We start from the raw sequence: 53,227 nt of genomic DNA on the forward strand, positions 1-53,227 counted from the left end.
GGCGAGCCGCCGGCGCGGCGGTCACGACGACGAGCCGCTGCCTGCGTGGCGCGATCGGCCGCCGCGTCCGCGGTGCCGTGCAGCGCCACAGCGCTTGCCGGGGCGTCCGTGCGAGCAGCGGTGCTGCGAGCGCCGCCGCTGCGTCCGCGGCCCGAGCCGGCGGGACGACCGCCGCCGGAGCGGCCGCCGCCCTGGCCCGGACGGCCTCCGCGGCCTCCGTCGCGCCGGCCCTGGGCCTGGCCCTGCTCGCCACCGCGTCCACCGCGACCGCCCGAGCGGGACTGGCCGCGCTCACCGGCGCGGCCCTGGGAGCGCCCGCCCCGCTGGCCGCCCTGGGCCTCGGGCTGTGCGCCGCGGCCGCCGCGCGAGCGGCCGCCCTGGGCACCGCGGCCGCCGGAGCGCCGCGCACCCCGGCCGCCGGAGGGCTGCTGCTGGGCCGGAGCCACGTACTCCACGCGCTCTGCGCGCTCACCCACGAGATCGGCGACGACCGGCGAGCCGATCGAGACCTCGGAGAACTCGGCGGTCACGCCGGCCTGCTTCATGAGCTTCTCGACGTCGCGGCGCTCCTCGCGCGTGGCGATCGTGATGACCTGGCCCTGGGCGCCGGCGCGGGCCGTGCGACCGGAGCGGTGCAGGTAGGACTTGTGCTCGGCCGGCGGATCGATGTGCACGACCAGCTCGACGTCATCCACGTGCACGCCGCGGGCGGCCACATCGGTGGCCACGAGCACGCGGACATCGCCCTGGGAGAAGCTCGCCAGGTTCCGGTCGCGCGCGTTCTGCGAGAGATTGCCCTGCAGATCCACGGCTGGGATGCCCTGCTGCGAGAGCTTCTTGGCCAGCTTCTTGGCGCGGTGCTTGGTGCGCGTGAACATCACGCGCCGACCCGTGCCGGAGGCCAGGGCCTCGATCAGCGCCTGCTTCTCATCGGCGTCGACCACGAGCACGTGGTGGTCCATGGTCGAGACCGCGGCCTTGGGCGCATCCACGGAGTGGGTGACGGGGTCGTGCAGGAACTTCTTGACCAGCACGTCCACGCCGCCGTCGAGCGTGGCCGAGAACAGCAGGCGCTGGCCGTCGTCCGGGGTCTGCTTGAGGATGCGGGTGACCACGGGCAGGAAGCCCATGTCGGCCATGTGATCGGCCTCGTCGATCACGGTCACGCGGATGTCGTCGAGGGTCAGGACCCCCTGCTTGAGCAGGTCCTCGAGGCGGCCCGGGCAGGCCACGACGATGTCGGCGCCGCGGGAGAGCGCGCGCTCCTGGTGGACCTGCGAGACGCCGCCGAAGATCACGGTGGTCGACAGCCCCGCCTCCTCGGCCAGTGGAGCGATCGCCCGATCGATCTGGGTGGCGAGCTCGCGCGTGGGGGCCAGCACCAGGCCGGTGGGCCGGTTGGCCCTGCGCGGCGCGCGGCTGGTTCCCTGCGCCAGGCCTGCCAGGCGGGTCACCAGGGGAAGGGCGAAGGCGATGGTCTTGCCGGAGCCGGTGCGGCCGCGGCCGAGCACATCGCGCCCGGACAGCGAGTCCGGGAGGGTCTTGGTCTGGATGGGGAAGGGCTGGTCGATCCCGTGCTGGGAGAGGACACGAGCCAGTGCCTCGGGCACGCCGAGGTCGATGAAGGACGTCAAGGGAAGAGCACTTTCGATCGGATGTCCCGGCGCCGGTATCGGCAGGCCGGGGTGCGCCGATCTCACGATCCGCGTGGAGGCGACGTACCGGACTCGCGCAGTGACGTCCGGGGCTTCCGAGCTCCCGGTCCGCTGCAGGCGTAGACCCGAGGTCTGCCCTCGAGGGTCCGTCTGCGTCCTGCGCCGTCCGCGTGCCCGCGGGGTGTTCGACGCGCTGCCTGCCCATCTCGCTTCAGATCTCACGTCCCGGGCTGATGAACGGCCGTCGGGTCCGGTGCGCGGCGGGCAGTGCCATGTGCAACTCATCGACCCTACATGAATAGGCCCCTGACCGCCGTGAGGCGCAGCACGAGCCCGGCCCTCGCTCAGCGGGGCCGGCGCCCCGACGCGCACCGGCCCACCCCGGGAGGCCCTGCTAACATCGTGACGGATCACCCATCGGCTCCTCGCGGCACGCGGGAGCCGAGACCCCCGACCTGAAGGAGCACGAATGCGCCTCTCCAATGCCATCCTCCGCGGCGTCTCCGGCGCCTACCTCATCCAGTCCGGGCTGGGGAAGAAGGACCTCCCCGAGGAGGCCTACGGCCACCTGAAGGGCATGGCCGCCAGCGGCATCCCGCAGTTCGGCGAGTGGGACGACAAGACCTTCGGGCAGTTCCTGTGGCTGTCCGAGGTCGGCATCGGCGCAGCGCTGGTCACCCCGTTCGTGAACAAGCGCCTGGCCGGGGCCGCTCTGCTCGCGTTCTCCGCCGGCATGCTGAGCATGTACTTCCGCAACGACGAGCTCACCCAGGAGGACGGCATCCGCCCCTCCCAGGAGGGCACGCCGCTGTCCAAGGACGTCTGGCTCGCCGCGATCGGCGCCAGCCTGATCGCTCAGGGCAAGAAGTGAGCTGAGCGCTCCGCTTCCGCCCGGGCGCAGCCGCTGACAGCTGCCGCCCCGAGACCAGGCGAACGCCCCCACCGTGACGGTGGGGGCGTTCGCATGTCCGGGCAGCAGGGTCTCGATGGATTCAGTCGGTCTCGACGTCGATCCGATAGCCGAGCTCGTGGACCTCGCCGGGTGCGACCCGCACCGCGTGCTCGAGCGCATTGGCGCCCTCGAGACACAGCATGGCCGGCCACTCCTCGTCGCCGAAGTCGGACATGGCCGCGGCCTTCTCGCTCCACGGATTCCACACGACGGTGTCCGCAGCCCCGCGCATGGTGATGCGCAGGCGCCGGCCCAGCACAGGATCCTCGACCGTCACGGGCCCGCCCGAGAGGTACACGCGGTCCGTCTCCCCCGTCAGCCGCAGCGACCGGCCGGCGGCGGGCACGCGCGCGTTGTCCAGCGTCTTGTCGATGAACTCGGCGTCCTCGAGGCCGCGCACCTCGACCTCCCGGACGTCGCCGACGGCCAGGTAGGTGTGCAGCGCCTCCTCCATCTCGAAGGCCTCCTCCCCCGTGTTCTCCACGCTGAGCACGACCTCCAGCGAGGCCCCGGCACGCACGGAGAGCCGAGCGCGGAACGCGTGCGGGAAGGACTCCCGGTGCTCCTGCGACAGCGCGGCGTCGGTGAGCTCGAAGACCGCCGCATCCTGCTCGGTGCTCACCCGCGCCCAGTCCACGATGCGCGCGAATCCGTGCGCCGGCTTCCGGTCCCCGCTGCGGCCGGGACCGAACCACGGGAAGCACACAGGGATCCCGCCGCGGATGGACGTGCCCACCTGGAATCCGGAGCGCCGGGACACGAACAGGACCGGGTCGTGGCCGAACGGGGTCCAGGAGGCGACGTGGGCGCCCTGGTCGTAGACGGTGGCGATCCCGGCGTCGCCGCTCAGGGCCAGAGGGTGGTTGAGTTCGCTCATGCTCCCACCCTAGGCACGCTCGGCTGCCGCAGGGGAAGCTGTCGTCGTCGTTTGCCGTGAAAAGCGACGAGGGGCCTGCCGGTCCGCCGGCAGGCCCCTCCCGAGTGCGCTCAGCGCCCGGTCGACTCGTAGGTGTCGATGCCTCCGGGACGCCCCTCCATGAAGGCGTCGATCTGCGCCTTGCCGGCGCGCAGCTGCGGATCGTGGTCGAGGTAGTGCTTGGTCTCGCGGTAGATCAGCCCCGAGAGCACGAGCAGGCCGATCAGGTTGGGGATCGCCATCAGGCCGTTCATGACATCGGCGAAGTTCCACACGACCGCCAGCGGGACCGTGCAGCCGATGTAGACGACGATCGAGAACACCACGCGGTACGGCATGACGGCCACGCGGCCGAAGAGCCGCTCGAGGCAGCGCTCGCCGTAGTAGGCCCAGCCGAGGATCGTGGAGTACGCGAACAGCACGAGCCCGATGGTCACGATGTAGTGGCCCCATTGCCCCGGGAGGCCGTGCGAGAAGGCGTCGCCCGTCATGGTCGCGGCGAACTCGGAGCCTTGCTCCCACACGCCGGTCGTGATGATCACCAGACCGGTGAAGGTGACCACGATGATCGTGTCGATGAAGGTCTGGGACATGGACACCAGCCCCTGGCGCACCGGATGCGTGGTCTTGGCCGCGGCGGCGGCGATCGCCGCCGAGCCCATGCCGGACTCGTTGGAGAACGCGCCGCGGGCCACACCCATCTGCACCGCCAGGATGATCGCCGAGCCGGCGAAGCCGCCGACCGCGGCGGTGCCCGTGAAGGCATCGGTGAAGATCAGGCCGATGGCAGCGGGGACGTCGGCGATGTTGACGATGAGGATCCAGATCGCGCCGATGATGTAGAACACGATCATGATCGGGACGAAGCCCGAGGAGACCTTGGCGATCGACTTGATGCCGCCGACCAGCACAGCCAAGGTCATCACCGCCAGCACCGCGCCGGTGACCCACAGGGGGATGCCGAAGGAGCCCTCGACGTTCGAGGAGATGGAGTTGCCCTGCGTCATGTTGCCGATGCCGAACGACGCCAGCGCCGCGGCCACCGCGAAGAACAGGGCCAGGAACTTGCCGATGCCGCCGCGGATGCCGCGCTGCAGGTAGTACTGCGGGCCGCCGGAGATCTCGCCCTTGGCATCGACCGTGCGGAAGCGCACTCCCAGGAAGGCCTCCGAGTACTTCGAGGCCATGCCGAAGACTCCGGTGACCCACATCCAGAACAGAGCGCCGGGACCGCCGATCGAGATCGCCGTGGCCACGCCCACGATGTTGCCGGTGCCGACCGTGGCGGCCAGGGCCGTGGTCAGCGCCTGGAACTGCGAGACGTCGCCGCCCACGGCGTCCTCATCTGCGCGCTCCAGCAGCGCCAGTCGCAGCGACGGGCCCAGCTTGCGCAGCTGCAGCCCGGAGAGCCGGATGGTCAGGTAGATCCCCGTGAGCAGCATCAGCGGGATCAAGCAGAAGGGTCCCCAGATGATCGAGCCGAAGCTGCCGAAGCACTGTTCGGCATCGATCGAGCCGGGGGTGAAGCAGTACGAGCCGATGCCCGCGAGCTGGTCGAGCAGGTCCTGGATCACGAGGGGGTCCTCTCGGAAGGGAGTCTGGAGCCGAGGAGTGACCGGACCCTCGGGGAGTCCGAGGAGACGTGCGTCACTGTCCATCGGAAGGCATCTAAGCACAGGTGATTGCCAGCCGGCACCCGGGCTGCTGTCGGGGGAAGTGTGTCGCGGGAGCTGCCGCCCGGGGCGAGTGCGCTGCGGTTCAGTCGGAGGCCGCGCGACGGGACAGCCGCAGGGCGCTCACAGCAGCGCTCAGCGCCAACCCGGAGAAGATCAGCATCCCGACCGCCATGGGGACGGCGGTGCTGTCTCCGCCGAGCCCGGACAGCGGGCTGGCGATCCCCCCGAGCAGGAACTGCAGCAGCCCGAGCACCGCCGAGCCGGCCCCGGCCCGGTGCCGCGCCTCGGCCTGGCCCAGCGCGATCGCATTGCCCATCACGAACCCGAAGCACGCCTGGGCGGCCACCACATGGACCATGAGCGTCCACGCCGGTGCGCCGGCCAGCAGGACCGCCAGGCCCACCAGGTTGATGCAGCTGAGCGCGATCAGCGCCGAGCGCAGGATGGCGCCCGGGGAGAACCGGTTCAGCAGGCGGACGTTGACCAGGCCCCCGAGCAGCCCGCACAGCGCGCCGAGGGCGAAGACGACCGAGTAGCCGAGCTCCGAGAGCCCCACGATGTTCTGGAGCACGAACGAGGAGGCGGAGATGTAGGAGAACAGGCAGCCGAAGGCGAAGGCCAGGGCCAGCGCCCAGCCCATGAACACGGGCTGGCCCAGCATGCGCCACGGCCCCTCGAAGATCCCCACCAGGCCGGCACGGCTGCGCTCGGCCGGAGGCAGCGTCTCCTTGAGAACCACGAGCGTCCCGGTGAGCATGAGCAGGCCGAAGCCCGTGAGCAGCCAGAAGACCGTCTGCCACACCGCCTGCGAGGCAATCACTCCGCCGATCAGCGGCGCGACGATGGGCGCCATGGAGGTGATCGTGCCGAGCAGCGTGTAGACCTTGGCGGCCTCGATGCCGGAGACCGTGTCCGAGACCATCGCACGCCCGACCACCACGCCCGCGGCACCGGCGATCCCCTGGACGGCGCGCAGCACGAGCATCATCTCGATGCTCGTGGACAGGGCGATGCCCGCCGAGCTCAGCGTGAACACCGAGGTGCCGGCCACGATCAGGCCGTAGCGCCCCAGGCGATCGGAGACGGGCCCCAGCACGAGCTGCCCCAGGGCCATGCCGATCATGTACGTGCTCAGCGAGAGCTGGACCGCCGTGATCGGGGCCCGGAAGTACTCGGCCGCCGCCGGGATCGAGGCCAGGTAGATGTCCGTGGCCATGGGGCTCACCGCCGCCATGATGCCCAGGGCCACGATGAACATGGCCCGATCTGCTCCGGAGGAAAGCTTCAGCCTGGTCAGCGACGACATGGTGCTCCTGCGGGACATGCCCGGTCAGGGCGGGGAGGGGTGGGCGGCGGCCCCATCACCCTAGCGGCTGGCTAGACTCACCGACTGATGAGCGAGCACAGTTCCCCCGATCAGACCGCGCCCGAGACCGACGACCAGACCGGCGGGGATGCGGATCCCACCCGCTTCCACCGCCAGCCGCTGTCCTTCGTGCGCCGCGGCGACCGCCTGACCCAGCGCCGGCAGAGGGCCTGGGACGAGCTGGCCCCCGAGCGGATCCTTCAGGTCCCGCGCGAGATCACCGACACCTCCGTGGCCGCCCACGCCGTGTTCGACCAGGAGGCCGTCTACGGCCGGCGCGCCCCGCTGGTCGTCGAGATCGGCTCCGGGCTGGGCGAGGCCATGGCCCACCGGGCCGCTGAGGTCCCCGAGCAGGACTTCCTGGCCGTCGAGGTCTACACCCCCGGACTGGCCGACCTGCTCGCCAAGTCCGACGCCGCCGGGGCCACCAACGTGCGCGCCGTGCAGGCCAATGCCCCCGAGGTGCTCGAGCACTTCCTGGAGCCGGCCTCGGTCGACGAGCTGTGGGTCTTCTTCCCCGATCCGTGGCACAAGAAGCGCCACCACAAGCGCCGCCTGGTCTCCCCCGGCTTCGTCGAGAAGGTCGCCCGCGTGCTGCGCCCGGGCGCCACCTGGCGACTGGCCACGGACTGGCAGGAGTACGCGATCCAGATGCGCGAGGTCATCGAGGCCGACGGCCGCTTCGAGAACCTGCACCCCGGCCCCCTGGCTGATGACGCCCAGCCGGATCAGGGCTGGGCGCCGCGCTGGGAGGGCCGCACCCTCACCAGCTTCGAGCGCAAGGCCAGGGAGGCCGGGCGCACTCCGCGGGATCTGACCTACCGCTTCTCGGGCTGATCCTCGCCGGGGCCGGCCTCGGCGCCCGGCTGGGCGCCGGCCTCCGGGCGCCCCTCGACCGACGACCCGTCGGCGTCCGGGCTGCGGGGCTGGTCCTCCAGCGCGGGGAACGTCCCCGTGTCCCAGTCGTAGTCCACGGGGCGGCCGTCCTCGTCTGTGCGCTGGTACCAGTCGGTGTACTCACTGGCCGAGGAGTCGAAATCGGCCGCCGTGGCCCACTCCCGGTCGGGGCCGTCGGCCTTCTGCACGGCGAGCATGAAGTCGTCGCCGTGCTCGTCCACGCCGTGGCGCACGGCCTTCTCCAGGGCCCACTCCCCGTAGGCGCTGCGCAAGATGTAGGGATCGGTGCGCAGATCCTTGTGGAAGGCCACCGCCATGGCGAAGATGATCAGCGTGAACGGCAGGGCTGTCACGGTGATCATGTTCTGCAGCCCGGTCAGCGCGTTCTGGCCGCCGACCAGCAGCAGCACGACCGCGATCCCGGCCATGCACAGGCCCCAGAACACGGTGACGAGCGTGCGGGGCACGGGATTGCCCTTCTGCGACATCTGCGAGGCCACGACCGAGGCCGAGTCCGCCGTGGTGATGAAGAAGACCGCGAGCATCACGATCACGATGCCCGTCACGACCGCCCCGCCGGGCAGGGTATCGGCCACGACGAAGAAGATCTCCTCGGGAGCCGGCAGGCTGGCCGCCGTTCCGTCGGGGGCGATCGTCTGATGCTGGAACTGCTCGCGGATGGCCGTGCCGCCCAGGATGGTGAAGGCCAGCACCACGATCGACGACGGGATGAACAGCACCCCGAAGATGAACTGCCGAATGGTGCGCCCGCGCGAGATCTTGGCGACGAACACGCCCACGAACGGCGACCACGCGACCCACCAGGCCCAGTAGAACGTGGTCCACGACGACAGGAACTCCTGCATCTCGGGACCGTCGGACATCGAGGCGGAGAGCATCGTGGGCAGCTCGGCGAAGTACGTCACCACGACGGCGGGGACGTAGTTGGCCAGGAACGCCGTGGGGCCCACGATGAAGAAGAACAGCGCCAGGGCCACCGCCAGCACCATGTTGGTGTTGGACAGCCAGCGGATGCCGCGCGAGATCCCGGAGACGGCCGAGGCGATGAATCCGGCGGTGAGCAGGGCGATGATCATCAGCGCCATGGCATTGCCCGTCTCGCCCAGGCCGGCGAAGATCTCGACGCCGCGCCCGATCTGCAGCGCCCCGATGCCGAGCGAGGCGGCCGTGCCGAACAGCGTGGCGATGATCGCCAGGATGTCGATGATCTTCCCGACGGCGCTGTCCGTGCGCCCGTCGCGGAAGAACGGGGCGAACACCGAGCTCATCAGCGGGACGCGGCCGCGGCGGTAGGAGGCGTAGGCCACGGCCAGTCCCACCATCCCGTAGATCGCCCACGCGTTGAGGCCCCAGTGCAGGGCGGCCTGGGCCGAGGCCAGCTTCATGGCCTCCTGCGTGCCCGGATCGACCGAGCCGGGGCGCGGCGAGAGGAAGTAGGTCATGGGCTCGAACGGCCCGAAGAAGATGATGCCGATGCCGATGCCCGCCGCGAAGAGCATGGCCGCCCACGACGCGGTCGAGTACTCGGGCTCGTCGGTGTCCAGGCCGAGCGGGATCCGGCCGTAACGCGACAGGGCGAGGCACACCAGGTAGACCAGCAGCCCCACGGCCAGGGAGTTGAAGGCCCAGCCCATGTTCACGCTGGTCCACTGCAGCGCGGCCGTCGAGATCTCGGTCAGCGACTGGGTGTCGAGCAGGCCCCACACGATGAACGCCAGGATCAGCGCGCCGGAGACCACGGTGACGATGCGGTCCACGCCATAGCGGTTGAGCTGGCCGTCCACCGAGATGCCGGGCACCAGCACCGGGTGGATGTTGTGTGGGTAGGTGATCTCCCGCAGGAAGGCCCGCGGCGCACCGGAGCCCTTCGCCTGTCGTCGGGAGCCGCAGGGAGCACCGGACGCTTCGCTGGTGGGCATGAGGAGGGCTTTCTGGGTCGCGATCGGTGGACCGCTTCACCATATGCGAAGGCGGCTGACCACCCCAGAAGGGCGGGCAGCCGCCTCGGCAGCCTCGACCTGCGCGCTCCAGTGTGCTACTGAGCAGCCGCTACCGCTGTCTCGCGGCTCCGCGGCCCTGGGCACGGCTCGGGCGATAGAGCATCAGGGCCCGAGAGCTGGACATCTCGGGGCGCTGCGTGGGCAGTCGCCTCTGACCTCGGGGCAGGCGCACGATCTCGCCTCCCGGCGTGGCCGCGAACACGGACTGATCCGCTTCGAGCTGCTCCTGGGTCTCTTCGAGCTCCTGAGTCAGCTCGGTGACCCGGTGCTGCAGGGCCGCCACCTGGTTCTCGAGCTCGATGATGCGCTTGATCCCCTGCAGCGAGACGCCGTTCTGGGACAGCTCCTGGACCTGGCGCAGCTTCTCCACATCGCGCTGGGAGTAGCGCCGGGCACGGCCCGGGGCTCGCGAGGGCTGGACCAGCCCCAGTCGGTCGTACTGCCGCAGGGTCTGCGGGTGCATGGACGCCAGCTCGGCGGCCACGGAGATCACGAAGAGCGGCTTGTCGGCATCCAGTGCCATGGCGCTCACGCTCCTGTCGCGGTGAGGATCCACAGCGGATCCCAGTGCTGCTGACGGACTGACCGAATCATGGCCATCAGGCCCCCGCACGCTCCATCAGCTGTGCGCGCGGGTCCTGGTCCTGGGTGGCGGCGGCGAAGTCCTCGACCGCCTTCTTGGCTGCGTCGTCGAGCTCGGCGGGCACGGCGACCTCGACGGTGACGATCAGATTGCCCTGGCCCTTGGACGAGTGCACGCCCTGGCCCTTCACGCGGAAGCGGCAGCCGGAGGAAGTCCCTGCCGGGATGCGCAGCGACACCGTGCCGCCGGTCGGCTTGGGGACGTGCACCGTGGCGCCCAGGGCGGCCTCCGGGAAGGAGATCGGCACCGTGACCATGAGATCATCGGAGTCCTCCTTCCGGGTGAACACCGGGTTCGAGCCGACCTTGATCGTCAGGATCAGGTCGCCGGGCCCGCCCGGGCCGCTGTGGCCCTTGCCGCGCAGCTTGAGCTTCTGCCCGTCGCGCACGCCCTGGGGGACCTTGACCGTGGTGGTCTCGCCGTCGCCGCGGCGCAGCCGCACCGTGGTGCCCTTGAGCATGTCGTCGAAGGAGATCAGCGTGGATGTGGTGAGGTTCTCGCCCTTGGCCGGGGGCTGCTGGGCTCCGTAGCCGCCCTGGGCGCCGCCGAATCCGCCGAAGCCAGGGTCGTAACCGCCGGCGCCGAAGCCGCCGCCCCCACCGCCGAAGAGGTCCTCGAAGCTGAATCCCCCGCCCCCGCCGGTGGTGGTGTAGCGGGTGCGTGTGCGCCCTCCCCCGCCGAAGGCGTCGCCGAACAGGTCCTCGAATCCGCCGCCTCCGGAGCCGCCGGCGAAGCGGGCGCCGGAGCCCATGGCGCGGATCTGGTCGTACTGCTGGCGCTCCTCAGGGTCTGCGAGGACGTCGTGCGCCTCGGAGATCTCCTTGAAGCGGGCCTCCGCCTCCGGGTCACCGGGATGGCGATCCGGGTGATGCTTCTTGGCGAGCGTGCGGTAGGCCTTCTTGATCTCGGCGTCGGTCGCGTCCTTGGAGACGCCCAGAACGCCATAGAAGTCCTTGTCGATCCAGTCCTGACTGGCCATGACGCCTCCTTTCAGGGGCAGTTGACGGTGTCGGTGTGCGGCCGGCCCGCTTCTTCGGGGCCTGCCGGGTAGCTGACGGGGCCGCCCGCCGAGGCGGACGGCCCCGTCAGCTCAGGTGCTCGAGCCGCACGCGGCGGCTCGGGGCGCGGTGCTCGGGAGCGCTCGGGCTCACTCGCCCGGCGCCACGGCCACCTGGGCCGCGCGCACCACGCGCCCGCCGACGCGGAAGCCGGAGCGCAGCACGAGCGAGACGTGATCCGCTTCGATGCCCTCGGCCGGCTGCTGCAGCACGGCCTCGTGCACGTTCGGGTCGAAGGCCTCCCCGACCGTGCCCACGCGCTCCAGGCCGCTGCGCTGCAGCGTGTCCTCGAGCTTCTCGGAGATCCGCGCGAAGGGGCCGTCGGTGATCTCCCCGGCCTGGCGGCCGGCGTCGATGTCGTCGAGCACCGGGATCAGCGAGCCGATGACATCGGCGACGACGTGGTCGCGCAGCTGCTCGCGCTCGCGCGCGGTGCGGTTCTTGTAGTTCACGAACTCGGCCTGCAGGCGGCGCAGATCCTCGAGGCGCTCGCGGGCGAGGTCATCGCCCTCGGGCTGCTGGTCCTGATCGGCCTGGCGGGCCTCCTCGGTCTGCTCCGCGCCCAGGACGTCCTCCGGGGTCAGCGGCTGCTCTGCCGAGGTCTGCTCCTGGTCCTGAGCGGGCTGCTCGGAGTCGCCGTGCTCCTGGCCCTGCGAGCGCGGATCCTCTGGGTTGGTGGTCATAACTGGCTCCTCAAGCGGTGGGTCGCCGTGCCCGGCCGCTCGGCCTGCGGCTGCGGCGCACGACGGGGGTGCGGATGCGGGTGAGGCCCGCCCGGCGCCGTCGCAGGTCCGCCGCTGCTGGGCGACGGATCCTGCGCGGCGCTCGGGCGAGCCTCAGGTGCGGGTCACTTCGAGGAGGAGTCGTCCTTCTCGTCGTCCACGACCTCGGCGTCGACGATGTCCTCGTCCTCGTCCTGAGCGGGCTGCTCGCCTGCGGCAGCGCCCTCGGCGCCGTCCTGCGAGTACACGGCCTCGCCGATCTTGCCCATGGAGCCCTGCAGCTTCTCGACGGCCGACTCAACGGCGGAGTCGTCGTCACCCTCGAGCGCGGCCTTCACCGCGTCGATGTCCGCCTGGACCTCGGTCTTGACATCATCCGAGAGCTTCTCGTCGTTGTCCTTGACGAGCTTCTCGGTCGAGTAGGCCAGCTGCTCGGCGTTGTTGCGCATGTCCGCGGCCTCGCGGCGCTTCTTGTCCGACTCGGCGTTGGCCTCGGCGTCCTTGACCATGCGGTCGATGTCCTCCTGGGACAGCGAGGTGCCGCCGGTGATCGTCATGGACTGCTCGGTGCCGGTGCCCTTGTCCTTGGCGGACACGTGCACGATGCCGTTGGCGTCGATGTCGAACGTAACCTCGATCTGCGGCACGCCGCGCGGGGCCGGCGCGATGCCGGTCAGCTCGAACGTGCCCAGGTTCTTGTTGTCCCGGGTGAACTCGCGCTCGCCCTGGAAGACCTGGATCGAGACCGAGGGCTGGTTGTCCTCGGCGGTCGTGTAGACCTGCGAGCGCTTGGTCGGGATGGCCGTGTTGCGCTCGATCAGCTTGTTCATGACGCCGCCCTTGGTCTCGATGCCCAGCGACAGCGGGGTCACGTCGATCAGCAGCACGTCCTTGCGGTCGCCCTTGAGCACACCGGCCTGGATGGCGGCGCCGATCGCGACGACCTCATCCGGGTTGACGCCCTTGTTGGGCTCCTTGCCGCCCGAGAGCTCCTTGACCTTCTCCACGACGGCGGGCATGCGGGTCGAGCCGCCCACCAGCACCACGTGGTCGATGTCCGCCAGCTTGATCCCAGCCTCCGAGATGACGTCGCGGAAGGGCTTCTCCACGCGAGCCAGCAGGTCCTTGGTCAGGTCCTCGAACTTGGCGCGCGAGAGGGTCTCGTCCAGGTGGACCGGGCCCTCGTTGGTGACCGAGAGGTACTGCAGCGAGATGTTGGTCGACGACGCCGAGGACAGCTCCTTCTTGGCCTGCTCGGCGGTCTCCTTGAGGCGCTGCAGAGCGATCTTGTCCTTGGACAGGTCCGCGCCGGTCTTGGACTTCACCTGCTCCAGCAGCCAATCGACGATGCGCTGATCCCAGTCATCGCCGCCCAGGCGGTTGTCGCCGGCCGTGGCCGCGACCTGGATGGTGGAGAAGTCGTCGTCATCCTTGCCGACCTCCAGCAGGGAGACGTCGAACGTGCCGCCGCCGAGGTCGAAGACGAGGATGCTCTCATCCTCCTTGCCCTTCTCCAGCCCGTAGGCCAGAGCGGCCGCGGTGGGCTCGTTGACGATGCGCAGGACATTCAGGCCCGCGATCTCGCCGGCCTCCTTGGTGGCCTGGCGCTCGGCGTCGTTGAAGTAGGCGGGGACGGTGATGACCGCATCCGTGACGTCGTCGCCCAAGTAGGACTCGGCGTCCGCCTTGAGCTTCATCAGCGTGCGCGCCGAGATCTCCTGCGGGGTGTACGTCTTGCCATCGATCGAGGTCGTCCAGTCCGTGCCCATGTGGCGCTTGACCGAGGCGATGGTGCGATCGACGTTCGTGACGGCCTGTCGCTTGGCGACGGCGCCCACGAGGGTCTCGCCGTCCTTGGAGAAGGCGACGACCGACGGGGTGGTGCGGGCGCCCTCCGCATTGGCGATGACGACGGGCTCGCCGCCCTCCAGCACTGCGACGCAGGAGTTGGTGGTGCCCAGATCGATGCCGACTGCTCGAGCCATGGTGATTCCTCCTTCTGCCGAAGCCTCTGACGGGGCTTTCGGATCTGTTCTGCGGTGCTCATCTGCGAGCGGTTGCCGGATCCTTGAGTCCCGGACGGCCTCTCTTGTTGAGCTTTCTGCCCTCAAGTATAGCCCTGCCACCCTTCGTGTCAAGCAGAGTTGAGTCGGATCGTATCAACTTATCGATGGGTCCGAGGAGTCCTCCCTCCATGCCCCCGTCGGGCCTCCCCTCATACGCCGGACATGCATGCCGCCTACACTGGAGCGCATGTATCGCATCGCAGTCGTGTGCACCGGCAACATCTGCCGCTCGCCGATGGCCGAGTTCGCCCTGGCTCGCGAGCTCGACCGGGCAGGGCTCAGCGGGTCGGTGGCAGTGGACTCCGGCGGGATCTCGGACGAGGAGCACGGCAATCCCGTGGACCCCCGTGCCGCGCGCGTGCTCGAGCGCGAGGGCCTGGATCCCTCGGGGCACAGCGCACGCCAGGTCACCCCGCAGTGGTTCGAGGACCACGACCTCCTGCTGGCCATGACCCCGGACCATGCCCGCGCGCTGCGCGCCATGGCCCCGGAGGGCGCCCGGGACCGGGTTCGCCTGTACCGCTCCTTCGATCCGCAGGCCGCCGATCTGCCCGAGTCCGAGCAGGGCGTGGCCGATCCCTGGTACGGCGGGACCGAGGGCTTCGAGAGCACGTGGGAGATGGTCGTCGACGCGCTGCCGGGGATCGTCGAGCACGCCCGCGAACAGGCAGGGGCCTGAGGCATGCAGGACGTCGAGCTGCACATGGACCCCGCGATCGCCGAGCGCAACCCCTCGGGCCTCGCCCTCATGCATCAGCTCACCGAGCCGATCCACCGGCCCCACCTCATCGGGATCGACGGGCGCTCCGGGGCGGGCAAGACCTCGCTGGCCGGGCAGCTCGCGCAGGTGCTGTCCGTGACCCGAGATGTCGTGGTCTTCCACCTCGAGGACCTCTACCCGGGCTGGGACGGCCTGGATCGGGGCATCGCCATGTACGAGGAGTCCATCCTCTCCCCGCTGCGCGACAGCCGGGACGCCTACTGGACGGCCTGGGACTGGATCGCCGATTCATCGGGCGGCCCGCGCCTGACCCGCGCTGCGGAGATCGTGATCCTGGAGGGGGTGGGCGCCTGCAGCCGCGAGGCGCGCGAGGCCCTCGACGTCTCGGTGTGGGTCGAGCTGCCGGAGGCCCAGCGCCGCGAGCGCGCCCTGAACCGCGACAGCGGCTTCGAGCCCTACTGGGACATGTGGGCCCAGCAGGAGCGCGACTACCTGCAGCGCGATCCCGTGTGGGAGTCGGCCTCCATCATCCAGCCGGGTCCCACCGGCTGAGGCCTCGAGCCCGGCTCACTGCCAGATGAAGCGGTGGGCCCCCAGCAGCTGGGAGACCGCCGGCGCCGCCCCCGCCGCTGCGACCGCGGCCCCCAGCAGCAGGGCATCGGCCCGCCCGAAGCGCAGCGGACGAGCCCAGGTGCGACTGCCGGCGTCCACCACCGCGCCGAAGCCGCGCACCTCCATGGTCACGGCCAGCCGCGAGGCCCGCCGCAGGGACTGCACGAGCAGCCCGAATGCGCGCCCGCCCAGCTCCCGCACCGCCGCCAGGGGGGCTCGGGAGCCGCCGACGCCGCGTGCCCGACGAGCCGTCACGAGCACCTGCCACTGATCGATCATGACCGTGACCAGGCGCAGCCCCACGAGCGCGGCCAGCACGACCCGCACCGGCAGCCGCATGGTCCGGGCAAGCCGGTCGGCCAGATCGGTCGGGTCGGTGCTCAGCAGCAGCATGACGCCCGGCAGGGCCAGGGCCAGCCCACGCAGCGCGATCGCAGCCCCGGCGGCGATCGATCCGGTGGTCAGCTGCAAGGGCCCGGCGCTCACCCACAGGTGCCCGCCGGCATCGGAGAGCACAGCGGTCCCCCAGCCCGAGAGCAGGGCGGCCACCAGCAGGGGCCAGATCCGCAGCAGCAGGGTGCCCGGGCGCTGTCCGAGCGCGGCCAGGCCCACGAGCTCCACGGCCAGGATCAGCCCGGAGGTCACGGGATCCGCCGAGAGCAGCAGCGCCAGGCTCAGCACCGCGACGGCCCCGAGCTTGGCCAGGGCGTCGCGGCGAGCCAGGGCGCCGCGGTGCCGAGCGGGCGCGCTCGTGGGCCGCGCTTCCTCCGTCGGCCGGGTCCGGGGTCCCACCGCGATCTCCTCGGCCCCCAGGGCGCGGACCAGGTCGTCGTCATGGGTCACGACCACGACGCAGCGGCCCTGCCGCACCTGCTCGGCCAGCAGCTCGACGACGGCCGCCCAGGTCACTGCGTCCTGCCCGAAGGTGGGCTCGTCCAGGATGAGGATCTGGGGTGCTGCAGCCATCACCGTGCCCACGGACAGGCGGCGCTTCTGGCCCCCGGAGAGGGTGAAGGGATTGGCCTCGGCGTGGGCCGAAAGATGCAGCCGCTCGAGCAGCCCGTCCACGCGGCGGGCAATCTCGTCCTCGGGGACCCCGGCCCGGCGCGGGCCCACGGCGAGCTCCTCGCGCACGCTGCCGGTGAGGAACTGATGCTCGGGCTCCTGGAAGACCGTGCCGATGCGCTCCACAAGCTCCGGGCCGGACCATACCGAAGGATCGTTCGGCAGCCTTCCGGCGAGGCTGCCGGCAGCGCGCACCGCACCGGCGCTCGGCACGAGCAGACCGGCCAGCGTCAGGGCCAGCGTCGACTTCCCGGCGCCGTTCGGCCCGGTCAGCGCGAGCGCGCTGGCGGCGCGCAGGCGCAGGTCCACCGGCTGCGCCGCCGGGGCGCCGGCCCAGGCCCCGTCGGGCACCGCGTCCCCGCGGCGCACGCGGCGACGGCGGCGGGAGAGCAGGCGCTGCGAGGGCTGCTCGCGCGAGACCTCGAGCCCGTCGGCGCGCAGGAGCAGCTCACCGGGGGCGGGGGCCGGGGCGTCCGCGGCGGCGCGCTGGCCCGGCAGCCAGATGCCGGCGCGGCGCAGCTGCTCGCGCTGGGCCCCTCGGGCGCCGAGGACGTCCTCGGGGCTCCCGTCGGCCAGCACTCCCCTCGGCCCCAGGACCACGACGCGCTCCACCAGATCCGCCCAGACCTCGGTGCGGTGCTCGACCACGATCAGCGTGGCCCCGGTGTCCTCGACCACCGTCTCGACCGCCCTGCGGACGGTGGCCACCCCCTCTGGATCCAGGTTGGCCGTGGGCTCGTCGAGCAGCAGCAGGCGCGGGCGCACGGCGGTGATGCCGGCCAGGCCGAGGCGCTGCTGCTGCCCGCCGGACAGCGCCGAGGTGTCCCGGCTGCGGGAGATCTCCAGCCCCACGGCCCTCAGGGCGGCATCGGCCCGGTCCCAGATCTCCTCGGCGGGCACGGCCAGGTTCTCCGGGCCGAACGCGACGTCGTCGCCGGCCCTGGCCAGCAGGATCGAGGACTCCGGATCCTGCTGGAGCAGGCCGGTGACGACGCCGCGCTGGGCCGCGGGCTGTCCGTCCACGAGCAGTTCGCCGCGCGGGCCGCTGCCTTCTGAGGGCGCTGCGCGACCGCCGTCGGGCCCCGGCCCGGGGGCATCGGAGGGGGCATCGTCCTCGGTGTCCGGGAGCACGCCCGCCAGGGCGTGCAGCAGCGTGGATTTGCCCGAGCCGCTGGCGCCCAGCAGCAGCACGCGCTGTCCGGCGGGGATCTCGAGGTCCACCTGCTCGAGGGCTGGGACGTCCCGGCCCTCGGGCTGCCAGCCGAAGCCGCGTGCGAGCACGGAGGCTCCGCCGCGCACGGCCCTGTCGGCTCCGTGCGTGCGAGCGGTCATCGACCAGAGGCCAGGCCCGAGAGCACTCCCGTGGAGCGCAGGGCGCGGGTCAGGGCCCACATGGCCAGACCGGCGATGACCGCCCCGGACACCGTGCCCAGCACGACGTAGACCGCCTGGTGGGCCATCGGCCACTCGTAGTAGTAGATCAGGCACTCGGTCAGCGTCCCGAGCAGCCCGGCGGCAGCGCCCGAGGCCACGGCCACGACCGGGCCGAAGCGGCGGTACCCGGCGGCCAGGAAGACGGCCTCCGCCGCCGCGCCCTGGATGAGACCGGAGAGCACGACCGTCATGCCGAAGTGGGTGCCCAGCAGCCCCTCGAAGCACGCCGCCAGCAGCTCGCAGGCCAGAGCTGCGCCGGGGCGGCGGATGATGAGGGCGGCCAGCGGTCCGGCCATCAGCCATCCGCCGACCAGCAGGCCGCCCGCCGGCGGATAGCCGACCGTGACGGTCTGGGAGAGGGGGTAGACCAGAGCGGACCAGGCCCAGAAGATCACGCCGCAGGCGGCGGCCAGCACTGCGAGGACCACGAGGTCAAGCACGCGCCACCGCAGGCGGGATCGCGCGCTGCGCTGCGGGGAGCCGACGGTTCCGGGATCGCGGTCCGAGCGCGTATCGAGGCCGGATCCGGTGCTCATCTGACCGGTGCTGCGATGCTGCGTCATGGTGGTCCTCCTGGGGGCCCGGGGGCGCCGCGGCGTCCCTGTCGTCAGGAGGGGAGAAGCGCTTCTCGCGCGATGCTGCGTGGGCGGGGCGCCCGCAGGAACGCGCGAGCAGCACCTCCGAGATGCTCGACTTCCTTCGCCGGTGCTAGCCGGAGCAGGTTCGAGGGTCTGCGGCGGACCGCACTCTCAGCGCCCTCGGGCGCTCCCCTGTCGTGTACCTAGGATCCTACGCCAGACGCGCAGCAGATGCAGGTCGCCCTCAGCCGGATTCGGAACGGATGAAGGCGCCGGGAGCACGCGGCTCCCGGCGCCTTCATCCTCGATCAGCGGCCCGAACCCGAAGGGCGGGCCCGATCGGGTGAGGTCAGGCGCGAGTCTCGGCCTTCTCCTGCTTTTTGAGCTCGGCCTTCTCCTTCTGATCCGCCACCTGACGGTTGACCAGGGTCCGCACGACCGTGCGCAGCACGCCGCTGAGCACGGCGAAGAGCACGATGTCGAGCCACAGATCATCACGGGGGTCCTCGCTCTTGGACGGGACCGGTCGGCCGGTGACCTTCTTCCACGCGAAGTCGAGGCCCTTGGTGGCGGCCTGCACGCCCAGCACGGACGCGCCGGTGCCGACGAGTCCCAGGATCTTGGGGTTCATGTCATCTCCTACCCCGAGTGAGCCACTCGGGAGATCGCGGAACCGGCGCCGCGCGGCGCCGGAGGTTCGGTGCTCACCCTAGCGCGCTCGGCGCCCGGGCGATCGTCACGATCGGAGGTCGCCGTCGCCCGATTCGGCCGTGTCGGCCTGGTCCAGGGCCGCCGCCAGATCATCGGCGATCAGCGTCTCGTCAAGGACGTGCTTGGTCCGATAGCTCGAGCGCCCCACCATGTGGGCCGAGACCGGCGCGGTGAGCAGCATCAGGCCCCAGCCCAGGAGGGCCAGCGGCAGCAGCGACCACTCGCGGGAGTGGATCACCACGGCCAGCAGCATGCACAGCAGACCCAGCACCTGCGGCTTGGTGGCGGCGTGCATGCGCGAGAGGACGTCCGGCAGCCGGATCAGGCCGAGTCCGGCCGTCAGGGACATGAGGCAGCCCACGAGCAGCAGGACTCCCACGACGATGTCCAGCACGAGATCCATGATGTCCATCAGCGGGGCCCCTCCTTCTCAGCGGGGCTGGGTCCGCTCGCCGGGGCGCTCCGGTCGCCGCGCTCGGCCCCTGCGCGCTCGACGGGCTCCTTGGTGGCGCCCTCATCCGTCTGCCCGGCCTTCCGGGGCCGCGTGGGCTGCACGAACCGCGCCACGGACACCGAGCCGATGAATCCCAGCAGCGAGACGGCCACGATGACCATCATGTAGTCGGCGTGATCGCTCCAGACCATCTCCAGGGCGATCGCGGAGACCACCACGGAGAGCAGGACATCGCTGGAGAGCACCCGATCCAGCAGCGAGGGCCCCTTCACCAGGCGGTACAGCACACCGGCGGCGGCGCCGGCGAGCATCACGAGGCACACGGCCATGACGATGGTGCTCATCGGCTCCGCTCCTCTTCGCGTCGTCCGTCTCGGGCCCTGCGGGCGTAGCCCGCCCAGCTGCGCAGCACGGCACGCGGGCTGCGCCTGCGCCCCTTCGCCACATCCTCGCGGCGCAGGGCCGCGTAGTCCTCCGGCGAGCCCATCATGCGAAGCCAGGCCGCCTCGGTATTGCGCACGCTCTCCCGGAAGTGCTCGATGTCCTCATCGCCGTGCACGTCCAGCACGTGGAAGTACAGGATCGCATTCGGGCGGTCCACCTCCAGCAGCACCGAGCCCGGGATCAGACCCGTGGTGCTGCCGGTGGCCGTGAGGATCAGATCCGAATGCGAGCGCAGCTGCACGGCCGTGACCGCCGACGAGGCGCGCGGCCCATGTGCGATCACGGTCCACATGACCTCGAAGCTGGCCCGGGTGACCTGCCACAGAAAGGTCAAGGCCAAGGTCACGGCATGCACCGCGTTGAACCGGCTGGACAGCTGCACCGGCGGCAGCGCCAGGGCTCGGGTGACCAGCAGGGCCAGGACCAGGCCCACCAGGAGGTTCTTGGCCGTCAGCTCCCCCCACAGCACCGCCCACACGAGCATGAGCCACAGGATCAGGGGGACCTCCACGGCCCAGCGGTGTTCGCGCCTGCGCGGCGGGACGGAGCCCGACCCGCGCGGTGCCCCTCGGGATGTCGCAGTCGAGCTCACTGGTCTGCCTCCTCGGAGTGCTCGGCCTCAGGGCTGGGCTCGGAGCCCTTGGGCGAGGGCCGGGAATCCGTGCCGTCGTAGACCTCCTGCTGGATCCCGGCGCCGCTGTCCTGGCCCACATCCTCCCCGTACTGCTCGCCCTCAGGCACCACCGGGGCCGTGGCATCCGAGTTCGGATCCTGGTCGTCGTCCACGACGCCGCGCGGCCCAGACCCCTGACCGAAGACCGCCTCGACGTAGCGCTGCGGTTGCCCCAGGTTCTCGGCGGCATTGTCGGCCAGGGAGAACAGCGGCCCGGCGAAGACGGTGAGCGCCGCTCCGACGGCCACGAGCACCCCGGTGGGCAGCACCATGGACAGGGGCATGAGCTGCACATTGCTGCGACCGGCCCAGCGGCCCCCGCCCTCCGCCTTCATGGACACTGACGCGCTGGAGCGAGGTCCGTGCTCGCGGGCCCCCTCCCGGGAGACGAGCAGGACCGGATCGGGGTAGTCGGCATCATCGGCAGCGCGCAGGAAGGCCTTGTTCCAGATGCGCATCAGGGCCATGAGCGTCAGCAGCGACGTGAGCACGGAGCCGGCGATCACGACCCAGACGGCCCAGCCGCCCTGATCGGTGCCCGCCTGGATCAGGGCCACCTTGCCGAGGAAGCCGGAGAACGGCGGGATGCCGCCCAGGTTCAGGGCCGGGATCATGAACAGCAGGGCCAGCAGCGGGGACAGGACGACCAGCCCGCCCAGGCGGTCGGTGCTGGTGGACCCGCCGCGGCGCTCGATCAGACCGGCTACCAGGAAGAGGCTGGTCTGGATGATGATGTGGTGGACCACGTAGTAGACCACCGCCGCCAGCGCGGCCTGGGAGCCCACGGAGATGCCGAAGATCATGTAGCCGATGTGGCTGACCAGCGTGAAGGACAGCAGGCGCTTGATGTCGATCTGGGCCAGGGCCCCCAGGATGCCCACGATCATCGTGAGCAGCGAGACCCACAGCAGCAGCTGATCCGCTCTCTCCCCGGGGAACAGCAGGGTCTCCGTGCGGATGATCGCATAGACGCCCACCTTGGTGAGCAGGCCCGCGAACACGGCGGTCACGGGGGCGGAGGCCGTGGGGTAGGAGTCCGGCAGCCAGAAGGACAGCGGGAAGACCGCTGCCTTGATGCCGAAGGCGATCAGCAGCATCAGGTGCAGCTGCATCTGGGTGCCCACCGGCAGATCGGCGAGCTTGACGGCCAGATCGGCCATGTTCACTGTGCCCGTGGCCGCGTAGATCATCGCGATCGCGATCAGGAACAGGACCGAGGAGATCACGGACACGACCACGTAGGTCACGCCGGCCCGGATGCGCTGGGTCGTCCCGCCCATGGTCATCAGCACGTAGGAGGCCATCAGCAGGATCTCGAAGCCCACGTAGAGGTTGAACAGATCCCCGGCCAGGAACGCGTTGGAGACGCCGGCGACCAGGATCAGGAACGTGGGGTAGAAGATGGAGATGGGGCCGTCGTCATCGCCGTCGGCGATGCCCTGCCCGGTTGCGAACAGCAGCACCGTGAGCGAGACCAGGGTCGAGACCACGAGCATGATGGCCGAGAGCTGATCCAGCACCAGCACGATGCCGAACGGCGCCTGCCACCCGGCGATGTTGATCGAGGTGGGTCCGGACTCCCACGCCTCGGCCAGCACGAGGCACTCGGACAGCAGCGTCAGCGACAGCGACATGATCGCCACGAAGCGCTGCGTCCGGTTGCGGTGCACCAGCAGCAGCGACAGCGCCGCGCCCAGGAACGGCAGGATGATGGCCAGCGGGGCGAGCTGGATGATGTCGAAGCTCATCGCCGGTCCTCCTTGCGCTGGCGCCGCCGTTCAGCGGACTCCTGCTCCCTGCGGTGGCGTGCCAGCTCCTCGGCCCTCTCCTTCTCGTGCTTGTCGATCTCGTCGTCGTCGAACTCCGAGTCCTCCTCGGGGACCTCGGCATCCAGCTCCTCGTCGTAGGAGGACTGGACGGCCACGCGGCGGTCCGCGGCGTCGTCGGTGATCTCATCGCGGTGGGAGAGCACCCAGGAGCGGTAGATCATGCCCAGCAGGAACGCGGTGATCGCGAAGCCGATCACGATCGCCGTGAGCACCAGCGCCTGCGGCAGCGGATCCGAGTACGCCCTCGGGTCCAGCCCGGAGTCGTAGAGAGGCGAGCGCCCCGGCAGCCCGCCGGTGTGCAGCAGCAGCAGATTCGTGCCGTTGGTCAGCAGCATGATGCCCAGCAGCACGCGGGTCAGGGAGCGCTCCAGCAACATGTAGACGCCCACGGCGTAGAGCACGCCCATGACCACCAGCAGGGTGAGGTTCAGGCTCATCGTCGTCCCTCCCCCGTCCGGTCGTCGTCGGTGCTCGAAGCCCGGCCGGCGCCCAGGATCTGCTCCCGGCGCATGCCGCCCCCGAAGTCCTTGAGCTCGGTCTCGGAGACCTTCACGTCCTGCGTGGCGTCGCTCTCGGTCAGGTCGACGTCGTCGCTGGCCTCCTCGCGCAGCACGGTGATCGCCCCGGTGCTTCCCGGCTCCGAGGAGGGACGGCGCACCACGCGGATGCGCGCACCGCCGCGACCGGCGGCACGACGACGACGGCGCAGCGCCTCGTCCTCGGTGTGCCGATCGATCTGCCCGCCGAGCGAGCGCAGGACGTCCAGGACCATGCCCACGACCACCAGGTACACGCCGATGTCGAAGATCATGGCGGTCACGAACTTCACGTGGCCAATGATCGGCCAGTCCGCTTCGAGCGTGTAGCTCTGCATGATCGAGCCGCCGAAGAAGATCGGGGCGATCGCGTACACCGCGGCGATGGCCAGGCCCAGGCCCAGCATGGTGCCCGCGTTGATGGGCGTGGAGCGCCACAGCTCGTAGCGCCCGCCGGCGAGATAGCGCAGTGTGAGCGCCAGGCCCGCGGTCAGACCGCCGGCGAAGCCGCCGCCGGGGAGGTTGTGCCCGGCGATCAGGAAGTACAGCGAGACCATGATGATCGTGTGGAACAGCAGCCGGGTGACGATCTCGAGCACGATCGAGCGCCGCTCCGGGGACAGCGTGCGACCGGCAACGATGTAGGGGTCGTCCTCGTCGCCGCGGAAGGACCGCGAGGCGCGGTCGAACTCCGTCTCGAAGCTGCGCGCGGTGATCTCGGCGCGCTGGCGGATCTGGCGGATCTGCCCGGTGCTGGGCTGGGCGGCGGCGTGCGGGCGGTCGCGGCGACCGAGCACGAAGATCAGCGAGGCGATGCCGGTGGCCGCCAGGACCAGCACGGAGATCTCCCCGAAGGTGTCCCACACGCGGATGTCCACGAGCAGCACGTTCACGACGTTCGCTCCGTCGCCGTCCTCGTAGGCCAGCCGCGGCATGGCGAACGAGATCGGGGACTCGGTGCGCGAGGCCATGGAGAACGCGGTCAGCAGCATCATGAAGGCGCCGAAGAGGATCGCGATGATCGCCCGCGGCAGACGGCTGCGATCGGCCTTGCGGTCCCACACCGGTGCCGGCAGGGTCCGCAGCGCGAGCACGAAGGCCACCAGGGCGATGGTCTCCACGAGGGTCTGCGTCAGGGCGAGGTCCGGGGCGCCCTGCAGGGCGAAGGTCAGCGCCAGGCCGTAGCCCGTGACGGAGACCAGCAGAACCGCCAGGAAGCGCTTGCCCGCGCGAAGCACGGCCAGGCAGGCTCCGATGATCAGTGCGGCCGCCACGAGCTGGCCCCACGAGTCCGCGATGCGCATGGAGCCCAGCGGCGGGGTCTCGTACAGGAACAGGACGGTGACCGGCACGACGATCGCCGTGATCAGGATGACGGCCAGGTAGAAGCTCAGCGAGCCCCTCTGCGTCTTGCCGGTGACCCACACGGCCAGCTTGTCCAGGGAGTCGATGACCTCGCGGTAGATCCGCTCGGCCGGCCTCATGTGGGGCAGGCCGTGCAGGACGGCGGCCAGCGTGCGGCGGTTGGCATGCAGGACGAGCCCGAGCGCGATGATCCCCAGCGAGATCAGCAGCGCGGCGCTGATGCCGTGCCACAGCGCCAGGTGCAGCGTGGCCTGGCCTGCGAAGTCGTCCACCCAGGGCTGCAGCGAGTGCTCCACCGGCGCGGGCACGAAGCCGTAGGCGATCGTGAGGACCGTGAGGACCACGGCAGGGGCCACGAAGGCGCGAGCTGCGTGGTGGGCCGGGGTGCGCATGGGCCGGCCGTCCTCTCCCACGGGCAGCTGGGCGAACGCGCTGCGCTTGGTCCCGAAGGCGCCCCACACGAAGCGGGCCGAGTACACGACGGTGAACACCGAGCCCAGGACCACGCCGAGCAGGCGGATCCACCCCAGGGCATCCCCGGTGTGCGCCTGGACGTCGTGGACCAGGGTGGCCAGCACCGCCTCCTTGGCCACGAATCCCCCGAACGGCGGGATGCCCGCCATCGACGCAGCGGCGACGATCGCCACGACCAGCAGCACGGGCATCTGCCGACCAAGCCCGGAGAGCTTGCGGATATCGCGGGTGCCGGTCTCGTGGTCGATGATCCCCACCGTGAGGAAGAGGGTCGCCTTGAACAGGGCATGGCCCACGAGCAGGGCCATGCCAGCCAGGGCGGCGTCGGGTGTGCCGACGGACAGGACCAGGACCATGAAGCCCAGCTGGGACACGGTGCCGTAGGCCAGCAGCAGCTTGAGGTCGTACTGGCGCATGGCGACCCAGCCGCCGAAGACCATGGTGCCCGCGCCGAGCGTGAGCAGCATGGGCTGCCAGGCTGCGGTGTCCGAATAGCCCGGGGCCAGCCGCGCCACCAGGTAGACGCCGGCCTTCACCATGGAGGCGGCGTGCAGATAGGCCGAGACCGGTGTGGGGGCAGCCATGGCCTCAGGCAGCCAGAAGTGGAACGGGATCAGCGCCGACTTGGTCACAGCGCCCACGAGCAGCAGTGCGATCGCGACGTCGATGATCGGCCCGCGCGAGCCCAGCTGCGGGCCCATGGCCACGAGCTCGGAGATCCGGTAGGTGCCGGCGGACTGGCCCAGCAGGATGACGCCCACCAGCATGGTCAGACCGCCGGCAGTCGTGATGATCAGCGCCTGCATGGAGGCGCGACGGGCCGAGAGCCGCACACGGGCATAGCTGATGAGCAGGAACGACAGGACGGTCGTGATCTCCCAGAAGATGAACAGCAGCAGGAGGTCGTCGGCCACGACGAGTCCGTACATGGCTCCGGCGAAGGCGACCAGCTGCGCGCCGAACGATCCGGTGTCCGGGGAGTCCTCGGAGAAGTAGCGGGCGCAATACGCCAGCACGAGCGCGCCGATGCCCAGCACGATCAGCGACATCACCCAGGCCAGGGAGTCCGTGCGCAGGGCGATCGCCAGATCCAGGGTGGGCAGCCAGGGGATCACCTGCTGCCACTGCCCGGAGTGCGCGGGCCCGCCCTGCAGCAGCACCCAGACGAAGGAGGCCGCCGGCACCGCCGCGATGACGTAGAAGGCGGATCGGCCGAAGCGGCTGAACAGGGACGGTGCGAGCAGAGCGATGGCTGCGTGGGCGATCAGCACTGCCAGCACGTGCGCCTCCGCTGCGATTCGAGGTGTCGGCGCCGACAGAGCGCGGCTTCCCGGATCGGCGCCCGAGGGACCGGTTCCGGGGCACGGCTGGAGGCGCCTTGTGGGGAACTGCTTCAGCAGATTATCAATCACCGGCGGTCCCCGGCGCGCGCGGGCCGGTCTTCCCCTCGTCGCGAACTCGTCCGCTGGGTCCCTCCGGCTCTACTCTTCAGCATCATGGATGCCTCTGCGCGGACCTCGGCCAGCTCTCCGGTGCCTGCTGCCCGACTGTCCCCCGCCGGAGACGGCGCCCTGCGCTCCTGGTACCTCTACGACGCCGCGATCTCGGTCATCGATGCGCTGATGATCACGTTCGTCTTCGGGACGTACCTGACGTCAGGGTCCTTCGGCAGCACCGAGCACGCCACGCAGATGCTGTCCCGGGGAACGGTCGTGGCCGCGGTGATGATCGCCGTGGCGGCTCCGCTGATCGGCTGGCTCTCCGACCGCAGCGGCCGCCGATCGACCGGCATCGCCGTGTTCACGGGGATCTGCGCGGCGTGCACGGCAGCCTGCTTCCTCGTGCGCCCCGAGGAGCAGCTGCTCATGCTCGGCGTCGTCCTGCTCAGCGCCGCCAACGCGGCCAAGGAGCTCGCCGTCGTGGACTACTACGCGGCCCTTCCCGGGCTGACCTCCCCGGAGTCGATCGGACGCGTTAGCGGACGCGGCTGGGCTATCGGCTACATCTTCTCGATCCTGGCCACCGCGTTCGTGCTGTTCGGCTTCATCACGCCCGGCTTCGTGGGGCTGCCCACGCACGAGGCCCTCAACGTCCGGGCGGTCGCCCTGTTCTGCGCCGTGTGGTGCGTCGTCCTGGCTGTCCCGCTGATCGTGAGCCTGCGCCGCATCGAAGTCCGGTGTCCCAGCCACCGGGCCCCGGGCACCGGCGGCGGAGCTCTGGCTCCCTACCGGGAGATCGTGCGCATGGTGGTCCACCTCTGGCGCACAGATCGTCGGGCGCTACACTTCCTCGCGGCCTCGGCCGTGTTCCGCGACGGCCTCTCCGCCGTGTTCGCCTTCGGCGGCCTGATCGCTGCGGGGACCTTCGGGTTCAGCCTCACCGAGGTCATGATCTTCGCGATCGCGGGCAACCTGATCGCGGGCCTCGGTGCATTGCTGGGCGGCCAGCTCGACGACCGCCTGGGTCCCAAGCCGGTGATCGTCGCCGCACTGGCCCTGGTCGCCGTGGCCGGCACCGCCCTGATGCTGCTCGAGGGCAAGGGGGCCTTCTGGGTCTGCGGCCTGGCGCTGTGCGTGGCGGTCGGCCCGGCCCAGGCCTCGTCGCGGTCCTATCTGGGGCGGCTGACCACCGAGGGCACGGAGGGCTCCCTCTACGGGCTCTACGCCACGACCGGGCGAGCGGTGAGCTTCCTGGCCCCGCTGCTGTTCGGGACGGCCATCGGCGTCTTCGGTGAACAGCGCTACGGGATCCTGGGCATCGTGGCCGTCGTCCTGCTGGGCCTTCTCATGATGATCGGGCTGCCCACGCGGCCCCGGCCCGCCGTGACCGCCGCCGAAGCGGTCTCCACCGCGCACACCGCCTGAGTCCTGCAGCATGCGGCTGCGCACAGCAGCCCGCGCCGCCCGAGTGCTCCTCAGCGCGGCAGCCGCGTGCGGTGGAAGCTCAGGTGCGAGCGCGAGGCCGTGGGCCCGCGCTGGCCCTGGTAGCGGTTCTGGTGATCGCCCGTGCCGTAGGGCTCCTCGGCGGAGGACGAGAGCCGGAAGAAGCACAGCTGCCCGACCTTCGAGCCCGGCCACAGCTTGATCGGCAGCGTGGCCATGTTGGACAGCTCAAGGGTCACATGCCCGGAGAAGCCGGGGTCGATGAAGCCCGCGGTCGAATGCGTCAGCAGGCCCAGGCGCCCCAGCGAGGACTTGCCCTCCAGCCGGGCGGCGATGTCATCGGGCAGGCTCACGCACTCGTAGGTGGCCCCCAGCACGAACTCGCCGGGGTGCAGCACGAAGGGCTCGTCCGGATCGACCTCCACGAGCCGGGTGAGCCCGGGCTGCTCGAGCGACGGATCGATCACGGCGTGCTTGTGGTTGTCGAAGAGCCGGAACCACCGGTCCAGGCGGACGTCGATGCTCGAGGGCTGGATGAGGTCGAGGTCGCAGGGCTCGAGCCGGACCCGCTGGGCCTCGAGCTCGGCGCGGATGTCGCGGTCGGAGAGCAGCACGGCTGCCACGGTAGCCCACCCAGGCACCCGGCGCATTGGCGCCGAGTCGTGCACTGCGCTAGAGTCGGCGTTCGTCGCGCGGCTGTAGCTCAATGGTAGAGCGCACGCTTCCCAAGCCTGATACGCGGGTTCGATTCCCGTCAGCCGCTCTCTCGTCGGTCTGCACCGACAGCGCCCGCAGCCCCTCGGACTGCGGGCGCCTCTCATCTGCACCGACGCCGGCAGCACCGACAGCGTCACAGCGGGCAGATCGCTCGAGCATGCCGCCTGCGGCATATCCGCTCCTCCCGAAAGGCAGCCATGCTGCGCACCATGTTCACCGGAAAGATCCACCGCGCGACCGTGACCCACGCGGATCTGCACTACGTGGGCTCCGTGACCGTCGACCTCGATCTGCTCGAGGCCGCCGACATCCTGCCGGGCCAGCTGGTCCAGATCGTCGACATCACCAACGGCGCGCGCCTGGAGACCTACACGATCCCCGGCGAGCGCGGCTCGGGTGTGATCGGCATCAACGGGGCGGCCGCCCACCTCGTGAGCGTGGGCGACCTGGTGATCCTGATGGCCTACGCCCAGATGGACGACCAGGAGGCCCGCACGTACGAGCCGCACGTCGTTCATGTCGATGGCGGAAACCGCATCGTGCACCTGGGTCAGGACCCCGCCGAGGCCGTCGTCGGGGACGTGAAGACCCCCGATCATGCCGTGAGCTCCCCGGCAGCGCGCGCCGAGCTGGACGAGCGGATCGGCTCGGACGGGCGCGACTGAGTTGGCCGGGGTCCTCGCGGGATTCGCGGTCATCTGGATCATCATCCTGGTGGGCGCCGTCGTCTCCCGCGCGGGCGTCCTGGGCGATGCCGGGCAGCGTTCCCTGAGCGCGTTCTCCTTCTGGGTGGCCTCGCCCTGCCTGCTCTTCCTCACGGTCTCCGGAGCGGATGTCTCCCAGATCTTCTCCGCCCCGCTACTCGTGGCGCTGGTCTCCGCCTGGGCCACCGCCTCGCTGTGGTGGGCCTTCGCCTTCGCCCGTCGCAGCCTGCGCCGACGCGACGAGCGCGACCGGGCGGCGGCGTCCGCACCTCGGAGCCCCGAGGCGACGGAGGCGCACGCTGCCGATCCCCAGGACGCACCCATAGAGCGCGCGGAGACCGTCGAGCACCGCGGGGCGCAGGGCGGGCGCGACCGGCTGGGCTCCGTGATCATGTCTGGGCAGTCCGCCTCGATGGTCAACTCGGCCAACCTGGGCATCCCGCTGACGACCTTCGTGCTGGGCGACGCCTCCGCCGTGGTGCCCGTGATCCTGTTCCAGCTGGCCATCTACACGCCCATCTACCTCGCCCTCATGGACATCGCGGTGCTCGGGCGCCGCCCGAACCCGCTGTCGCTGCTGCGCTCGGTGGCCACGAATCCCATGATCCTGGGCTCGCTGCTCGGCGTGGTCTTCTCGGCCACCGGCTGGCAGCTGCCGACCGTGGCCCACCAGCCGATCGAGCTGATCTCCGGGGCGGCGATCCCTTGCATGCTCGCCGCGTTCGGGATGTCACTGGTCTCCCACCGCCCGCTGCAGGGCACACGCGCCCACCGCTGGGAGGTCGCGCTGCTCTCCGCGCTGAAGCTGATCGTCCAGCCCGTCCTGGCCTGGCTGTTCGGCCTCGCCCTGGGCCTGGACGGCGCCATGCTCTACGGCGTTGTCCTCATGGCCGCGCTGCCCACCGCCCAGAACGTCTATGTGGCAGCCGTGCGCTATCGCAGCGCCGAGGCGGTCACCCGCGATGTGGTGCTCGTGACCTCCGTGGCCGCCATGGGGACCATGGCCGTCGTGGCCCTGCTGCTCGCCTGAGCCGCCCCCGTTCACCTCTCATTTCGCGAGCTCCGGGGGCTCGCCCAGATGATTGTGTGCCAATTCACATCCGGGAGTACTCTGGGGCGTCGAGGTGCCCGCCGTGTCCACGGTGCGCCTCGCACGAATCGAGCACACGGAGGACCCTCGTGAGAGCAGAGCACCATCGGCGACGACTGCGCACCGCAGCGCTCGCCTCGATCGGAGCACTGATGCTGGCGGGCTGCGCATCTGATGATGACGGCCCCGCCGAGCTGACGTGGTACATCAATCCCGACAACGGCGGCCAGGCCACCATCGCCGAGCAGTGCTCCGCGGACTCCGGAGGGGCCTACACCATCAAGACCTCACTGCTGCCGCGCGATGCCGCCACGCAGCGCGAGCAGCTGGCCCGCCGCCTGGCCGCCGGCGACAAGTCCATGGACATCATGTCCCTGGACCCGCCCTTCATCCCCGAGCTGGCCGAGCCGGGCTTCCTGGCCGCACCGCCGCAGGAGCTCGTGGACTCTGCCACGGCGGACACCCTCGAGGGCGCCAAGACGGGCGCCCAGTGGAACGGCGAGTACGTCTCCGTCCCCTTCTGGGCCAACACGCAGCTGCTGTGGTACCGCAAGTCCGTGGCCGAGGCCGCCGGGCTGGACATGTCGCAGCCCGTCACGTGGGACCAGATCATCACCGCCGCAGGCGAGCAGGACAAGTACCTGGGAGTGCAGGGCGTGCGGGGCGAGTCCATGACCGTGTGGGTCAACAGCCTCGTGGAGTCCGCCGGCGGCTCGATCGTGGAGGGCGACCCCGCCTCGGTCGACACCCTCCAGCTCGCACTCGACACCGACGAGGGCCGCAAGGCCGCCGACATCGTCGGCACGATCGGGCAGGAGGGCCTGGGCGGTCCGGGCATCGACACCCAGGACGAGAACGCCTCCATGGAGCAGTTCCGCGGCGAGAAGGGCTCGTTCATGGTGAACTGGCCGTTCATCTACTCGGCCACCCAGGGTGCGGTCGAGGAGGGCGCGGTCGAGCAGTCCGTGCTGGACGACATCGCCTGGACCACCTGGCCGCGCGTGGACGCGGACACCCCGTCCGCTCCCCCGCTGGGCGGCATCAATCTGGGTGTGGGCTCCAGCTCCGAGCAACAGGATCTGGCCTGGGAGGCCGTCGAGTGCATCTCGGATCCGGCCAACCAGGCGCAGTACATGGTCTCCGACGGCAACCCAGCCTCCTCCTCGAGCGCCTACGAGGACAAGACCGTGCAGGAGGCCTACCCCATGTACGAGGCCATCCGCGAGTCCCTGGACGACGCCGCACCGCGCCCGCAGACCCCGTACTACAACGAGATCTCCTCCGGCATCCAGCAGGAGTGGACCCCGATCCATGAGGTCACCGAGAGCACGCCTGCGAACTCGCAGGAGTTCATCGAGTCCGTCCTGAAGGGAGAGTCGCTGCTGTGAGCACCTCGACTCAGGGCCGTCATCGGCCCGATGCCGCTCCGGTCTCCGACCGGCTGAAGTCCGAGCGCCGCCTCGGCTGGCTGCTGGCCGGTCCGGCCTTCGCGGTCATGCTGCTGGTGACCATGTACCCCATCCTCCAGGCGCTGTTCGACTCACTGTTCTCCTACCGCCTCACGGCTCCGAGGGACCGCGAGTTCATCGGCCTGCAGAACTACTGGACGGTCCTCACCGACGGCGTGTTCTGGAAGGACCTGGGCATCACGATGCTCATCACCCTCGTGACCGTGGCCGTGGAGCTCGTGCTCGGCTTCGCCCTGGCGCTGGTCATGCACTCGGCGATCAAACAGCTGCGCGGCCTGCTGCGCACCGTGATCCTGGTGCCCTACGGCATCATCACCGTCGTGTCGGCCTTCGCCTGGTTCTACGCCTTCGACATCAACACCGGCTACGTCAACGACTGGTTCTCCTGGCTGCCGGTCATCGGCCCGGACTTCAACTGGTTCGGCCAGGGCTGGTCCGCGCTGCTGGTGATCATGGCCTCCGAGATCTGGAAGACCACGCCGTTCATCTCCCTGCTGCTGCTCTCGGGCCTGGCGCAGGTGCCGAACGAGCTCGGCGAGGCCGCCAAGGTCGACGGCGCCGGGTGGTGGGAGCGCATGGTCAAGGTGACCCTCCCCTCCATGAAGGCCGCCATCATGGTCGCGGTCGTCTTCCGCGCCCTGGACGCCTTCCGCATCTTCGACAACATCTACATCATGACCAACGGCCAGTACGGGACCGAGTCGCTGTCGCTGCTGGCCTACCGCACCTCGATCACCCGTCTGGAGATCGGCCTCGGCTCGGCGGTCTCCGTGATCCTGTTCATCTGCGTCCTGCTGATCGCCCTGGTGGCCATCAAGGGCTTCAAGGTGGACCTCACCGGAAGGAAGGGCTGACCCCATGACCGGCAAGCAGAAGCTCGGCTGGGCGGTCATCACCGTCCTCGTCCTCGTGTGGTGCCTCTTCCCGGTGCTCTCGATCCTCATGAACTCGTTCAAGTCCCCCTCGGACCTGACCTCGGGCGGCTTCGTGCCCTCCGATTTCACGTGGGAGAACTACGAGATGATCTTCGTGGGCTCGGCCCAGGACCTCTTCGTCCCGGCGCTGCGCAACTCGATCGGCATCACGCTGATCGCCACGGCGGTCGCCGTGGTGCTGGCGACCCTGTGCGCCTACGCCATCGCCCGCCTGGACTTCCGCGGCAAGTCGCTGATCCTCACGACCTCCCTCATGGTCTCCATGTTCCCCGTCGTCTCGATCGTGACCCCACTGTTCAACATGTGGCGCCAGATCGGGCTCTACGACACCTGGCTGGGCCTGATCCTGCCGTACCTGTCGCTGACCCTGCCGATCTCCATCTGGACGCTGGCGGCCTACTTCCAGCAGATCCCGTGGGACCTGGACTCCGCGGCCCAGGTCGACGGCGCCACGACCCTGCAGTCCTTCCGCAAGGTGATCGTGCCCATGGTGACCCCGGGCATCTTCACGACCGCGATCATCGCGTTCTTCATCGCCTGGAACGACTTCGTGTTCGGCATCGGCCTGACCTCGACGTCGGCGGCCCGCCCCGTGCCGGCCGCGCTGGGCTTCTTCACCGGCGCCTCGCAGTTCGAGGATCCCGCCGGAGCCATCTCCGCCGCCGCGATCGTGGTCACCATCCCGGTGGTCCTGCTGGTGCTGCTGTTCCAGCGCCAGATCGTCTCCGGCCTGACCCAGGGCGCCGTCAAGGGCTGATCGCCCGCCACGGCCCCGAACCCACACTTCCTCCCCACGAGAGGCGCACAGCACCATGGCATCCATCACGATGAACAACCTGATCAAGAAGTATGACGACGGCTTCCCCGCCATCAAGGGAGTCAGCATCGATGTCGCCGACGGCGAGTTCCTGATCCTCGTCGGCCCGTCCGGCTGCGGAAAGTCCACCCTCCTGCGCATGGTCGTGGGTCTGGAGGACATCACCGACGGCGAGCTGCGGATCGACGGGACCCGCGTCAACGAGAAGCAGCCACGAGAGCGCAACCTCTCGATGGTCTTCCAGAACTACGCCCTGTACCCGTTCCTGACCGTGTACGAGAACATCGCGTTCCCGCTGCGCCTGGCCAAGGGCTCGGACAAGCTCTCCGAGGACCAGATCGACGCCAAGGTCCGCGAGGCCTCGCGCCTGCTGGATCTCGACGATCACCTGGAGCGCAAGCCCGGCAACCTCTCGGGCGGCCAGCGCCAGCGCGTGGCCATGGGCCGTGCGATCGTGCGCGAGGCCGACGCCTTCCTGTTCGACGAGCCGCTGTCCAACCTGGACGCCAAGCTGCGCGGGCAGATGCGCACCGAGATCGCGCAGCTGCAGCGCCGTCTGGGCATCACCTCGCTGTACGTGACCCACGATCAGACCGAGGCCATGACCCTGGGCGACCGCGTGGCCGTGCTGAAGAAGGGCGAGCTGCAGCAGATCGCCTCTCCGCGCGAGCTCTACGAGCAGCCCGTCAACCTGTTCGTGGCCGGGTTCATCGGCGCCCCGTCGATGAACTTCCTGCCGGCCCATCGCAACGGCGACGTCTTCGTGACGCCGCTGGGCGAGATCCCGGTCCCGGCCCACGCCCAGGGCCGTCTGGACTCGGCCGGCGAGCTGCTCGTGCTGGGCGTGCGCCCGGAGCACTTCGCGGATGCCCGCGACGTCGCCGACACCCCGTGGTCGGCCAAGGGCGCCACGTTCGACGCCGAGCTCTCGCACACGGAGTGGCTGGGCAACCAGCAGTACGGCTACGTGCAGTTCGAGCAGGACCGGGACGTCAAGGACAAGCTCGACGAGCTCGCCCGCGACCTGGACGCCGATGAGATGCCCGCCCAGGTGGTCGTCGAGCTGCCCGCCAGCTCGCGCGTGCGCGGCGGCTCGCAGGCCAGGCTGTGGCTGAACACCGCCAAGATGCACGTCTTCGACCCGCAGACCGGCGAGAACCTCACCCGCGACGAGGAGGCAGGCGCCGAGCTGACCCGCGAGGCCAATGAGGAGCGCAAGGCCGACATCGAGCGGATGCGCAGCCAGGACGCCTGATCCGCCCTCCGGCATGACGACAGCGGCCGGTCCTCCCCTCCTGGGAGGACCGGCCGCTGTCGTCGTGGCAGGTCGCCGGCCGGTGCTCCGACGGCCCAGCGGTGCCGACACTCGGCGCCCCGGCTGGACCGGGTGCTCAGCCCTGGTGCCAGGCCATCCACACCAGCAGCAGGACCGCGGCGATCGCAGCCAGCCCCGTGAGCAGCGGACGCAGCCAGGGCAGGCGCATGAAGGGGCCCACGAGCCGCGGCCAGGTCTTCGCCATGTGCGCGGGGCTGGCCTGGGCGAAGCGCTCGGTCTTCACCCCCAGGTGCTCCGTGAGGCGGTCGATGGACTTCCGGTCCCAGATCGTGCCGTCCATGCGGAACAGGCGCCGACCGGCCTCGTCTGCGACCCAGAGGTAGGGCCGTGCCACGCCGCGGCGGCGCCGGTGCCCGTCGGCGCCGGTGCGCGCTGGGCGGCGCAGGGACTCCACGACCACCAGCCGCTCGATCTTCGCCCGCTCCATCGTGTGGAAGCCGATCGTGCGGGAGCCGAGCACGTGGGTGGGCGTGATCGCCACCGTCACGGGACGCAGCCAGCGCCACGCGCTGAACCCGCAGACCACGATCACCACGGCCAGCACGATGGTCCCCAGCGGCGCCGGGCGGCGCAGCCAGAGCACCGTCAGGCACAGCAGGCCGAGCACGAGCGCGGGCAGGCAGGCCAGCAGCCGGCGGCCCATCGAGCCGATGCGGGGGTGCAGCACCCGCTCGACGGTGCCGTATCTCGCGGGGATCTGCCGGAGGGACTCGGCCATGCGGTGCGGCTCCTTCGAAGCGCGGACGGTGTCATCGATTAGCGTACGGAGGATGGATCAGAACACGGCTGTGCGCAGGGCGATCGGCATGTGGCTGATCCTGCTCGTACTGGCCATGGTCGCCGCGTGGCTGACGATCTCGCTGGTCAACAAGTACATGTACGGCCCCGAGACGGATGTCCGCGCGTACTTCGAGAACCTCCAGGACGGCGACGGAGGCCGCGCCCTGGGCCTGCTCAACGCGCAGGTCGACCCCGAGGACGGCGCCATCCTGCTGGACGGGCAGCCCCTGGCCGCGGCCACCGAGACTCTCGAGGACCTCGAGATCTCGACCGTCTCGCAGGACTCGCAGGAGGCTGTGGTGCGCGCCGAGTTCACCCTGGACGGGCAGCCGCACGCCTCCGAGTACCGGCTGGTGCCGGTGGACACCCAGTGGGGGTTCTTCACGGTGTGGGGCTTCGAGGAATCGGTCCTGCCGTCGGTCACCGTGTCCATGCCCGGGGCCACCAGCGCCGATCTCAATGGGGCCTCGGCGGCGCTGCCGGACTCCGAGCAGCGCTTCGCGGCCTTCCCTCCGGGCGTCTACTCGGCCTCCTACACCTCGCGCTGGGTCGACACCGACCCCGCCTCCGTGGTGCTCACCGATGAGGCGCAGAGCGAGACCATCGCGCTGAAGGCCACCCCGTCCGAGGCTCTGGAGACCGAGATCTCCGAGCAGATCGCCGCCGATCTGAGCACCTGCACCGAGCAGAGCAGCCTGTACCCGAGCGACTGCCCCTTCTCCTACGACTTCGACGGCCGCGTGGACGGAGACGTCGAATGGAGCATCACGCAGCAGCCCGACCCTGCCGTGACGATCGGCGTGGACGGGGGCCGGGACTGGGCGCTGGGCTCCGCACAGGGCACGGCGGAGGTCTCGTTCACCGCGGTCGATCTGTTCGACGGCTCCACCGAGGAGGTCACCGAGTCGGTGCCCTTCACCTACACGGCGGATCTGTCGGTCGATGACGACAGCGTGGAGGTCACCCGCCGCTGACCCGCATCCCCTCTGCCCCTCCCCCGCACCTACGTGCATGCATGCGCTCCAGCGCTCCCACGGCGGGCTGAGGCCTGTAGGCGCCAGGGGATTTCCCGCGCCTGCGTGCCTGCGGGCGCCGCTGCCCACCCCTCACGCACGCAAGCACGTCGGCGCGCGAGAGGTCGGGCGGGCTCAGCCGTTGAGGCCGCGAAGGTCCAGCACGAGGGTGTCCTCGGCCCCCTCAGCGACCGTGAACGGGATCCCCCAGTCCTGCTGGTAGAGGTGGCAGGCGGCGTGGTCGGGGATCTCGCCGCCGGGCTCGCCGTCGCAGGCCGCGGCGCGAGCGGTGATGTGCAGGACCCCTTCGGTGGTGCCGTCGGCCAGCGTGATCTCGCGCTTGAGGCCCTGGGCCGCGCCGCCGCCGTCGAGAAGAGCCTCGGCCGGGGAGGTCGACAGCTTCAGCTGCGTGGGGTCGCCCCAGCGATCGTCGAGCTTCTGCCCCGCCGGAGCCGCGAAGCGGACGTCGATGGTCATGGTGCCGCCGGCGATCGGGGTGCGGCTGCGCTGGGAGACGGAGGCGCCCTCGTCGACCTGCAGCAGCTTCTGCGGCACGGGCAGACGCACCAGACGGTGTCGGTTGGTCTCGACCACGATCAGCTCCGGAGCCTCGCCCGAGCTGTCGATCAGCAGGTCCGACGGCTCGTCGAAGTCGCGCTCGAGCGTGGAGAGCAGGCCCTCGGTCGGATCCCAGCGCCGGATGGCTCCGTTGTAGGTGTCGGCCACGGCGATCGAGCCGTCGGGCAGCACCGCGACGCCGAGCGGGTGCTGCAGACGCGCGTGGGCCGAGTCGCCGTCGCGGAAGCCGAAGTCGTAGAGGCCCAGCCCCGCCGCCGTGCCCACGGTGGACAGAGCGCCGTCCGTGACCTCGATGCTGCGCAGCGCCGAGGACTCGGAGTCCGCCGCCCAGATCGTGCCGTCGGGGGCCTCGACCAGCCCGGAGGTCTGCGCGAACCAGGACTGCTCCGGGGCGCCGTCCACCAGGCCCTCGTCGCCGGTGCCCGCGGCCACGGCGAGCGCGCCGGTGCGGGGCTCGAAGGTGAAGATCTGGTGCGTCCCGGACATGGCGATCACCAGGGTGTCGGCGGCAGCGGACCAGACGACATCCCAGGGCGAGGACAGCGCGACCTCGCACGGGCCGGCCTCCGGGTCGATGTGATCGGCGTCCACGCCCTTGGCGCGCTCGGAGTCCAGCAGCCGCTGCACGCCGCTGCCGGCCAGGGTCGAGACCTCACCGTCGGACAGGCGCACGCCGCGCAGGCGGTGGTTCACGGTGTCGGCCGCGATCAGGTCATAGCCGACCTGCTCGCGCACCCGCTGCGGCAGCAGGGCGAGTCCGCGGGGCTCGTTGAAGCGGGCGGCGGCGGGGTCGCCGTCGGCGTGGCCGCGGGTGCCGTCGCCGATCACGGAGCGCACGGTCTGCAGGTCCGCCTCCATGCGGACCAGGCGGTGGTGGCCGGTGTCGGCCACGACCACGGTGCCGTCCTCGAGGGCCACGGCCTTCTCCGGGAAGCGCAGGTCGCCGTCGGTGGTCTCCGGGGGGACGTAGGGGCCGTCGCCGCGGTGCAGCGTGCCGGCCGCCTCGTGCTTGTCCACGAGCTCCTCGACGAGCGAGACGATCCCCTGGACGTGGCCCTCCCCGGAGAGGTGGGCCACGATGTAGCCCTCGGGGTCCACGACGACCAGTGTGGGCCAGGCTCGGGCGGTGTAGGCGTCCCAGGTGCCCAGCTCGGGGTCATCGAGCACCGGGTGGTGGATCTCGTAGCGATCCACCGCTGCGGCCAGCGCCTGGGGGTCGGCCTCGTGCTCGAACTTGGGCGAGTGCACGCCGACGGTGACCAGGACGTCGGAGAAGCGCTCCTCGAGCGGGCGCAGCTCATCGAGCACGTGCAGGCAGTTGATGCAGCAGAAGGACCAGAAGTCCAGGATCACGATCTTGCCGCGCAGCTTCTGCCAGTCGAGCTCCTGGCCGCCGGTGTTCAGCCAGGCTCGGCCTGTCAGGGCGGATGCTCGGACACGGGACTGCGCGCTCATCTGGGGTCCTCTTCCTCGTGCGTTTCGACGATCCTGGCGCCCGATTGCCTCGGGCCTGCTCGCTGGAACAACCCCCGGCGGGCGCGGGGGTATTCCTGGACCCTAGCCGCGGTCGCGGTCGGCCAGCGACTGCATCATCCGGTTGTAGGCCTCGAGCTCGGCATCGCCGGTGCGCTCGGCCTCGCGGTCCACGCGCCGGTTCTCGCGTCGGCCGTCCATGGCCCACTGGACGGCCACGATGACGGCCAGGATGGCCGTGGGCAGCTCGCCGATGCCCCACATCAGGGCACCGCCCAGCTGCTGGTCCTCGATGGCCGAGGCGCCCCAGGGCCGTCCCATGTTGCCGAACCAGGAGGCCTCCAGCAGGACGTCCATGCCCATGATGGTGACGCCCACGAACGCGTGGTAGACCATCGTGGCGATCAGCAGCACCAGGCGCATGAAGTGCGGCGGGCGGTACGGGATGGGGTCCTGGCCCACGAGCACCAGGGCGAACATGTACCCGGTGAACAGGAAGTGGGCCATCATGAACTCGTGGCCCACGTGATAGCGCAGCGTCACGGACAGCAGGTCCGTGAAGTAGAAGATCACGATCGAGGCCGCGAAGTTCACCGCGGCGAAGATCGGGTGGGTGACCACCTTGCCCCAGGTGGAGTGGACCAGGCGCAGGATCCACTCGCGGGGTCCGCGGGTGCCGTCCTGGCGCGGCTCCAGCGCCCGCAGGAGCAGGGTGACAGGTGAGCCCAGGACCAGGAACACGGGGATGATCATGGTCAGGGACATGTGCTCGACCATGTGCGCGGAGAACAGCACCCGCGCGTAGATGGCCAGGCCGCCAGAGGTCGCGTACATCAGCATGGCCAGCCCCAGGAACCAGGACACCGCGCGCAGCGGCGACCATCGCCCGCCGGTGCGCGCGAGCTTCCACAGCGCCCAGGCGTAGGACAGTCCCAGCACGGCGATGACCGCGACCCACAGCCAGTCGAAGCGCCACATGGTGACCAGGCCCTCGGGCGTGGGCGCCGGGGGCAGCTCGTAGAAGGTGAGGATCCGCGCCGGGGAGGCGTCCTCGGAGAGCTCCTCGGGCACCGGCGGCGCCGAGTTGCCCAGGGCGACGGCCACGCCGATCAGCGCGGCCATGACCACGAGCTCGCCCAGGATGATCTGCCACACGGCCCGCCGGGCCGAGACCCTCCCCTGTTCGAGCGCGGGAATCACCGCTCGGCGGTGCATGAACCCGGCCACGCCCAGCAGCAGGGTCAGCAGGAGCTTGACGAGAGCCAGCACCCCGTAGTCGCTGCTGAGCTGTTCCCAGGTGCCGATGCGCACACCGGCGTTGATGATCCCCGAGGCCAGCACGAGCACGTAGCAGCACAGGGCCAGGGTCGAGAACCGATGAAGCACCACCGCGATCGTGGGGACGCGACGGCCGCGCGCGGCATGCGCGGCATCGGCGCCGCGACGTCCCAGGGTGCCGATCGGCAGCGCCGTGGTCGTGGTGTCGGCGGCCAGCTGCGGCGAGATCCATGCCAGAGCCGCCAGCCCGCCCGCCCACAGGCACACGCCGAGCAGGTGCAGGCCCAGGGAGTTGACCGCTCCCATGTGATCGTCGCCGCCTGCGCTGTGCCCGTTCAGCGCCATGGTCACGATCCCGAGGCAGCCGACGGCCATGGCCGCGGCCAGCCCCAGGCGGGAGCGCAGACCGAAGAGCAGGGTCGTGGTCACGGCCGCGACGATCATGCCGACGGCGATCGCCTGCCCTGTGGGGATCTCGGTCGCGAAGCTCACGAGCTGGCGGGTGTAGTCCGAGCTGGCCGACAGCGCCACCCCGGAGACATCGGCGTAGGTCAGGATCAGCACCGCGACCGAGGCCACGGTCCACACGATCGACGAGGCCCCCGCCAGGGCCACGGTGCGCGCGAAGAGCGGGGACTCAGGCGACTGCGCGAGCTCCCGGGCACGGGGCGTGCGGCGTCCAGCAGCAGGACGCTGCCGGTGCGGGAGGACCGAGACGGCCAGCAGCACGGACCCGAGCGCGACGATCATGCCCGTGTCCCGCAGCGCCTCGGCGACCGGCAGCCCCCAGCGCACCGCCGCACCCGGGTCGGCGACCTCCTGCGGGGCAGAGGCTCCCGAGAAGGCCAGGGCCCCGAGCAGGGCCAGCAGCAGCGCCACGAGCCCCGCGGCGATCCACCACGGGGACAGTCCGTGTGCCGCCGCAGCGTCCCGGTGCGGCGAGGCGGATCCGCCGTGCCCCGGGGCGACCTGTTCGGCGGTGCGCCCGCCCCGGCCTGCGGCCGCGGTCCTTCTGGCCGTGCTGCTCATGCTGTCCTCTCCACCGGCGCGCTGCGCGCCGCGGTCCGTGCTGCTGTGCCCGCTGCCCGAGCGCGCACCCGATCCTGCCCTGCCTGCGGCGACGGCACGATCGGGCGCCGCCGCACGCAGCGCTGTCCCGAGGGTCTCACCACAGCTGCTCTCCCACGAATCCCCCGGGCTCGCAGGCCGGCGGGATCGCGAACACCGATGATCCCACCGGCACGGTCCAGGTGTTGAGCATGTCGAGCTCGTCGAGGCGCTGCTGGATCGGCACGAACTGCTCGGTCGGATCCGCCTGGTAGGAGGCGAACAGCAGCCCGGAGTCGCTGACCCCGCCCTCCGCGCCGCCCTCGGCCGCCAGCCCCTCGGCCCCGCTGACCGGCTGGTCGTAGTTGTAGACCCGCCGGTGGATGCGCACCCGCTGATCGGGGTGCCGTGCTCGGCGCATATGCGCGTAGCCGGAGATCACGGGGAACCCCAGCGGGGTCGTGGCCTCGAAGTCGGGCTCGTCGTGCTCGTGCTCCCCGGTCAGCGGTGCTCCGTCGTCCAGTCTCCGGCCCACGGCGTCCTCACGGCCCACGCGATCCACCTCATCCCAGGTGTCCAGGTTCATGTGGATCCGACGCAGCACCAGCGACGTGCCGTCCCGGATCCACGGCTCGAACGCGTCCTCGCCCTGACCCCACACGATCCGCTCGTGCTCGTCGGTGCCCGCGGCGGTGTCGACGGTGCCGTCGACCTGCCCGAAGAGGTTGCGCGGCGTGGTCCCCGCCGGTTCAGCGCCGGCCGCCGTGCGGAATCCGTTCTGCACCCAGCGAACCGTCCCGAAGCTGCGGACGTCCTTGAGCAGCACGCGCTGGGCATGGGCCATGGTGAGGGGGTCCTCGCAGCACAGCTGCAGCAGAAGGTCGCCGTGGCTCCAGCGCGGCTGCAGCCGATCGACCGAGAACTCGGGCAGCGGGGCCAGCCACGATGGCGCGGCCTCCGGAGCCAGCAGCCGCATCAGTCCGGGGCCGAAGCCGAAGGTGACCGTCAGCCGAGAGGGGTTCAGCGCCAGCTCGGGCTCCTGATCCCCGATCGGGGCCTCGCCTGCGGTGAGCTCGGCGGCGTCCTGGCTGAGCACCACCAGCATCCGACGGATGTCATCGCGGGTGCTGCCCTCGGCCAGGTCGATGCCCAGGAAGGCGGCGAAACCCTGGGCCGGGGTGTCGATGCCGGCCTGGCGCCCTCCGTGGAACGGCTCGCAGCGCCCGCCGACGAACACGGGTCGGCCTTCGTCGGACGACTGCGCTGCCGAGCGCGACGGCTCGGCCGGCCGGGAGGCGCCGAGGCCCACGGCACCCAGGCCGGCGGCGGCAGCAGCGCCCACGCCGCCGCCGGCGGCGAACAGCCCGCGACGGGACAGGCCCCGCGAGGAGGCAGAGCCGTCCTGCGGCGCACCCGCCGCGGACCAGGGCGGCTGCGCTGAGCCGCCCCCGTCCGCGGCCGGATCCTGCTCCCGGGCGCGGGGCCCTGGAGCAGGATCCTGGCCGCGGCGCATCAGGCAGCCTCCTCGCACATGGGCAGTCCCTGAGCGGAGGGGTCCTCCATCGAATCCATCTCGCCCTGGTCCATGCCGTCCATGGAATCCATGGCGGTCTCGGACTCCTCCACGACTTCGCCCGCGCTGGGCTCCTCGCCGGGGGCGTACTCCTCCTGGGCGCCGGTGTAGTCGCGCACGGGCAGCTCGAGAGTCTGCTTCTGGCCGTCCTCCAACTGCAGCTGCACGCTCAGCTCGGTGCCGGCCATGGGCGCGCACTGCAGGTCCATGAGCATGATGTGGTTCCCTCCGGGCACGAGCTCCACGGTCTCCCCCGGCTCGATCACGATCTGGTCCTCGAGGGCCTGCATCCTGGTGGCGCCGGTCTGCGGATCCGCCACGGTCTCGTGCAGCTCCACCACTCCTGCGATGCCGTCGGCGGAGGCACCGGTCAGGGTGACAGCAGTGTCGCCGTCGTTGTGCAGCTGACCGAACGCGGCGGTCATGCCGGAGTCGGCGGCCTTCAGCCACGGCTGCTCGACGCGCAGCAGATCGCCGTCCTGCGCCTGCGCACTGGATGAGGCGGCACCGGAGGCGGCAGCGGTGTCCTGTGCGTCCTGTCCCCCGGCGCAGCCGGCGAGCAGGAACACCCCGCTGGCTGCCACCGCGGCGGGCAGCAGTCGATGGCTTGCGGTGATCTGTGCGCTCATCGTCCCATCCTCCGCATCATCACCACGGCGGCCGCGACCGCGCCGAGCAGCACGACGCTGCCGCCGACCACGAGCCACACGGCCAGACCGGAGCCCTTGTCCTCCGCAGTGTCCGACGCGGACGTGTCGGCCTCAGGGGCGGCGCTGTGCGACGCCTCGTCGGTCTCGGCGGATCCGGCGGCCTCCGAAGGAGCCTCCTGCGTCGGCTCGGCGGACTGCCCGTCGGCAGCGGTCTCGCCCTCGACGGTGTAGTCGTAGGCGCCCTCGATGGGGTGGCCGTCGGAGGAGACCACCCGCCACACCACGGAGTACTCGCCCGCCGCCGAGGCCTCCTCGGACAGCGCCTGGGTCACGGTCCTGCCTGCGATTTCGGGCTCTCCGTCCGTGACATCGGAGCCGTCGGGACCGCTGACGCGGATCTCGAGCCCGACGTCCTGGGGCTCGGCCGAGAAGCCGAGCTGGACCTCCTGCGGCGCCTCGGCGGTCGTGGTTCCGTTCTCCGGAGTGGAGCCGGTGAAGCTGTCGTGGGCCAGAGCCGGTGAAGGCGCCGCGAGCAGGGCGGTGACCGCCAAGCCGCCGGCGACTCGCCGGACAGCGCGCTTCGAGGCGCCCGGGCCGCTGGTCTGTGTGGGATTGCTGGACATGATGATTCCTCCTGTGCCGCGCTCCGCGTGCGGCTGGGCACGCGAGCACGGCCGATGCTGTGCGGTAGCCCTGAACAGCTCTCTGCTGCGCGGGCGGGGATCGTCTCGGATCCGTCGTCGTCTGCCCCGCGGCGCTGCGATGCGCTGCTGCGATGGAGCGCTGTGCCGGGCATGGCCCTAGGGCGCGGACACCAGGGCGCACCGCAGCAGCGGCGGGCCTGCGGGACCGTGCTGCCTTCCGGGCAGCCGGTCTGGTGGAGTCCTTCAGACGGCGATGGCGAACCCCGGCGGCCCTCGATAGCGCTGCCAGGACAGCACCGCACGCGCCCTGGGGAGGACCAGCTGGCCGGTCGGGCGGCAGCGCCAGCGCGGCGGCACCGCGATCACATCCGTGGCCGCGCTGATCAGGCCTCGGGCGCGGATCAGAAGGCTCGCAGCGATCCGCAGTGCCAGCGACTCCCCGTGGCGCAGCACGAGCACCGTCAGGATGCCCGCGGCCACATGCAGGCTCGGCATGAGCCAGGGCCCGAGGGAAGCGGGCAGAAGGACTTCGAGCGCGCTGTGGCCGTGGACGTGAGCGCCAGTGGACTGCAGGACCAGCTCGGGCCCTGCCGAGGCGACCGCATGCCCGGCGTGCGAGGTGTGATCCACGACAGCGCTCATGGTCCCCGAGACGGAGAACAGCCCGTGGAACAGCAGCTGCGAGACGGCCACGGAGAGCATCAGCCCGATCGCGGGCAGCCGCAGACCCGCCAGCAGCATGCACACCGGGGCTGAGAGCGCGATGCACAGCGCCACGAGCAGCGCCGGGGGCCACGGGCCTCCGGCCACGGTATGCCCCAGCACGGCCGCACCCGTTGCCACCGATGCCGCGGTCCAGCCGCGCAGGAGGCGGAGGCAGCGCGCGGTCATCACGTCGGTTCCTCCTTCGGGCCTCGAACGCGGGTGGCGGAGGACGCGGGTCGGCCCTCTCGGCAGTCGATCCACAGTATGACGCGACGGCGGACTCCCCCGCGAATCCCGGCCGCAACCGCAGCCACCGGCTGCCGCGACCCGACAGCCGCGTCGGCCCATCATCCGCACAGGCCCGGAAGACGACTCAGGGCGGCTCCCCCGTGTGGGGGAGCCGCCCTGGATCGCTCAGACCGAGCAGGCCAGCTGCTCAGTCGTACGGCATCACTTGGAGGAGGCCGCAGCCTTCAGCTTGGAGCCGGCCGAGAGCTTCACCGAGTGGCCCTCGGGGATCTCGATGGACTCGCCGGTCTGCGGGTTGCGTCCGGTGCGCGCCTTGCGGACGGTGCGCTCGACGGAGAACCAGCCCGGGATGGTGACCTTCTCGCCCTGGGCGACCGAGGTCTCGAGGACCTCGAAGAGGGCGTCCAGGACGCCGTTCACCTGCGCCTGGGTGGTGTCGGCCTTCTCGGCGATCTCGGCGACGATCTCGCTGCGGTTCTTAGCCATACTGCAGTCCTCCTGAAGATGTGGGGTCTACTCAGTGGCATCTCATCGAGAGATGCCCGCCGAACGGGAAATTACCAGCTCGACTTGGTGATGCCCGGCAACTCGCCCTTGTGGGCCATGTTCCGGAAGCGCACGCGGGAGATCCCGAACTTCTGAAAGGTGCCGCGCGGGCGGCCGTCGATCTGGTCGCGGTTGCGCACGCGGACCGGCGAAGCATTCCTGGGGAGCTTCTGCAGGCCAAGGCGAGCGGCCTCGCGGGCCTCATCCGAGGCGTTCTCGTCGATCAGGGTCTTCTTCAGCTCCGCGCGCTTGTCGGCGTAGCGGGCGACGATGACCTTGCGCTGCTCGTTCTTGGCGATCTTGGACTTCTTGGCCATCTCAGCGCTCCTCGCGGAAATCGACGTGCTTGCGGGCGACCGGGTCGTACTTCTTGAGCACGATGCGGTCCGGGTTGTTCCGACGGTTCTTGCGGGTCACGTAGGTGTACCCGGTGCCGGCGGTGGACTTCATCTTGATGATGGGACGGACGTCCTTATCCTTGGCCATATCAGAACTTCTCCCCTCGTGCCTGCATCTCGGCGACGACAGCATCGATGCCTCGGGCGTCGATGACGCGGATGCCCTTGGCGCTGAGGTTCAGCGTGATGTTGCGGCGCAGGGACGGGACCCAGTAGCGCTTCTTCTGGATGTTCGGGTCGAACCGGCGCTTGGTGCGGCGGTGCGAGTGCGAGATGGTGTGCCCGAAGCCCGGCTGAGCTCCGGTCACCTGGCAATACGCTGCCATTGTGCTCTCCTCCAAATGTCGACGAATGACGGCACGCTGTGGTGCGCGCTGATGCACGGATGCAACTGCGGCAGCGGCCAGGGCGTCCCGTCACCTGAGTACAGCCACCGTTCATGAACCCAGGGCCCACACTCGGGCCCGGCACGGTGGGTAACCGTCAGGGGTCCGCCATGACGACGGTGAAGATCTTGGTGCCGGAAGGTGGACTCCACCACACGACAGCCTTAGATAGTAGGTTGACGCCGGGTTGCCCGCAACTTTCCACATCCCCCCGTACGGGCGGATGCCGCCCCTCCCCGGGTGCCGTCCGGACTCGCGATGGGGCCCGAAACAGGGATGGGGCGAGAGCCCAGTCTAATCGACACGGCGCGGAAGACCAACCGGAGCAGGGTGGGATCACCCACACCCCGCCGCGCGGATCAGCCCTCGACCGGGGGCACCGAGCCGGTGATCCAGGGCGCGGTGGGCGCGTCCGGGTCCATGGTCCGAGGCTGCGAGGGCGCTCCGTCGCGGTCCTGCCTGCGCATCCCGCGCCCGAGGGCCCGGTTCATGACCGCGGACAGCGAGCGCACGCGCTGCGAGCTCTGGATCTCTTCGAGCAGCACGCGGCGGCCCTGATCATCGGCCAGCGGGATGCGCCAGTTCGGGTGCTGCTCGTCGGTGGTCCCCGGCTGGTTCTGCACGCGGCGCTCGCCCACGGCGTCGACGAGCTGGACGCAGTGCAGCAGCGACGGAGCCAGCCCCAGGTAGGCGTGCAGCGCCTCGACGGTCTGCTGCTCGCTCGCCCCCTCGGGCAGCAGCCCCTCGGCTCGGACGGCCTCCAGCCAGCGCTGCAGGGTCTGCTCCGCCTCGGCTCGCTCCTGCTCCACAGGGCGCTCGAGCAGCCCGAGGTCATTGCGCAGATCGACCTGGACCCCCTGGAGGTATCCGGCGGTCGGCGGGAAGTCGTGCGTGCCCACCGAGGCCATGGTCTCCACGCGGTAGTCGCGGGGATCCTTGGGTCCATCGCCCTCGGTCTCGAACCAGAGCACGGAGGTGCCGAGCACGCCCCGGGCGGCCAGCTCCTCGCGCACCCACGGCTCGACCGTGCCGAGGTCCTCCCCCACCACCACCACACCGGCGCGCTGGGCCTCCAGCGCCAGGATGCCGAGCATGGCCTCGTGGTCATAGGAGACGTAGGCGCCCTCGGAGGCGCGGTTGCCCTCCGGGATCCACCACAGCCGGAACAGACCCATGATGTGATCGATCCGGATGCCGCCGGCATGGCGGAAGATCCCGCGCAGCATCTCCCGCCAGGGGCGGTAGCCGGACTCGGCCAGGCGCAACGGGTGCCACGGCGGCTGGCTCCAGTCCTGACCCTGCTGGTTGTACATATCAGCCGGCGCCCCCACGGAGACCCCGCGGGCCAGGGAGCGGTTCAGCGACCAGGCATCGGCGCCGTCCTTGGACACGCCCACGGCCAGGTCGTGCATCACGCCGATGGCCATGCCGGCGGAGACGGCCGCATGCTGGGCGCTGGCCAGCTGCTCGTCGAGCAGCCACTGCAGCCAGATGTAGAAGTGGATGCGGGTTTGCAGGCGCGTGCGGGCCTCGAGCGCATATGGCGAGTCCGGGCCGGCGGCCTCGTCCGCCCACAGCGGCGAGTCCTTGCCGATCTCCTCGCGGATCGCGCACCACAGGGCGAAGTCCTGCAGCTGCTGACCGCCCTCGGCGGCGAAGCGGCGAAGCTGCTGCTGGCGCTGGGCCGAGCGGCGCACGGTGTACAGCAGCTCCAGTGCCTTGAGCTTGGCGGCGTAGACCGGGTCCCGCTCGATGTCATCGACCTCGAGGATCCCGCGGCGCTGGATGGCATCCAGCGTCTGCACGACCTCGGCATCCCCAGGGCGCAGGTAGACGATCTCCGGGATGCCGGCGATGCGCAGGTACAGCGGATTGAAGAACCTGCGGGTCACCGGCAGGTAGGGCGAGGCCTCCAGCGGCGGGACCGGCTCGGAGGCGTGCAGCGGGTTGATCAGGATGTAGTCCGCTCCCTGCTCGCCGCCGATCGCGGCCAGACCGGCGAGATCGTTGAGATCGCCCACACCCCAGGTGCGGTTGGAGGCCACGGAGTACAGCTGCACCGCCCACCCCCAGCGGCGCCGATCCTGCAGGCGATCCGTGGTGGACAGCCGGGCTGGGGTCACGGCCAGCTCGATCTCGGTGGGCACCCCGTGGTCCAGCTCCGGGGCACTGGCCCGCAGCTCATACCACTCGGGGCTCAGATCGGAGGGGAGGCGGTAGAGGATCCGGTCGACCGGCTCGCCGTCGACCTCGCGGGTGCGCAGACTGTCCGGCACAGGCTCCAGGGTCCTGACCTGACCGTCGACGAAGAGCTCCACGGTGGGCTGACTGCCCGAGGGGACGTGCACGGGGAAGGAGTCCCCGCGACCCTCCACGGCGATGACCACGGGCGGCAGGAGCCTGCGCCAGGGCGCATCCAGGTGCTCCTGCAGGGATTCCTGCGCGGCCTGCTCGGAGGAGACGTCGAGATCGAGCGCGCTGAGCACCGAGCTCAGTGTGGAGTCGTCGACCTGGGTCTCCTGCCCGTCGAAGCCGTCGTAGCTGGTGCTGACGCCCAGCTGCTCGGCCAGGCGCCGCAGCGTCTGCCCGGACGGGGCGGCGTGGGTGTCGGCAGGGCCTGCGGAAGTGCTCGGGCCGTCCTGGGGTTGATCCATGCCGCCATCGTATCGGTCGGCTCGAGCGCCTCGATGAGTCGCCCCTCACACCGCCGAGGCACCCCGCGGCCCGGTCAGCGGCGCGCGGCGGGCCTCAGCGCAGCGTGCTCAGCGGTTCCAGAGGCCGTAGGTCGCGGCGAGATCGGAGACCTTGCGGGCGCGGGCCAGGCGCGGCAGGTAGCTGCCGTCCATGGTCCCGACCACGCCGGACTCGTACTCATCGAGCAGCTCGCGGGCCCAGGCGACCTCCTGCTCCGAGGGAGCCAGCCCGGAGTTGATCGGCTCCGTCTGGGCAGGATCCAGGGTCAGCTTGCCGGTCATGCCCATGGACTGGGTCACGCGGCAGGCCTCGTCGAGCTGCTCACCGGAGGCGCCCGGCGTGGGGCCGTCGATCGGGCCGGGCAGGCCGCCCACGCGGGAGGCCACCACCAGGGTCGAGCGGGCGTGGGCCAGGGCCATGGGATCCGCGGAGGCACCGGTGTCGCGGCGGAAGTCGCCCACGCCGAAGGCCAGGCGGAACACACCGGGCGCCCGGGCGATGTCATTGGCATTGACCAGGCCCAGCGCGGACTCGATCAGCGCGATCACGGGGGTGCCGGCCGGCATCATCATGGCGGTGCGGGTGATGTGATCGGGCGATTCGGTCTTGGCCAGCATGATCCCGCGGAGGTTGCGCGCCCCGGACAGGGCATCCAGATCCGCCTGCCAGTGCTCCGAGTGGATGTCGTTGATCCGCACCCACGCCCCCGCACCCTGGTTCAGAGCCTCGACGACATCGGCGCGCCCCTGCTCCTTCTGCCCCTCGGGCAGACCGTCCTCGATGTCGAAGATCACGGAGTCGGCCTCCGAGGCCAGCGCCGGGGCGAAGGCCTCGGGGTCGCCGGCACCGACCAGGAGCACAGAGCGGGAGAGCCGGGCCGGCAGGGCGGCGGCGCGCTGATTGCGGTACGGAGTCAAAGGAGCTTCCTTCGCGGAGATGAGGGGCGGGCCGAGGACCGGGTGGCGGTCTGCATATCGGCCGGGTGAGTCTCGACCCACCAGCCTACCGCCGTCGCCGCCCCCGGGACGGGGCCGCGGGACGCAGGTCATGCCCCGGGGCATGCGCCCCGGCTCAGGCGCCCAGGGGCGTGTGCGCCGGGTCCACGCGCTCGACGGGGCGGACAGGAGCCGGGGCGGTGCCCTCACCGAATGCGGAGCCGCCCAGCGACTCGCGCCCGTGGGGCTCGAGCCAGTTCTCCAGCGACGGCCCGACCGGCACGATCTGCGTGGGATTCAGGTCCTCGTGGACGATGTAGTAGTGCTCCTTGATCTGCTGGAAGTCGACGGTGTCGCCGAAGCCGGGGGTCGTGAACAGATCGCGGGCGTATCCCCACAGGTTGGGCATCTCCGTCAGCTTGTTCCGCGAGGCCTTGAAGTGCCCGTGATAGACGGGATCGAAGCGCACCAGGGTGGTGAACAGGCGGACGTCGGCCTCCGTGATGTGCTCGCCCATGAGGTAGCGCCGATCGCTCAGGCGCTCCTCGAGCCAGTCCATCGCGACCCACAGCCGGTCGTAGGCCTTCTCGTAGGCCTCCTGCGAGCCGGCGAAGCCCGCGCGGTACACCCCGTTGTTGACCTCGGTGTAGATCCGCTTCATGACCGTGCGCATCTCGTCCTCGAGCTCGGCCGGCCACAGGTCCGGGGCGCCCTCGCGGTGATGGGCCGTCCACTGCTTGGCGAAGTCCTCCGTGATCTGCGCGAAGTCGTTGGTCACGACCGCGCCGGTCTGGATGTCGACGATCGCCGGCACCGTGATGCCGCGGGGGTAGTCGGGGAATCGGGCGAAGTAGGCCTCCTGCAGCCGCTCGATGCCCAGCACCGGGTCCTTCCCGCCCTCGTCGAGATCGAAGCGCCACGAGCGGACGTCGTGAGTGGGCCCCGGAAGGCCGATCGAGATGGCGTCCTCGAGCCCGAGCAGGCGGCGCACGATCAGCGTGCGGTTGGCCCACGGGCAGGCGCGCGCGGCGACCAGGCGGTAGCGCCCAGCCTCGACCGGCCAGGCCTGCGCGCCCTCGCTGAGCTGCGCCGACGACGGATCCGCCACGATCCGATCCTCGATGTAGTTGGTGTCCCGGTCGAACTCCTCGCCCTGGTGCACATAGGCGCCCTTGGTGCTGTGCCCTGTTCCTGCTGTCGTCAGCTCGGTCATGTCTGCCTCCGTCTTCGCGCGAATGCGGCCGACGGCTCCGCGCCGGAGCACAGGGCGGTCGACCCGATCCTGCTTTAGATGATACGTCACCAAACGGGATTCGGCCAGATCCATGACCCGACTCACGGCCGATGCCGAGTGAGCGTCCCGTACGATCCCGCACAGATGACCCGCACCCGCCCCCGGACAGCGGGGCCGCCCCCCACCTCGTCGCCACCCAGCCCGCCTCGCGCGGACCAGTCAGGGAGAGCACCCATGAGCCAGAGACTTCGCGTCGAGATCGTGCGGACGGAGGCGCAGCTGCAGGAGTTCATCGACCTGCCCTGGCAGCTGCATCCCGCGCACCTGCACATGCCGATCATGGAGGAGACGATCCGCGGCTGGTTCCACGGCCGCACGGGCCACCCCGGACGCATCGATCTGGTCCTGATCCGCGACCAGGAGGGCGCCGTGCGGGCGCGCTCGTGCGTGCACACCCACGACGCCTTCGAGCAGCGCCTGGGCGTGCCGACCCTGTTCTTCGGCGCGACCGAGTTCGCCGACCACGCCTGCCTGGAGACGCTGACCACCTGGGCGGCCGAGCGCGGGCGGGCCCTGGGCAAACGGCAGCTGCTCGGCCCGGTGGCCCTGGACGGGCAGGAGCGCTGCGGCGTGATCACCAGCGGGTTCTCCCAGCCCACGTTCCTGGATCAGCCCTGGAACCCCAGCCGCGTCCCGGACAGCTACGAGGCGCTGGGCTTCGAGCGCTGGACCGAGGGCGCGACCTGGAGCGTGGACCTGACCCGCGCGCAGCTGCGCCGCCCGGAGGCGGCCGAGCTCGAGGCGCGAGGCGTGGAGCTCGTGCGGCTGCGCCGCCGTGAGGTGGACGCGACCCTGCCGGAGATCGCGGCCGCCGTGAACGAGGCCATGGGCCGCCAGCACTACTTCACGCCGATGGACGAGGAGCAGTTCGCCGCCTCGGTCAAGGACCTGTCGATCATGCTGGACCTGGAGATCGTGGGGCTGCTGCGCTACCGGGCAAGCGGCCGGATCGCCTCACACTTCATCTGCATCCCGAACATCTCCCCTGCGGTGCGCGAGGCGCGCGGGCGGATGCGCCTGTGGGATCAGGTCAAGCTCCTGGCGCGCCACCGCCGCTATCGCCGCGAGGCCCTGCTGATCGTGCAGGGAACCCGCGCCGAGCACGAGGGCACGGGCCTGCTGTCCATGCTCAGCCAGGAGATCATGGCCCGCCTGCGCGAGAAGGGCTACCGCCGGCTGCTGGTGACCTTCATCATCGAGGGCAACGGAGGCTCCTCGCGCCAGTTTGAGCGCGTGGGCGGGTCACCGCTGCACGGCACCACCTTCTACCGACTGGACCTCGCCCAGCAGGACGGGGCCCCGGTCGTATCCTGAAAAACCGGACCCAGCTCCTTCCGCGGACCGCGGACGGGGCAGAACCGCCAGGAGATGACCCCCCGTGAACGAGCGCCCCGACCACGCCCAGCAGACCGATCGCACCACGATGGACGTGCGGGCCGTCCGCGCGCGGCGCCGCGCGGTGCGCGGGATCTCCCTGGCCATGATCAGCCTGGGACTTCTGCTGTGCGCCTCGCTGTCCACCACGGGCCGGACCGTCCTGGGAGCCCTGGGCCTTCTGCCGGCAGTGCTGGGAGCCGCAGGCTTCCTGGCCGTGGGCATGGGCGTGCCGGCCGGGCTGCGCCTGCCGGTCCGCGAGCACCGTCGCGGCCGAGCGCTGTGGCTGCTGCCCTCCGCCGTGCTGATCCTGGCGCTCGTGTTCCTGGGGGCTGCCTTCTGGACCGACGGCGCCGCACCGGAATCCGGTTCGCCCTGGACGATCGTCTGGCTCGTCAGCGCAGCGACCCTGGTCACCTTCGCGGGACTGAGCTTCGGACTCGTGGCCGCCTCCCGACTGACGGTCCACGATGACGACGACGCCCCCCTGCGCCGCGTGGACTGGGCCGAGGAGTATCCCGAGCGCTTCGAGAACCGCCCGCCGCGACGCCCCGGCGACGGCTACGACTCCTCCTGGATCCGCGGTCAGCGCCGCTGAGAGCCTGCTCTGGAAATCCGAGTCCGGACATGCGAACGGGCCCTGCCGCTTGGGGGATCAGCAGGGCCCGTTCTGGCGTCCGCATCGGGGGAACGGGACGCACCATCGCGCGCGGGAATCATCCGAGAACACATACGGGGGACGTCCTCGGGCCGATACGCGCGACACCACCCAATATAGGGGACACTTCTAT

Annotated in this window: 47 protein-coding genes, 1 tRNA gene and 1 riboswitch; of the genes, 15 read left to right on the forward strand and 33 right to left on the reverse strand. The window is 70.6% G+C overall.

Going from position 1 to position 53,227, the window contains the following annotated elements:
* A partial coding sequence (locus tag M3E84_RS04920; protein ID WP_259894953.1) for a DEAD/DEAH box helicase occupies positions 1-1,634 on the reverse strand: 1,634 nt, incomplete at its 3' end.
* 490 nt (positions 1,635-2,124) lie between these two features.
* Here M3E84_RS04920 and M3E84_RS04925 point away from each other — a divergent pair.
* Entirely contained in the window at positions 2,125-2,526 is a 402-nt protein-coding gene (locus M3E84_RS04925) for a hypothetical protein (protein WP_259894955.1), read from the forward strand.
* A 121-nt stretch (positions 2,527-2,647) separates the two neighbouring features.
* On the opposite strand, the gene M3E84_RS04930 is transcribed toward M3E84_RS04925, so the two are convergent.
* The 3 genes from M3E84_RS04930 to M3E84_RS04940 form a co-directional block, all read right to left on the reverse strand.
* Positions 2,648-3,484 (reverse strand): D-hexose-6-phosphate mutarotase, encoded by an 837-nt coding sequence (locus M3E84_RS04930; protein ID WP_259894958.1) that lies wholly within the window; start codon positions 3,482-3,484, stop codon positions 2,648-2,650.
* A gap of 110 nt (positions 3,485-3,594) precedes the next feature.
* The gene (locus M3E84_RS04935; RefSeq protein WP_259895020.1) at positions 3,595-5,034 is read right to left on the reverse strand and encodes a sodium:alanine symporter family protein; all 1,440 of its coding nucleotides are present in this window, start codon (positions 5,032-5,034) and stop codon (positions 3,595-3,597) included.
* 247 nt (positions 5,035-5,281) lie between these two features.
* A complete protein-coding gene (locus M3E84_RS04940; protein ID WP_259894959.1) occupies positions 5,282-6,505 on the reverse strand; it encodes a multidrug effflux MFS transporter in 1,224 nt (407 codons plus the stop codon).
* Positions 6,506-6,592: 87 nt separating this feature from the next.
* Here M3E84_RS04940 and trmB point away from each other — a divergent pair, with 87 nt between their 5' ends.
* Positions 6,593-7,402 carry a tRNA (guanosine(46)-N7)-methyltransferase TrmB gene (gene trmB, locus M3E84_RS04945; protein WP_259894961.1) on the forward strand — a complete coding sequence of 270 codons (810 nt, stop codon included), beginning with the start codon at positions 6,593-6,595 and terminating at the stop codon, positions 7,400-7,402.
* On the opposite strand, the gene M3E84_RS04950 is transcribed toward trmB, so the two are convergent.
* The 5 genes from M3E84_RS04950 to dnaK form a co-directional block, all read right to left on the reverse strand.
* A complete protein-coding gene (locus M3E84_RS04950) occupies positions 7,384-9,402 on the reverse strand; it encodes a BCCT family transporter (RefSeq protein WP_259894963.1) in 2,019 nt (672 codons plus the stop codon). The genes trmB and M3E84_RS04950 overlap by 19 nt on opposite strands.
* 130 nt (positions 9,403-9,532) lie before the next feature.
* Positions 9,533-10,006, reverse strand: coding sequence for a heat shock protein transcriptional repressor HspR (locus M3E84_RS04955; RefSeq protein WP_259894965.1), 474 nt, complete (start codon positions 10,004-10,006; stop codon positions 9,533-9,535).
* Between the two features lie 76 nt (positions 10,007-10,082).
* The gene (locus tag M3E84_RS04960; protein WP_259894966.1) at positions 10,083-11,105 is read right to left on the reverse strand and encodes a DnaJ C-terminal domain-containing protein; all 1,023 of its coding nucleotides are present in this window, start codon (positions 11,103-11,105) and stop codon (positions 10,083-10,085) included.
* A 168-nt stretch (positions 11,106-11,273) separates the two neighbouring features.
* The gene (gene grpE, locus M3E84_RS04965) at positions 11,274-11,867 is read right to left on the reverse strand and encodes a nucleotide exchange factor GrpE (RefSeq protein WP_259894967.1); all 594 of its coding nucleotides are present in this window, start codon (positions 11,865-11,867) and stop codon (positions 11,274-11,276) included.
* Positions 11,868-12,031: 164 nt separating this feature from the next.
* On the reverse strand, positions 12,032-13,891 hold the full coding sequence (dnaK, locus tag M3E84_RS04970; protein WP_259894969.1) for a molecular chaperone DnaK: 1,860 nt from the start codon (positions 13,889-13,891) through the stop codon (positions 12,032-12,034).
* A 268-nt stretch (positions 13,892-14,159) separates the two neighbouring features.
* Here dnaK and M3E84_RS04975 point away from each other — a divergent pair, with 268 nt between their 5' ends.
* The gene (locus M3E84_RS04975) at positions 14,160-14,651 is read left to right on the forward strand and encodes a low molecular weight protein-tyrosine-phosphatase (protein WP_259894970.1); all 492 of its coding nucleotides are present in this window, start codon (positions 14,160-14,162) and stop codon (positions 14,649-14,651) included.
* Positions 14,652-14,654: 3 nt separating this feature from the next.
* Positions 14,655-15,245 carry a hypothetical protein gene (locus M3E84_RS04980; RefSeq protein WP_259894972.1) on the forward strand — a complete coding sequence of 197 codons (591 nt, stop codon included), beginning with the start codon at positions 14,655-14,657 and terminating at the stop codon, positions 15,243-15,245.
* Between the two features lie 15 nt (positions 15,246-15,260).
* Here the strand turns inward: M3E84_RS04980 and M3E84_RS04985 are convergent, their stop codons facing one another.
* The 9 genes from M3E84_RS04985 to M3E84_RS05030 form a co-directional block, all read right to left on the reverse strand.
* Positions 15,261-17,702, reverse strand: a complete 2,442-nt coding sequence (locus M3E84_RS04985) for an ATP-binding cassette domain-containing protein (protein WP_311200434.1) — start codon at positions 17,700-17,702, stop codon at positions 15,261-15,263.
* Positions 17,699-18,367: an ECF transporter S component gene (locus M3E84_RS04995; RefSeq protein ID WP_259894973.1), complete on the reverse strand. Its 669-nt coding sequence runs from the start codon at positions 18,365-18,367 to the stop codon at positions 17,699-17,701. Before M3E84_RS04995 ends, M3E84_RS04985 begins: the two co-directional genes overlap by 4 nt.
* 114 nt (positions 18,368-18,481) lie before the next feature.
* Positions 18,482-18,586, reverse strand: a riboswitch (TPP riboswitch).
* Between the two features lie 145 nt (positions 18,587-18,731).
* Complete coding sequence (locus M3E84_RS05000) at positions 18,732-19,013, reverse strand: DUF4235 domain-containing protein (RefSeq protein ID WP_259894974.1); 282 nt, start codon at positions 19,011-19,013, stop codon at positions 18,732-18,734.
* 105 nt (positions 19,014-19,118) lie between these two features.
* On the reverse strand, positions 19,119-19,505 hold the full coding sequence (mnhG, locus tag M3E84_RS05005; RefSeq protein WP_259894976.1) for a monovalent cation/H(+) antiporter subunit G: 387 nt from the start codon (positions 19,503-19,505) through the stop codon (positions 19,119-19,121).
* On the reverse strand, positions 19,505-19,891 hold the full coding sequence (locus tag M3E84_RS12395; protein ID WP_311200435.1) for a monovalent cation/H+ antiporter complex subunit F: 387 nt from the start codon (positions 19,889-19,891) through the stop codon (positions 19,505-19,507). The genes mnhG and M3E84_RS12395 overlap by 1 nt, the downstream gene beginning before the upstream one ends.
* On the reverse strand, positions 19,888-20,583 hold the full coding sequence (locus tag M3E84_RS05015) for a Na+/H+ antiporter subunit E (RefSeq protein WP_259894977.1): 696 nt from the start codon (positions 20,581-20,583) through the stop codon (positions 19,888-19,890). Before M3E84_RS05015 ends, M3E84_RS12395 begins: the two co-directional genes overlap by 4 nt.
* The gene (locus M3E84_RS05020) at positions 20,580-22,412 is read right to left on the reverse strand and encodes a Na+/H+ antiporter subunit D (RefSeq protein ID WP_259894978.1); all 1,833 of its coding nucleotides are present in this window, start codon (positions 22,410-22,412) and stop codon (positions 20,580-20,582) included. The genes M3E84_RS05015 and M3E84_RS05020 overlap by 4 nt, the downstream gene beginning before the upstream one ends.
* A complete protein-coding gene (locus tag M3E84_RS05025; protein WP_259894979.1) occupies positions 22,409-22,930 on the reverse strand; it encodes a Na(+)/H(+) antiporter subunit C in 522 nt (173 codons plus the stop codon). Before M3E84_RS05025 ends, M3E84_RS05020 begins: the two co-directional genes overlap by 4 nt.
* Positions 22,927-26,148, reverse strand: a complete 3,222-nt coding sequence (locus tag M3E84_RS05030; RefSeq protein WP_259894981.1) for a Na+/H+ antiporter subunit A — start codon at positions 26,146-26,148, stop codon at positions 22,927-22,929. The genes M3E84_RS05025 and M3E84_RS05030 overlap by 4 nt, the downstream gene beginning before the upstream one ends.
* Positions 26,149-26,364: 216 nt before the next feature.
* On the opposite strand from M3E84_RS05030, the gene M3E84_RS05035 reads away from it, so the two are divergent.
* Positions 26,365-27,732, forward strand: coding sequence for an MFS transporter (locus M3E84_RS05035; protein WP_259894982.1), 1,368 nt, complete (start codon positions 26,365-26,367; stop codon positions 27,730-27,732).
* Between the two features lie 50 nt (positions 27,733-27,782).
* Here M3E84_RS05035 and dcd read toward each other — a convergent pair whose 3' ends face one another.
* On the reverse strand, positions 27,783-28,364 hold the full coding sequence (gene dcd, locus M3E84_RS05040) for a dCTP deaminase (RefSeq protein WP_259894984.1): 582 nt from the start codon (positions 28,362-28,364) through the stop codon (positions 27,783-27,785).
* Between the two features lie 78 nt (positions 28,365-28,442).
* On the opposite strand from dcd, the gene M3E84_RS05045 reads away from it, so the two are divergent.
* The 7 genes from M3E84_RS05045 (at position 28,443) to M3E84_RS05075 (ending at position 34,737) form a co-directional block, all read left to right on the forward strand.
* Positions 28,443-28,513, forward strand: a tRNA-Gly gene (locus M3E84_RS05045).
* Between the two features lie 151 nt (positions 28,514-28,664).
* Positions 28,665-29,132 carry an aspartate 1-decarboxylase gene (gene panD, locus M3E84_RS05050; RefSeq protein ID WP_259894986.1) on the forward strand — a complete coding sequence of 156 codons (468 nt, stop codon included), beginning with the start codon at positions 28,665-28,667 and terminating at the stop codon, positions 29,130-29,132.
* Position 29,133: 1 nt separating this feature from the next.
* A complete protein-coding gene (locus tag M3E84_RS05055; protein WP_259894988.1) occupies positions 29,134-30,201 on the forward strand; it encodes an AEC family transporter in 1,068 nt (355 codons plus the stop codon).
* Between the two features lie 149 nt (positions 30,202-30,350).
* A complete protein-coding gene (locus M3E84_RS05060) occupies positions 30,351-31,649 on the forward strand; it encodes an extracellular solute-binding protein (RefSeq protein WP_259894990.1) in 1,299 nt (432 codons plus the stop codon).
* On the forward strand, positions 31,646-32,584 hold the full coding sequence (locus M3E84_RS05065) for a sugar ABC transporter permease (protein ID WP_311200436.1): 939 nt from the start codon (positions 31,646-31,648) through the stop codon (positions 32,582-32,584). The genes M3E84_RS05060 and M3E84_RS05065 overlap by 4 nt, the downstream gene beginning before the upstream one ends.
* A 4-nt stretch (positions 32,585-32,588) precedes the next feature.
* Positions 32,589-33,422, forward strand: a complete 834-nt coding sequence (locus M3E84_RS05070; protein ID WP_259894992.1) for a carbohydrate ABC transporter permease — start codon at positions 32,589-32,591, stop codon at positions 33,420-33,422.
* A 55-nt stretch (positions 33,423-33,477) separates the two neighbouring features.
* Entirely contained in the window at positions 33,478-34,737 is a 1,260-nt protein-coding gene (locus M3E84_RS05075) for an ABC transporter ATP-binding protein (RefSeq protein WP_259894994.1), read from the forward strand.
* 136 nt (positions 34,738-34,873) lie between these two features.
* Here M3E84_RS05075 and M3E84_RS05080 read toward each other — a convergent pair whose 3' ends face one another.
* Entirely contained in the window at positions 34,874-35,536 is a 663-nt protein-coding gene (locus tag M3E84_RS05080) for a hypothetical protein (protein ID WP_259894996.1), read from the reverse strand.
* 52 nt (positions 35,537-35,588) lie between these two features.
* Between M3E84_RS05080 and M3E84_RS05085 the strand changes: the two genes are divergently transcribed.
* Positions 35,589-36,572, forward strand: a complete 984-nt coding sequence (locus tag M3E84_RS05085; protein WP_259894998.1) for a hypothetical protein — start codon at positions 35,589-35,591, stop codon at positions 36,570-36,572.
* A 174-nt stretch (positions 36,573-36,746) separates the two neighbouring features.
* Here the strand turns inward: M3E84_RS05085 and M3E84_RS05090 are convergent, their stop codons facing one another.
* The 13 genes from M3E84_RS05090 to M3E84_RS05150 all read right to left on the reverse strand — a co-directional run bounded on the left by M3E84_RS05090 (position 36,747) and on the right by M3E84_RS05150 (position 50,981).
* Complete coding sequence (locus M3E84_RS05090; protein ID WP_259894999.1) at positions 36,747-38,645, reverse strand: NHL domain-containing thioredoxin family protein; 1,899 nt, start codon at positions 38,643-38,645, stop codon at positions 36,747-36,749.
* A 102-nt stretch (positions 38,646-38,747) separates the two neighbouring features.
* Positions 38,748-40,970 (reverse strand): bifunctional copper resistance protein CopD/cytochrome c oxidase assembly protein, encoded by a 2,223-nt coding sequence (locus M3E84_RS05095; protein WP_259895001.1) that lies wholly within the window; start codon positions 40,968-40,970, stop codon positions 38,748-38,750.
* 136 nt (positions 40,971-41,106) lie between these two features.
* On the reverse strand, positions 41,107-42,501 hold the full coding sequence (locus tag M3E84_RS05100) for a Dyp-type peroxidase (RefSeq protein WP_259895003.1): 1,395 nt from the start codon (positions 42,499-42,501) through the stop codon (positions 41,107-41,109).
* Complete coding sequence (locus M3E84_RS05105; protein WP_259895006.1) at positions 42,501-43,190, reverse strand: copper chaperone PCu(A)C; 690 nt, start codon at positions 43,188-43,190, stop codon at positions 42,501-42,503. The genes M3E84_RS05100 and M3E84_RS05105 overlap by 1 nt, the downstream gene beginning before the upstream one ends.
* Complete coding sequence (locus M3E84_RS05110; protein WP_259895008.1) at positions 43,187-43,834, reverse strand: copper resistance CopC family protein; 648 nt, start codon at positions 43,832-43,834, stop codon at positions 43,187-43,189. Before M3E84_RS05110 ends, M3E84_RS05105 begins: the two co-directional genes overlap by 4 nt.
* A 264-nt stretch (positions 43,835-44,098) precedes the next feature.
* Entirely contained in the window at positions 44,099-44,746 is a 648-nt protein-coding gene (locus M3E84_RS05115) for a hypothetical protein (protein WP_259895009.1), read from the reverse strand.
* 264 nt (positions 44,747-45,010) lie between these two features.
* Complete coding sequence (locus M3E84_RS05120) at positions 45,011-45,295, reverse strand: HU family DNA-binding protein (protein ID WP_006213874.1); 285 nt, start codon at positions 45,293-45,295, stop codon at positions 45,011-45,013.
* Between the two features lie 71 nt (positions 45,296-45,366).
* Positions 45,367-45,672 carry a 30S ribosomal protein S14 gene (rpsN, locus tag M3E84_RS05125; protein ID WP_259895010.1) on the reverse strand — a complete coding sequence of 102 codons (306 nt, stop codon included), beginning with the start codon at positions 45,670-45,672 and terminating at the stop codon, positions 45,367-45,369.
* 1 nt (position 45,673) lies between these two features.
* Positions 45,674-45,841, reverse strand: coding sequence for a 50S ribosomal protein L33 (gene rpmG / locus M3E84_RS05130; protein ID WP_006213876.1), 168 nt, complete (start codon positions 45,839-45,841; stop codon positions 45,674-45,676).
* A 1-nt stretch (position 45,842) separates the two neighbouring features.
* A complete protein-coding gene (gene rpmB / locus M3E84_RS05135; RefSeq protein ID WP_006213877.1) occupies positions 45,843-46,079 on the reverse strand; it encodes a 50S ribosomal protein L28 in 237 nt (78 codons plus the stop codon).
* Between the two features lie 419 nt (positions 46,080-46,498).
* Positions 46,499-48,793, reverse strand: coding sequence for a 4-alpha-glucanotransferase (malQ, locus tag M3E84_RS05140; RefSeq protein ID WP_259895012.1), 2,295 nt, complete (start codon positions 48,791-48,793; stop codon positions 46,499-46,501).
* 108 nt (positions 48,794-48,901) lie between these two features.
* Complete coding sequence (locus M3E84_RS05145) at positions 48,902-49,750, reverse strand: CoA ester lyase (RefSeq protein WP_259895014.1); 849 nt, start codon at positions 49,748-49,750, stop codon at positions 48,902-48,904.
* A gap of 154 nt (positions 49,751-49,904) precedes the next feature.
* On the reverse strand, positions 49,905-50,981 hold the full coding sequence (locus tag M3E84_RS05150) for a glutathione S-transferase family protein (protein ID WP_259895015.1): 1,077 nt from the start codon (positions 50,979-50,981) through the stop codon (positions 49,905-49,907).
* A gap of 255 nt (positions 50,982-51,236) precedes the next feature.
* On the opposite strand from M3E84_RS05150, the gene M3E84_RS05155 reads away from it, so the two are divergent.
* Entirely contained in the window at positions 51,237-52,376 is a 1,140-nt protein-coding gene (locus tag M3E84_RS05155; protein WP_259895017.1) for a hypothetical protein, read from the forward strand.
* Positions 52,377-52,440: 64 nt separating this feature from the next.
* Positions 52,441-53,034: a hypothetical protein gene (locus tag M3E84_RS05160; protein ID WP_259895019.1), complete on the forward strand. Its 594-nt coding sequence runs from the start codon at positions 52,441-52,443 to the stop codon at positions 53,032-53,034.
* Positions 53,035-53,227 lie beyond the last annotated feature (193 nt).

Origin of the sequence: Kocuria sp. p3-SID1428, assembly GCF_025149945.1 — a bacterium.
In the GTDB taxonomy this organism is placed as follows: Bacteria; Actinomycetota; Actinomycetes; order Actinomycetales; family Micrococcaceae; genus Kocuria.

What these genes read in the sequence shown, in the direction of transcription:
- M3E84_RS04960 (WP_259894966.1), bottom strand. Translation starts at nt 11,105, where the DNA reads ATGGCCAGTCAGGACTGGATCGACAAGGACTTCTATGGCGTTCTGGGC.
- M3E84_RS05035 (WP_259894982.1), top strand. Translation starts at nt 26,365, where the DNA reads ATGGATGCCTCTGCGCGGACCTCGGCCAGCTCTCCGGTGCCTGCTGCC.
- M3E84_RS04995 (WP_259894973.1), bottom strand. Translation starts at nt 18,367, where the DNA reads ATGACGCAGCATCGCAGCACCGGTCAGATGAGCACCGGATCCGGCCTC.
- mnhG (WP_259894976.1), bottom strand. Translation starts at nt 19,505, where the DNA reads ATGGACATCATGGATCTCGTGCTGGACATCGTCGTGGGAGTCCTGCTG.
- M3E84_RS05025 (WP_259894979.1), bottom strand. Translation starts at nt 22,930, where the DNA reads ATGAGCCTGAACCTCACCCTGCTGGTGGTCATGGGCGTGCTCTACGCC.
- rpsN (WP_259895010.1), bottom strand. Translation starts at nt 45,672, where the DNA reads ATGGCCAAGAAGTCCAAGATCGCCAAGAACGAGCAGCGCAAGGTCATC.
- M3E84_RS05155 (WP_259895017.1), top strand. Translation starts at nt 51,237, where the DNA reads ATGAGCCAGAGACTTCGCGTCGAGATCGTGCGGACGGAGGCGCAGCTG.
- panD (WP_259894986.1), top strand. Translation starts at nt 28,665, where the DNA reads ATGCTGCGCACCATGTTCACCGGAAAGATCCACCGCGCGACCGTGACC.
- M3E84_RS05000 (WP_259894974.1), bottom strand. Translation starts at nt 19,013, where the DNA reads ATGAACCCCAAGATCCTGGGACTCGTCGGCACCGGCGCGTCCGTGCTG.
- M3E84_RS05080 (WP_259894996.1), bottom strand. Translation starts at nt 35,536, where the DNA reads ATGGCCGAGTCCCTCCGGCAGATCCCCGCGAGATACGGCACCGTCGAG.
- malQ (WP_259895012.1), bottom strand. Translation starts at nt 48,793, where the DNA reads ATGGATCAACCCCAGGACGGCCCGAGCACTTCCGCAGGCCCTGCCGAC.
- M3E84_RS12395 (WP_311200435.1), bottom strand. Translation starts at nt 19,891, where the DNA reads ATGAGCACCATCGTCATGGCCGTGTGCCTCGTGATGCTCGCCGGCGCC.
- M3E84_RS05100 (WP_259895003.1), bottom strand. Translation starts at nt 42,501, where the DNA reads ATGCGCCGCGGCCAGGATCCTGCTCCAGGGCCCCGCGCCCGGGAGCAG.
- M3E84_RS05020 (WP_259894978.1), bottom strand. Translation starts at nt 22,412, where the DNA reads ATGAGCTTCGACATCATCCAGCTCGCCCCGCTGGCCATCATCCTGCCG.
- M3E84_RS04975 (WP_259894970.1), top strand. Translation starts at nt 14,160, where the DNA reads ATGTATCGCATCGCAGTCGTGTGCACCGGCAACATCTGCCGCTCGCCG.
- M3E84_RS04985 (WP_311200434.1), bottom strand. Translation starts at nt 17,702, where the DNA reads ATGACCGCTCGCACGCACGGAGCCGACAGGGCCGTGCGCGGCGGAGCC.
- grpE (WP_259894967.1), bottom strand. Translation starts at nt 11,867, where the DNA reads ATGACCACCAACCCAGAGGATCCGCGCTCGCAGGGCCAGGAGCACGGC.
- M3E84_RS04925 (WP_259894955.1), top strand. Translation starts at nt 2,125, where the DNA reads ATGCGCCTCTCCAATGCCATCCTCCGCGGCGTCTCCGGCGCCTACCTC.
- M3E84_RS05095 (WP_259895001.1), bottom strand. Translation starts at nt 40,970, where the DNA reads ATGAGCAGCACGGCCAGAAGGACCGCGGCCGCAGGCCGGGGCGGGCGC.
- M3E84_RS04950 (WP_259894963.1), bottom strand. Translation starts at nt 9,402, where the DNA reads ATGCCCACCAGCGAAGCGTCCGGTGCTCCCTGCGGCTCCCGACGACAG.
- M3E84_RS05115 (WP_259895009.1), bottom strand. Translation starts at nt 44,746, where the DNA reads ATGACCGCGCGCTGCCTCCGCCTCCTGCGCGGCTGGACCGCGGCATCG.
- M3E84_RS05120 (WP_006213874.1), bottom strand. Translation starts at nt 45,295, where the DNA reads ATGGCTAAGAACCGCAGCGAGATCGTCGCCGAGATCGCCGAGAAGGCC.
- M3E84_RS05150 (WP_259895015.1), bottom strand. Translation starts at nt 50,981, where the DNA reads ATGACCGAGCTGACGACAGCAGGAACAGGGCACAGCACCAAGGGCGCC.
- M3E84_RS05070 (WP_259894992.1), top strand. Translation starts at nt 32,589, where the DNA reads ATGACCGGCAAGCAGAAGCTCGGCTGGGCGGTCATCACCGTCCTCGTC.
- rpmB (WP_006213877.1), bottom strand. Translation starts at nt 46,079, where the DNA reads ATGGCAGCGTATTGCCAGGTGACCGGAGCTCAGCCGGGCTTCGGGCAC.
- M3E84_RS04980 (WP_259894972.1), top strand. Translation starts at nt 14,655, where the DNA reads ATGCAGGACGTCGAGCTGCACATGGACCCCGCGATCGCCGAGCGCAAC.
- rpmG (WP_006213876.1), bottom strand. Translation starts at nt 45,841, where the DNA reads ATGGCCAAGGATAAGGACGTCCGTCCCATCATCAAGATGAAGTCCACC.
- M3E84_RS05105 (WP_259895006.1), bottom strand. Translation starts at nt 43,190, where the DNA reads ATGAGCGCACAGATCACCGCAAGCCATCGACTGCTGCCCGCCGCGGTG.
- M3E84_RS05085 (WP_259894998.1), top strand. Translation starts at nt 35,589, where the DNA reads ATGGATCAGAACACGGCTGTGCGCAGGGCGATCGGCATGTGGCTGATC.
- M3E84_RS05075 (WP_259894994.1), top strand. Translation starts at nt 33,478, where the DNA reads ATGGCATCCATCACGATGAACAACCTGATCAAGAAGTATGACGACGGC.
- M3E84_RS04940 (WP_259894959.1), bottom strand. Translation starts at nt 6,505, where the DNA reads ATGTCGTCGCTGACCAGGCTGAAGCTTTCCTCCGGAGCAGATCGGGCC.
- M3E84_RS04955 (WP_259894965.1), bottom strand. Translation starts at nt 10,006, where the DNA reads ATGGCACTGGATGCCGACAAGCCGCTCTTCGTGATCTCCGTGGCCGCC.
- M3E84_RS05090 (WP_259894999.1), bottom strand. Translation starts at nt 38,645, where the DNA reads ATGAGCGCGCAGTCCCGTGTCCGAGCATCCGCCCTGACAGGCCGAGCC.
- dnaK (WP_259894969.1), bottom strand. Translation starts at nt 13,891, where the DNA reads ATGGCTCGAGCAGTCGGCATCGATCTGGGCACCACCAACTCCTGCGTC.
- M3E84_RS04930 (WP_259894958.1), bottom strand. Translation starts at nt 3,484, where the DNA reads ATGAGCGAACTCAACCACCCTCTGGCCCTGAGCGGCGACGCCGGGATC.
- trmB (WP_259894961.1), top strand. Translation starts at nt 6,593, where the DNA reads ATGAGCGAGCACAGTTCCCCCGATCAGACCGCGCCCGAGACCGACGAC.
- M3E84_RS05110 (WP_259895008.1), bottom strand. Translation starts at nt 43,834, where the DNA reads ATGTCCAGCAATCCCACACAGACCAGCGGCCCGGGCGCCTCGAAGCGC.